The sequence below is a fragment of the Pelagovum pacificum genome (assembly GCF_016134045.1).
In the GTDB taxonomy this organism is placed as follows: Bacteria; Pseudomonadota; Alphaproteobacteria; order Rhodobacterales; family Rhodobacteraceae; genus Oceanicola; species Oceanicola pacificus_A.
In genome coordinates, this window is the sequence record NZ_CP065915.1 from 3,761,336 (window position 1) to 3,817,271 (window position 55,936).

Consider the following 55,936-nt stretch of genomic DNA (forward strand, 5'->3'; position numbering starts at 1 on the left):
GAAGTAGCGGCTGACCGCCGTCTCATCGCCGTTCAGGAAGTGGAACAGGGCGAGCAGGAAGCCGAGCACCTTGAAGACCACCCACGTCAGCGCCACCAGCAGGACGAGGCCGAGAACCAGTTGCAGCGGCGACAGGGCGATCTCGTAGCCGGCCATCGTGATCGTCGCCCCGCCATCGACGCTCATCAGGAGGATCGCGCCGTAGGTGATCGCGATGACGACTGCCACGAAGGCCAAAATTTTGATCAGGGACCAGAGCATGCGTGCAGCCTCAATTCGACGTCAGGGTTTGCGACAGCTCGTCCACGGCGGACAGAGCTTCGGAACGGGTGGTCGCCTCGCCGATCCAGTCCGACATGGCAGCGCGGACCACTTCGGGCAGGGTCTCGATCTCGGCAAGCGTGTCGGACAGGCGTCCTTCCCCAAGTGCCGCTTCGGCACGGGACAGGACGGCGTCCGGCTCGGAGCCTTCCCGCGGCTCGACGGAGCGCACGTTGAACTGCCGGCGCAGGAAGCCGCTGGCGCCACCCTCGTCGCCGGCGACACCTTCATCGCGCGCGACGGCCAGCGCGGACCGGGCGGCTTCGGGGAAGGTCGACTGCAACTCGCCGAGGCTCGGCACACCTTCGGCAGCCGACTCGGACAGGATTGGCGGCACCGTGTCCACAACACTGGCGGCCGTGAGTTCGGACAGCGCGCCGTCGAAGGGGGCGCCGCTTTCGACAGCGGACTGGACGCGCGACAGGGCGGAGCGGGCGGCGGCCTCGGCGGCGGCTTCCTCGCTTGCCGCTTCGAGGGAGGTCGCTTCCTCCTCCAGCGCGGCGAGTTGTTCGGACACCTGACCGGAAAGCTCGCTGACGCTCTGTTCGGTCGCGCTCATCCGATCGCCAAGTTCCGAGACCGCGGCGGAGGTTTCTTCCCGAAGCGCGGCGATCTCTCGTTCGTAGGCCTCTACCGCGGTGTTGGACAGCGATCCGTCCGCGCCGGGCAGTTGTTCGATATCGGTCAGGCGTGCATCGATCGCGGTCACCTGCTCCGTCAGACCCGACAGCGTGTCACCCAGCTCGGTCTGCACCGCGTCGACCCGTTCGGTCACCGCGCTCACGCTGCTCGAATTCGCGTCGAGCGCTTCCTGAAGCGGTGCGAAGTCCGGACCTTCGGCAAGACCGGAGACAGCGGCCTGCAGTTCTTCCAGCGCCGTCTGGTTCGACGCGACGGTATCGGACAGCGTGGTGTCTTCCTCGGGCGCGGGTCCGAATTGGAAAAAGGCGATGCCGTAACCGATGCAGCCGGCCAGCAGGCCGCCGATCATTGCGGGAATCCAGCCGCCCCGGCGTTCAACGACAGTCGTCCCGGATTGGTCGGAAGTCCGACCTTCGGGACCGGCGATGCTGGTCAGGGCTTCGGAGTCGGACTTCTCCGTCGAGGTCGATCCCTTGTCTGGTTCTTCGGCCACAGTCACGCTTTCCCTTGAATTATCAAACCCGCTCCGCCGCTCAGCCTATCCGGCTGGTTGGTCGGCCTCAAGCGGGGGTCACCCAGACAGAAGGTATTCCAAACGACGAGAGGTCAACGCGATCATTGCCGCACCTTCCGGCGACGATGCGATCACAAGTGAGGCAGGTGAGAGCCGTGCCGCCTCTTTCGCGACCGCCTCGCTCATCGCGACGACGTGGAGCTGCCCCCGAAACGGCCCCTGATCTGCCATCAACGCGGCCGTCCGGGGGGAGAAAAGCGGCACGACGGCAGGAGCTTCCGCAGCAAGCGCCCTCCGAGCGTCGCTTGTCAAGGATTCCGGCTGCTGATCGTAGACCACGAGGGCCTCGCACGGCTGGCCGTTTGCGGACAGTCGACCTGCAACGTCGCCACGGGAATGCGCGCCCCTTAGGTGAAGAAGCCGACCGAGCGGCTTCTGCGCGAGAATCGTTGCGATCAGGGCCTCTGCATCGCCGCCGGCGCTCACGGCTGTCGCCCCCTCCTTTTCAGCGCAGGCCGCCGTGCGGTCGCCGACGCAAAAGGCCGGCAGCCCGGAAAGCTGCAACCGTCCGATCTGCGCAGCGCCATTGGCGGAGGTCAGGACAAGCGCATCGGGGCGCTCGGCGACCGAGACGTCGCGCGGGCGGATCCCGATCAGCGGCGACTGCAGGACATCGAACGGTTGTCCGGTTTCGCGGGCGACGGCCTCCGCAAAACGGGCGCCATCCGGCGCGGGACGTGTAACGAGGAGGACAGGACGCATCGGCGGGCCATATTGTTCGGCAGCGGGGCGAGTGTTACCTGCCCCCGACCCATGAGCAACCGGACCATGACGCAGACTCCCCTCATCCTCGGACTGGAAAGCAGTTGCGACGACACCGCCGCCGCCGTGGTGCGCGGCCGCGACGTGCTGTCGTCCGTCGTGCTCGGCCAGGCGGAATTGCATGCGGCCTTCGGCGGCGTGGTGCCGGAGATCGCGGCGCGCGCCCATGCGGAGAAGATCGACCATTGCGTCGAACAGGCCCTGATGAAGGCCGATGTGACCCTGTCGGACGTCGACGGTATCGCTGTGACCGCCGGTCCGGGCCTGATCGGTGCGGTGCTGGCGGGCGTGATGTGTGCCAAGGGGCTCGCCGCCGCGACGGGCAAGCCGCTGATCGGGGTGAACCACCTCGCCGGACATGCCCTGACGCCACGGCTGACGAACGACGTGCCCTATCCCTACCTCGTGCTGCTCGTCTCGGGCGGGCACTGCCAGTTCCTGCTGGTCGAGGGCCCGGAGGAGTTCACGCGGCTCGGCGGCACGATCGACGACGCACCGGGCGAGGCGTTCGACAAGACGGCCCGGCTGCTGGCCCTGCCTCAGCCCGGTGGGCCAAGTGTCGAAGCCTGCGCCGCGGCCGGCGATCCCTCCCGGTTTCCGCTGCCGCGTCCCCTGCTCGACCGGCCGGGTTGCGACATGAGCTTTTCCGGCCTCAAGACCGCCCTGCTGCGTGCGCGCGACGGCGCGATGGCCGGGATCGGGGGGCTGCGGGAGCAGGATCGCGCGGACCTGTGTGCGAGCTTTCAATCCGCCGTCAGCGATATCCTTGCCGAGAAGAGCCGCCGCGCGCTGGCGCTCTACCTCGACCGATCGCCCGCAAAGCCGACCCTCGCGGTGGCTGGCGGTGTCGCGGCCAATGGCGCGATACGGTCCGCGTTGCAGGCCGTTTGCGCTGAGTTAGAGACTGAATTCGTCGCCCCGCCGCTTGCACTTTGCACCGACAACGCGGCGATGATCGCCTACGCCGGAGGGGAGCTTTTCACGCTCGGCCGCCGATCCGACATGAGCCTCGCGGCCCGTCCGCGCTGGCCGCTCGACGACGCGGCGCCCGCGTTGCTCGGCTCAGGAAAGAAGGGGGCGAAGGCATGATCGTCGTTGCAGGAGGGGGAGCGTTCGGAACGGCGCTCGCCGTGTCGCTGGCCGCCAACGGGCCGGTCGGGCTCTGGATGCGGTCGCCCGAAGCCGCCGAGATGGCGGGGCGGATCCGCGAGAACACGAAGCGGCTGCCCGGCGTTGCCCTGCCGGAGAACATCGCGGTTTCCGCTGACATAGACACTGTTTTCGAGGCCGAGACGGTCCTGCTTGCCCTCCCGGCGCAGCAGCTCCGGTCTTTTCTCGAACAATTCGGAGAGCGGCTGTCGGGCAAGACCCTCGTCGCTTGTGCCAAGGGGATCGACGTGGAGACCATGGCCGGTCCCGTCACCCTGCTGGAGCGGATGGTGCCCGACGCGACGTCGGCCATGCTGACCGGGCCGAGCTTCGCCGCCGATATCGCGCGCGGGCTGCCCACGGCGCTGACCATCGCCTGCCGTGATGACGAGGCGGGCGTCCGGCTGCAGCATGCGCTGACGACGCCGAGCCTCCGCTTCTATCGCACCACCGACACGCGCGGCGCAGAGCTTGGCGGCGCGCTGAAGAACGTTGTCGCGATCGCCTCGGGCGCCTGTATCGGCAAGGGCTACGGCGACAGCGCCCGCGCCGCGCTTATGACCCGAGGCTTCGCCGAGATGCAGCGCCTTGCCGCATTCTTCGAGGCCGAGCCACAGACCCTGATGGGGCTGTCCGGTTTCGGCGATCTGACCCTGACCTGCACGTCCGAACTCTCTCGCAACTACCGTTTCGGGCTGGCGTGGGGTCGACATGAGGACTTCGACAAGAGCCTCACGGTCGAAGGCGTCCATACTGCCCTTGCCGTGGCCCGGCTGGCCGAGAAGGAGCAGATCGACATGCCGATCACCCGTCTCGTCGCGGACGTGGTGAACGGGGTGCTGGACGTAGACGACGCGTTGCAGCAGCTTCTGTCGCGTCCCCTGAAGGAGGAATGACATGGCCAGGTGGCTGTTCAAATCGGAGCCCTCGACGTGGTCTTGGGATGACCAGGTCGCCAAGGGCGACGCGGGCGAGGAATGGGACGGCGTGCGCAACTATGGCGCGCGGCTTCACATGCGGAACATGAAGCTGGGGGACCTCGGCTTCTTCTACCATTCGCAATCGGAAAAGGCGGTCGTCGGCATCGTCGAAGTCTGCGCCGAGATCCATCCCGACAGCACCACCGACGATCCCCGTTGGGAGTGCGTGGACATCAAGGCGGTGCGGCCCATGAAGACGCCGGTCACGCTCGACATGTGCAAGGCCGACGAACGGTTGAGCGACATGGTTCTCGTCAACAACACGCGCCTGTCCGTGCAGCCCGTGACGGACGAGGAATGGGCGGTGATCTGCGAGCTGGGCAAGACCGAGCGCTGACAGGCCCCTTCGCGGAATCGTTAGGCCCCCGGTCGGGGTCGTGGCATCCTCTGTCCCGGACAGAGGAGAAACGAGGGTCTGACAATGGGAATTCTTGCGATCATCCTTGCCGCGATTGCCGGTTTCGCGGTCGGGGCGGTCTGGTACATGCAGCTGTCGAAGCCGTGGCTTGCCGCTGCGGAGATCGAATGCGACGAGAATGGTAAGCCCGTCGGCGGTTTCAGCATCACGCCGTTCATCATCGGCTTCATCTGCATGCTCTGCGTCTCGGGCATGTTGCGCCATACGCTCGAGGCGTCCGATATCGAAGGCGTCTTGGCCAGCGCGGTGACGGGGTTCGGTGTGGGGCTGTTCTTCATCACACCTTGGGTCGCGATGAACTACGCCTACTCGAAGCGAAAACCGTTACTGACAGTGCTGGATGGCGGCTATTCCGTGATCGGGCCGACCGTCATGGGATTCGTGCTTGGCCTGTTCTGAAGTACGGAGGGTTCCGGCCATTGGTCGAAACCCTCCGCCTCACCCGCGTACACCCACACACGCGAAAGAAAGACCTGTCGGAGTTTCGACCATACTGGTCGTTCACGGGTTGTTCTAACGCGGATAACCCGACGAGGGCAAAGGCCGAACGCCGGGCATTTCGTTCAAATCCACAAGGCTCAGCCGTAGATGGATTCTTTTCCGAAGTGCTTCACCAGCATGTAGTAGATAACGGCGCGAAACTTCTGCCGCTCCGACCGGCCGTAGGTTTCGATCACGGACTCGATAGCATCCATCAGGTCCGGTGAATTGGCGAGGCCAAGCTTGCGGACGAGGAAGTTCTTGCGGATCGTCTCCAGCTCCTCCTTGTCGCTGGCGGCGACAGTCGAGGCATCACGGTTGTAGATCGTCGGGCCGCAGCCGATGGTCACCTTCGTGAGCAGGTCCATGTCCGGCTCCATTCCGCACTTCGTGCGAAGATCCTCGGCATATTCCGCGATCAGATCGTCTCGTTTGCCCATGCCCCTCTCCCTCTCACCTGGTTCCGTGGACGCCCTGCGCGGGTCGCAGGCAGAGCCTAGCCAAGGGCTTGGCCCGGGCAAAGAAAAAACCGGGCGGTGGGACCGCCCGGCTTCTTCCTCCCTCGGAAGGGAAATGTCGGCTTACATGAGTTCCGCGATCGGAACGTCATTCTCGATGCCTTCAACACCGGATTCGTCGAATTCCGGGTTTTCTTTCAGGCTCTCTTTTGTGGCGCCCGGCAGCATCAGGGACGTACCGCCATCGACCAGCTCGAAGTCTTCGAGCGGCAGGGCGACGGTGTATTCGCCGAGGCCGAGGAAACCACCGATGCCGATCACGGCTTCGACGCCTTCAGCCGGCTGGATCACGTAGTCGATCTCACCAACGCGCTCGTCGGCTTCGTTGCGAACGATGAGGCCAACGACGTCACCAACGGTCATTTCTTCGAAGCTGGTGAAGGTCGGCGCAACGGCTGCCATGTCGTCACCCGTCATGGTGTCGGTGCCCATCGCGGGATCGGTCGCGGCCATGTCACCGCCATCGGTCGCCATCGGGTCAGCAGCTTCGCCTTCGGCCATGTCGGTTTCGGCACCGTCTTCAGCCATCGGCTCGGCAGTTGCGTCGCCTTCGGCCATGTCGGTGTCATCACCTTCGGGGGCCATGGCATCTTCGCCTTCGGCCATCTCGGTGTCGTCACCTTCGGCAGCCATGGCGTCTTCGCCTTCGGCCATCTCGGTGTCGTCACCTTCGGCAGCCATGGCGTCTTCGCCTTCGGCCATCTCGGTGTCATCACCTTCGGCAGCCATGGCGTCTTCGCCTTCGGCCATCTCAGTGTCTTCACCTTCAGCGGCCATGGCGTCTTCGCCTTCAGCCATCTGGGTGTCCATCTCGGCTTCGGCGGCGGGCGCTTCGGCTTCGGTATCCGTCTCGGCATCCTGCGCGTAACCGGACGTTGCCAGAAGCGCGGCGGTTGCGGCGGAAATCATGAGGGTCTTGTAGGTCATTGGTACCTTCCTCCATCGTATTGCGATTGCTCAAACAAGACGCGACTCCGTGATTCCGTTCCGAAGAGGACAGCGAGTTGCCGTTAGGACAGGCGGATTTCCGCCACTCGATCCATTATTACTCAGTAAATACAGGGGTTTGTCGCGTTGGCCAAAGATGGCCGCCGCCGGGCGGACCAGTTGAAATCGAATTGGAGCCACCGGACCTGCCTCGCGCAGACAGGGCATTCCGTGGCCGTTCGCGACTGACACGCACAAAGAAGAGGGCCCCCGCCGGGACGAGCGGGGGCCTTCGAACTCTGTCGCGACGATCCGAGAGATCAGTAGCGGTAGTGATCCGACTTGAACGGACCTTCCGGCGTCACGCCGATATAGGAGGCCTGCTCGCCGCTGAGCTTCGTCAGCTTCGCGCCGATCTTGGCGAGGTGCAGCATGGCGACCTTCTCATCGAGGTGCTTGGGCAGGATGTAGACCTTGTTCTCGTACTGGTCGCCCTTGGTGAACAGCTCGATCTGCGCCAGCACCTGGTTGGTGAAGGAGGCCGACATCACGAAGGACGGGTGGCCCGTGGCGTTGCCGAGGTTCAGCAGGCGGCCTTCGGAGAGCAGGATGATGCGATGCCCGGACGGCATCTCGATCATGTCCACCTGTTCCTTGATGTTGGTCCACTTGTGGTTCTTCAGGCTGGCGACCTGAATCTCGTTGTCGAAGTGGCCGATGTTGCCGACGATCGCCATGTCCTTCATCTCGCGCATGTGCTCGATGCGGATGACGTCCTTGTTGCCGGTCGTCGTAATGAAGATGTCGGCGCTGTCGATCACGTCTTCCAGAGTCACGACCTCGAACCCGTCCATCGCGGCCTGGAGCGCGCAGATCGGGTCGACCTCCGTCACCTTGACCCGGGCGCCCGCGCCCTGAAGCGAAGCGGCGGAGCCCTTGCCGACGTCGCCATAGCCGCAGACGACGGCGACCTTGCCGGCCATCATGGTGTCGGTCGCGCGGCGGATGCCGTCGACGAGGCTTTCCTTGCAGCCGTACTTGTTGTCGAACTTCGACTTGGTGACCGAGTCGTTGACGTTGATCGCCGGGAACGGCAGCTGACCCTGCTTCACCAGCTCGTAGAGACGATGCACGCCGGTCGTCGTCTCTTCGGACACGCCCTGGATCATGTCGCGCTGGCGGGTGAACCAGCCGGGGTTCGCGTCCATCCGCTTGCGGATCTGGGCGAACAGCGCCTCTTCCTCTTCGGAGTGCGGCGTGGCGATCAGGTCCGTCTCGCCCGCTTCGACGCGCGCGCCCATCAGGATGTAGAGCGTCGCGTCCCCGCCATCGTCGAGGATCATGTTCGCGCCTTCGGGGAAGTCGAAGATCTTGTCGGCATAGTCCCAGTATTCCGGCAGCGTCTCGCCCTTGATGGCGAAGACCGGAACGCCGGCTTCGGCGATCGCGGCGGCGGCATGGTCCTGGGTGGAGAAGATGTTGCAGGAGGCCCAGCGCACATCGGCGCCCAGCGCGACCAGCGTCTCGATCAGGACGGCGGTCTGGATCGTCATGTGGAGCGAGCCCGCGATCCGTGCGCCGGTCAGCGGCTTGCTCTCACCAAATTCCTCGCGCAGCGCCATGAGGCCCGGCATCTCGGTTTCGGCGATGTCGAGTTCCTTGCGGCCGTATCCGGCCAGCGCGATATCCTTGACGATGTAGTCCTTGGCCATGCTTTGGCTCCCCTGCGATCCCGTGTTGCAAGCGACTTAGCAGGATGCAGGTGACTGAACAACGATCGCCGGGCGGACACGCGACCGGTTACATGCCGTCAGCTTTCGACTTCGGCGGGGGTAAAGGCGCGCTCTCCGAGGTCGAGCCAGGTGCTCCCCGCGGCCATCACGCAGGACCATCCGTTCGGGTATGTCTTGAGGATCGTCCAGGTCTGGCCGTCCTCGGTCCGGAAGATCTCGAAGATGCTGTCGTTGCCGTGCAGGCCGGTCCCGACAAGCTGCTCTTCGTAGTTTTCTCCAAGGATAGTGACCATCTTTTCCCGCTCGAGGCAGGTGGTCTGCGCCAGCGCGGGGGCTGCGCCGAGAAGTGCCGTCGTCGCGGTAGTGAGGAAACGTATCGCCATGTTCAGTCTCCCTCGACTGATGCGGCCCAAGGGGTCGCGCTACTCGGGCCCTCCCTTGGGCCTCGAGTAGAACCCGGGACTGGCTCTCGCAGGCGCGTTGGAATATCCGGAAGTGCCCGCGATCTTGAACTCCGCGGCGAACTGAGTGGTTTTTACGCGGCTTTGCCTGTTGCCTGTGCGGGTCGCGAGCGGAAACGGGTCCCGGCATGGTCGTTCACCAACTGAAATTGCCGGGACTGTCGCTACCGGAGGGCATCGCAACGCGGCGCGACAGCCCGGTGCCCGCGGAGTTGCGGGACGAGGAGTACCACGCCCGCTATGACGGGCGGACGCTGCTTTACGATTGCTTCCACGATCCGGCGCGCGGCGGCTTCGTCATCACCGCGCCCGCGTTCCGCAATCTCTGGCCGCTCTTTCGGGAGGGCCTGCGCCTCGACGGGAAACGCACGAAGGTCCTGCGCCGGGCATTCGGCCGGTCGGAGCGGCTCTTCATCAAGGGCGCTGAAACTGCGACCCTGACCTGGGAGCATGAGGGGCAGATCCATCCGATCCCCACTCGCGCCGGCATTGCGCCGGATTTCCGTGACGGGCGGCTCATCACCGCGATCAGCCGTGACAACGAGCTCGACTGGATTGCGGAATGGTGCCGCTTTCATGCGCGGCGGCATGGCGCGACGGGGGCGGTGCTGTTCGACAACGGGTCGACCACGTACGGACCGTCGGACCTTGCCGAGGTCCTTCGCATGACCCCCGGGTTTCGCGCTTCCGCCGTGGTGAGCGTGCCGTTTCCATATGGATACAAGCTCATCACGCCGGAAAAGGCATATCGCCTCCAGTTCCTGCAGACGGCGGTGATGAACCTCGTCCGCAACGACATGGCGTCGGAAGCGGACGCGGTGCTGAGTTGCGACATCGACGAGCTTGTCATGGGGCCGGCGGGCGCGTCCGTGTTCGATGCGGCGCACAACTGGACGGGCGGGCTGCGCATTCCGGGGCGGTGGGTCTATCCCGACCCGGACCAGCCGAAACCCTGTTCGCAGCACCTTCACCTCAACCGACCGGATCCGGATCGCGACTGCCCGACAAAGTGGTGCGCCCGACCGAAAGGGTGGCTCAGCGCCTTCGGCGGATGGAACGTGCATTACTACGGGGGCAGCCTCAGCACGCTCGCGCCGATCTCCGATGTCTTCTCTCTCGCGCATTGCGCGGGGACGACAACCGCGTGGAAAGACCGGAGCCCGCGTTTCGACATCCCCGAACGGCTGGTCCGCGATCCTGACCTTGCGGTCGCCATGGAAGATGCGGACTGAGCGCCGATTGCCTCCGCCGCGGCGGCTTGGGTAGAGAGAAGCGACACCAGACGGAGCGCCCCGATGCCACGGTCCCAGACGAAACCCGCCCGCGCCTGGCAGCGGATGCTGTCGGGACGGAGGCTCGACCTGCTCGACCCGACCCCGATGGATATCGAGATCGAGGACATCGCCCATGGCCTTGCCTTCGTGGCGCGATGGAACGGGCAGACGATGGGCGACTATGCCTACTCCGTGGCCGAGCATTCGCTGCTGGTGGAAGAAATCTTCGCCCGCCAGAACCCGAAGACGGAGCCGCGCTGGCGGCTTGCCGCCCTGCTGCACGATGCACCGGAATACGTGATCGGCGACATGATCTCTCCGGTGAAGGCGGCGGTGGGGCCAAGCTACGGCGCGCTGGACGACCGGCTGATGGCGGCGATCCATCTGCGGTTCGGCTTGCCGGCGCAGGTGCCGGTGCAGGTGAAGAAGCAGATCAAGAAGGCGGACAAGGTTTCCGCCTGGATGGAGGCGACCCGGATCGCAGGTTTTTCGGAGGCGGAAGCGACCCGCTTCTTCGGGCGGCCGGACGGTGAGCTGATCGAGATCTGCGAAATCAGGCTGCGGCCACCGATCGAGGCGCGGCGCGATTACACCGCGCGGCACGAGGCACTTCTCGCACTGCTCTAGCGGACGGATACAAGAAAGCCGCCCGACCTGCCGGTCGCATCACAGTCGTGGACGAACGGAAGGAATTACGGGCGGCTTTGTCTGCTCTGCCGGATCGGCGTCGCAGTCGTCAGGGGTCTTATGTTCGGTTCTACTGAAAGGTTCTATGGGAGGACCTCAGCGGTAGATCGAAGTCGTCGTCGCCTTGGTGATCCAGCGGATCGCGGCATAGTCGCGGAAGCGCTGGCGGGTGCTGGTTTCACGGACGGGCAGAGCGTCCGAGCGGGCGGCGATGTTGAAAGTGTCGGCGTAGATTGCGAGCATTGGAAGGCTCCTTTCGAGGGTCAGTGTGTGGCCGCGTCTCACCAGAGATCGCGGAAGGCGTTGAACCGGTGGCCCCGGTTGCCGCGACGGCTTTCCGGGACGAAACGGTCGGACCAGTCGTCACGCTGTCCGGGGATGTCTTTTCCGTGACGTGTCCGGGTTGCGTTCATCAGGGCATCTGCAAGTATCGTAAGCATCGTGGCCTCCTTCAGGCTTGCGTCGATGCCATAGTTCTATGGCCCGGCGCCCCACATAACGAGTCAGGAAGACTTCGGTAGTGTAAGAACGACTAACAGATGGACTGGCGCGACATCCCTTCGCTTTCGGCGCTTCGCGCGTTCGAAGCCGCAGCCCGGCTCGGCAGCTTTTCCGGCGCCGCGCGGGAGCTGAACGTGACGCACGCCGCCATTGCCCAGCATGTCCGGTCGCTCGAGGATCACTTCGGCGTCCAGTTGATGACCCGGCAGGGCAAGGCGATGGCCGTGACGGTCGAGGGACAGGGGCTCTCCCGCGCGCTGACCGAGGCCTTCGCGCTGGTCGAATCCGCGACGCGGGATCTTCTGGGACAGGGCGCGAACCGGGCTTTGCGAGTCGCGCTCACGCCATCGTTCGCCGCGAACTGGCTGATGCCGCGCATCGGACGGTTCTGGGTGGAGCATCCCGAGGTCGCGCTCGAACTGATCCCCAGCAACGACCTCGTCGATCTGCGGGCCGACGGCATGGACCTCGCCATCCGCTACGGGCGCGGCGGCTGGCCGGGCGTCGATATAGAGCAACTCGTTCCCGCAGGGCATGTCGCCGTCGGTGCGACTGCCAAGTATTCCGACCGGATCGGCTCCAGCTTTGCCGAACTCAGCGGTGAAACGTGGATCGTCGATTACATGGGCCGCGAGGAAGAGCTTTGGGCCGCCGAAAGCGGGATCGACTTCGAGAAGGAGAAAGTGCGCGCCTTCGACACCGCCGAACTGGCGCGCGAAGCGGCGAAAGCCGGGATCGGCGTCGCACTTCTGCCGCTGCCGATCGTGGTCGAGGAAGTCGTCGCCGGTCGGCTCGTGATCCTCACGCGGCAGATCGACTCCGACGTCTCCTACAGCATCCTGACGCGACCGGGCACCGTTTCACCGGCGCGGGACATCTTCATCCGCTGGCTGCGGAGCGAAGCGAAAAAGGGTTAGCGGGGCGACCGCTTGGCGAGGATGCGCTGCAGCGTGCGGCGGTGCATGTTCAGCCGGCGGGCTGTCTCGCTCACGTTGCGGTCGCAAAGCTCGTAGACCCGCTGGATATGCTCCCAGCGGACGCGGTCGGCGCTCATCGGGTTTTCCGGCGGCGGCGGCAGCGCGTCGGACCGGGCGAGCAGGGCGTTCGTGACGTCCGTCGCATCGGCGGGCTTGGACAGATAGTCGGTCGCACCGAGCTTCACGGCGGCGACCGCGGTCGCAATGGCGCCGTAGCCGGTCAGCACGACGATGCGGGAGTCGGGGCGACGTTCGCGCAGCACTTCCACCACGTCGAGGCCGTTGCCGTCCTCCAGCCGGAGGTCGATCACCGCATAGGCGGGCGGACGGGCGGTCGCGATGGCTTTGCCCGCGGCGACGGATTCCGCCATCTCGACGGAGAAGCCGCGTTTCTCCATCGCCTTGGCCAGGCGGCGGAGAAATGCTTCGTCATCGTCGACCAGCAGCAGCGACGGGTCGTCGCCCAGATCCAGTTCGTCCTTGCTCACCAACGGGTCCTTTGTCCGTTAAGGTTGTCGTTCGTCGTAACCGTCTGGCCGGATTGCGTCAATTCGCGGCGTCCAGAACGCATTGTACCCGGTCGGCCATCTCTTCCGGCGTGGCCTCCCGGCGGAAGAAGTCGATGAACCCTTCCCCTGGCATCATTAGGTAGGTCATCGCGGTATGATCGACGAGGTAATAGTCCGGATCTTCGTCGTCATGGACGTTGTAATAGACCTTGTAGGCCTGCGCCGCCGCGTCGATCTGCTCTTTTGAGCCGGTGAGGCCCAGCATGTCGGGATGGAACGCGTCGGTGTAGTCCGTCAGCACCTCCGGCGTGTCGCGATGCGGGTCGACGCTGACGAAGACCGGCTGCACATCGTAACCCCGATCTTCCAGCATCGTCACCGCGGTCGCCGTGCGGTCCGTGTCGACCGGGCACACATCGGGACAGAAGGTATAGCCGAAATAGACGAGCGACGGTTCGGTCAGGACATCTTCGTCCGTCACTGTCTCGCCGGTTTCGCTCACCAGTTCGAACGGGCCGCCGATGTCGCCGCCAACCGCACCGGACGTGCATTGGGCATAGGTGCCGGTCGAACCCGCGAACTCGGTCCACAGGAAGGTCCCGCCCAGAGCGAGAACCACGACACCGACAGCGCCGGTTGCGAGAAGCGTGTTCCGTTTCATGCAGGTGCCCTTCATTGTTCCCGTCCTTCGGGAGACATAATGTCGTGCCAGTCCGCCGCAACGGGAGTTAACGCCGCACATGGAGGATACCGAGTTCCAGATGTTCCAGGACCGCCAGCGGTCCAACTGGGTGCGGCTGCGGACTTTGGTCGTGATCCGCTGGATCGCGATCGCCGGCCAGACCATCGCCATGCTGGTCGCGATCTACGGCTACCGGCTCGATATCGAGGAGGGGCTAGCCGCCGTCACCATCGGCGCCTCCGTCCTCGCCAACCTGTTCACCACGTTCCTGAACCCGGAAAACAAGCGCCTGTCGGAGCGGCAGGCGACGCTGATGATGGTGTTCGACGTGTTCCAGCTCGGCGCGCTGCTCTATCTCACCGGCGGGCTGAACAACCCGTTCGCGCTGCTGATCCTCGCCCCGGTCACGATTTCGGCAACGGTCCTGCATCTGCGCAGTACCGCCATCGTCGGCGCGCTCGCCATCGTCGTGATCAGCCTGCTCGGGCTGACCAGCCTGCCGATCCGGGGGCCGACCGACCTGCCACTCATCCTGCCGCCGATCTTCGAGTTCGGATACTGGCTCGCCCTCGTGATCGGCGTCGTGTTCCTGTCCGTCTACGCCCGGCAGGTCACCAACGAGATGCACGCGATGGGCGACGCGCTGCTGGCGACGCAACTTGCGCTGGCCCGCGAACAGAAGCTGACCGACCTCGGCGGAGTCGTTGCCGCCGCCGCGCACGAGCTTGGAACACCGCTGGCCACGATCAAGCTGGTGAGCTCCGAGCTGATGGAAGAGCTCGCCGACAACCCCGATCTTTATGACGATGCGCGGCTGATCCGTTCGCAGGCCGACCGCTGCCGCGACATCCTCCGCTCCATGGGGCGGGCCGGGAAGGACGACCTGCACCTGAAGCGCGCGCCACTGGAAACCGTGGTGCAGGAAGCCGCCGAGCCGCATCAGGACCGCGGCAAGCCGGTGCTGTTCGAGATCGGACCGGAACCCGACTGCGACGACCTGCAGCCCGTGGTCTATCGCCGGCCGGAGGTGATTCACGGCCTGCGCAACCTCGTGCAGAACGCCGTCGACTTCGCCCGGGACGAGGTTCACGTCTCGGTTCGCTGGTCCCCGACGACTGTGACGATCCGGATCAGCGACGATGGGCCGGGCTTCCCCGCCCATCTGATCGGGCGGATCGGCGATCCGTTCGTCACCAACCGCCGCGCCAGCGAGGACCGGCAGAGGCGACCGGGTTACGAAGGGATGGGCCTCGGCCTATTCATCGCCAAGACGCTGCTGGAGCGGTCCGGCGCGCGGCTGTCCTTCGCCAGCGACGGCGGCGGCCGGAAGGAGCGGAGTTACGGCGGTGCCATCGTGCAGGTGGTCTGGCCTATCGACCGGCTGCGCCCCCGGAAGGGCGATGGCGAGACGGCCGCACTCGGAGAGAATCGTCCGATCACCGCCTGACCGCGCGCGCCGATTAACCGCGCCTTAAGACTACTTGTGCAGGGTCCTCCGCGGTATGTCCGAGGGAGCGTCGATGTCCGCTGTGAACCTGTTGGCCCTGCTTCTGCCCGCGTCCGTCTGCATCGCGGCGATCGTCACGATGTTGCGCCGCCCGGATGAACGGAAGTTGCTCGCCCGACAGATGATGGTCGAGGCGGAATCTTCCGTCGCCTTCCTGTTCGACGGCACCCGCCTTGCCGACACGACCGGACCGGCGCGCGACCTGCTCCGCGGCCAGCGCGGCACGCAACCCGACGACTGGGTCGCGTTGACGGACCTGCTCGCCCGACACTTTCCCGACTTCGAGGAGCGTGTCGCCATGCTCGGCCAAGACGGGCGGCAACGGCTGACGTCCCCCGACGGCGACTCCTGGGCCGATGTGGAGCAATGGGACGGCTTCACGCGCATCTGCCTTTACGGTGCGCTGGGCAGCGGCGGGACATTCGCGCCGCTTGCCCTATCCGCGATGGAGCAGGAACTGACGGCCCTGCGCGCCCTGGCCGAAGGTGCGCCGCTGATGATCTGGCGCGAGAACGAGAAGCGGCAGGTGGTCTGGGCGAACCAGGCATATCTACAGACCGCCGCGAGTGTCTCCGGCACCGAGGCGGAGGATTGGCCGCCGCGCCGGCTGTTTGCGGAGGTCGGCACGTCCGAACCGTCCGATGACGTGGAGGAGGATCGCCTGCCTCTCGACCTGCCGGGGGGAGAGACGCTGTGGTACGATGTGACCACCATTCGCGCCGTAACAGGGTCGATGCATTTCGCAATTTCCGCCAGCGCGGTCGTCCAGGCGGAGGCAGCCCAGCGCAACTTCGTGCAGACCCTGTCGAAGACCTTCGCCGATCTTGCCATCGGGCTGGCCATCTTCGACCGGGACCGGCGGCTGGTGATGTTCAATCCGGCCCTCATGGAGCTGACGCATCTGCCGGTCGATTTCCTCGCCATGCGGCCCGGGATCAGCACCTTCCTCGACCGGCTCAGAGAGCAGAGGATGCTGCCCGAACCGAAGGATTACGGCAATTGGCGGCATGAACTCGCGGCACTGGAGGCGCGGGCGACCGACGGCACCTATTGCGAGAACTGGGCGCTGCCCGGCGGCCAGACCTTCCGCGTCACCGGCCGACCACATCCCGACGGCGCAATCGCCTTCCTGTTCGAGGATATCTCGGCCGAGGTATCCCTTGCCCGGCGGTTCCGCGGCCAGATCGAAACCGCTAACAGCGCGCTCGACGTGATGGACGAGGCGATCGTCGTCTTCACGCCCGGCGGTACTGTCGCGCTCACGAATCTCGCCTACGACCGGCTGTGGCACGGCGACCGGGAGGACGACGCCGTGCCCGTCGTGAACCAGAAGCTTCGGGACGAGGCGGAGACCTGGAAGGCCCAATGCATCGCGACCGATTTCTGGCCAGACATCATCGCCAGCTCGACCGATCCGGAGATGCGCAAGCCGTGGACCGGTCGCACACGACGCACCGACGGCCGCACCGTCGATTGCCGGGTCGTGCCCCTGCCGCGCGGGGCGACCATGGTCGGCTTCACCCTCCCGACGGAGGAGCGTGGCATCTCCACCATCCCGCCGACCCTCTACGCGACCGGTAGCCCCTGACGCGACGCCGCCGCGGGCAGAAAGGCTTGCAGCCGAGTCGCAGCCGCCTAGTCTGCGCGCATGTCGTCCCGGACCCTCACCATTGCCCTGCCCCGACTGGCCGATACCGAACGGCTCGCCAGCCGCATCGCGCCCCTGTTGATGCCGGGCGATGCCGTCCTGCTGTCCGGGCCGATCGGCGCGGGCAAAAGCGCCTTCGCTCGCGCCCTGATCCGGTCACGGCTGGGCGACCCTGACGTCGAAGTCCCCTCCCCGACCTACACGCTGGTGCAGACATACAGCGACGGCGCCGACGAGATCTGGCACTGCGATCTCTATCGCACCGGTGACACCTCCGAACTGGTCGAGCTTGGCCTCGACGCGGCGTTCGCCGAAGCGATCACCCTCATCGAATGGCCCGACCGATTGGGAGAGATGGCACCCGCCGACGCGCTACAGCTGGCGTTCGCGGTCGAACACGCGGGGCACAGTGTCACCGCCGAGCTGACGGACACGTGGAGCGGGCGACTGGAGGACCTCCTTGCCCGATCGTGAAGGACTGATTTCCCGAATCCTCGCCGAGACGGGGCATGCCGCGTGGACCCGCACACCCCTGCCGCACGACGCATCGCGGCGGCGCTATGAGCGGCTCACCTCGGGCGAGCGCAGCCGCATCCTGATGGACGCACCGCCCGAGACAGGGGAGGACACGCGTCCGTTTCTCGCCATCGGGCGCCACCTGCGGTCCATCGGGTTGTCCGCGCCGGCGCTGATCCATGCTGAAACCTCGACCGGGGTTCTGATCCTCGAAGACCTCGGACACGTCCTGTTCGCCGACCATCTTCAGGTCTGGCCGGGCGAGGAAGAGATGCTCTACCTTGCCGCCGCCGACGTGCTGGCAAAGGTTCAGTCCGCGCCGCCGCCCGACGGTCTTCTGCAGCTGACGCCGGAGAGCGCCGCGCAGATGCTGGAGCCGCTGTTCGACTGGCACGTGACGCTGGATCCGCGCAATCGCGCAGCGATAGAGACTGAAATCGCCGCCGCGCTCGACCGGCACGCAGGCCCGCCCGACGAGCTGTCGCTTCGGGATTTCCATGCAGAGAACCTTGTCTGGCGGCCGCGCCTCGACGGGGATGCGAAGGTCGGACTGCTCGACTTTCAGGACGCGTTCCTCGCGCCCGCCGCCTATGACCTCGCCTCGCTTCTGGATGATGCTCGTCGCGATGTGGAGGATGAGACCAAGGATGCGGTGCTGACCCGCTTCGCCGAGCGGACCGGGCGCGACCGTGCGACACTCGACCGCGCGCTCGCGGTGCTGTCGGTGCAGCGCAACTTGCGCATCCTCGGCATCTTCGCGCGGCTCGTCCGTCGCGACCGAAAGCCGAAGTACCTCGCCTTCGTGCCACGGGTCCGCGCCCACCTCTGCCGCAGGCTGGAAGACCCGGCGCTGGCCGACCTCAGCCGACTTTGCCTGCCGTTCCTCGAGTCGGAGCCGGACTGGACGTGACCCCCAATGCAGCCCTTTTCTTCGCCGCAGGGTTCGGCACCCGTATGGGCGAGCTGACCCGAAACCGGCCCAAACCCCTGATCGAGGTCGGCGGGACGACCCTTCTCGACCATGCGTTGTCGCTGGGCGAAGCCGCCGGTCTCGGTCCCATCGTGGTGAACGCCCATTACCGGGCCGAGATGATCGAGACTCACCTCGCCGGGCGCGACCTCCGGGTCTTGCACGAGGCCGACCGCATCCTCGAGACCGGCGGCGGCCTGCGCAATGCGCTGCCCCTGCTTGGCCCCGGCCCTGTTTTCACGATGAACACCGATTCCGCCTGGCGCGGCCCCAACCCGTTCGAGCTCCTGCGCGCCGCGTGGCGGCCCGACCGGATGGAAGCGCTGCTGCTTTGCATCCCGAAGGAGAACGCACAGGGCCACACCGGCAAGGGTGACTTCCTGTTCGACGGTGAGGGGCGCATCGCCTATGGTCCGGGTCCGGTCTATTCCGGCGCGCAGATCGTCGATCCCGCCGGACTGGCAGACATCGGGGAGGACGTGTTTTCCATGCGACTGCTCTGGGACAGGCTGATCGAGCGCGGTACGGCCTACGGTCTGCTCTATCCCGGTGACTGGTGCGACGTGGGCCGGCCCGATGGCCTGCCCCTCGCCGAAGCGATCCTGCGATGATCTTCCCAGAGTCGACCGGCCCGCGTGTCTTCGCGCTGCCGCCCGGTGTCGATTTCGGAACCGAGCTGGTGCGCGGGCTGAGGGAACGGTCGTCGCACCTCCCGCCCGAGCATGTCGCCCGGATCGAGCTCTATCTCAACACGCGGCGGATGCAGCGCCGGATCCGCGATGTCTACGATGCCGGGCCGCCGATGCTGCTGCCCCGGTTGCGGCTGGTCACCGACCTCGCGCTTGCGCCCGTTCCGGGCCTCACACCGCCCGTCGGCAAGATGCAGAGACGGCTTGAGATCGTGCGCCTCGTCGCTGCCCTGCTTGACGCGGATCCGACGCTTGCACCGCGCTCGGCCCTGTTCGACCTCGCCGACAGCCTGTCCGGCCTGCTGGACGAGATGCAGGGCGAAGGCGTCGACCCCGATACGCTCCGCCAGCTCGACGTGTCCGACCAGTCGGAACACTGGCAGCGGACCCTGACCTTCCTGAACATCGTCGAACCCTACTTCGCCGGCGCTGTTGGTGCGGAGGCGCGGCAGCGTGCCGCCGTCGAACGCCTGTCCGCGCAATGGACCGAGGCACCGCCCGGCCAGCCGATGCTGATCGCGGGGTCGACCGGGTCGCGCGGGGCCACCGCGATGTTCATGGAAGCCGTCGCCAGACTGCCGCAGGGGGCCATCGTGCTGCCCGGCTTCGATTTCGATCTGCCCCGGTCCGTCTGGGAGTCGATGACCGACGGCATGAGCGCGGAGGACCATCCGCAATACCGCTTCCGCGCGCTGTTCGACCGGCTTGGCCTATCGCGGCGCGATGTAGAGCCTTGGACGGATGCCGAGCCGGCGAGCGCCTCGCGCAATCGGCTGATCTCGCTCAGCCTGCGGCCCGCCCCCGTGACCGATGCGTGGCAAATCGAAGGTCCGGAGCTTCGGGACATCGAAGGCGCTACCTCGCGCGTGACGCTGATCGAGGCGCCGAGCCCCCGGTCGGAGGCCGAGACGATCGCCCTCGTCATGCGAGATGCGGTTGAACAGGGCCGGTCCGTCTCGCTGATCTCGCCCGACCGGATGCTGACGCGGCAGGTCGAAGCGGCGCTCGATCGCTGGCTGATCGTACCCGACGACAGCGCGGGCCAGCCCTTGTCGCAAACGCCGACCGGTCGCTTCCTGCGGCATGTCGGCGGATTGCTGACACACCGGTTGACGTCCGAGGCGCTGCTGACGCTGCTGAAGCATCCGCTCTGCCACGGGGGCAGCGAACGCGGGCCGCACCTCCTCCACACCCGTGAGCTGGAGCTTCACCTCCGCCGCCACGGGCCGCCCTTCCCGAACGGCGACACCCTGCGCGCCTGGGCCGAGAAAAAGCCGGGCCGCGAGGGTTGGGCCGCGTGGCTGGCGGCGAGACTAGACACGATTCCTGCGCAGGACGAGCGTGACGCGCCCGATCACCTCGCCCTTCACCTTGCGCTCGCCGAAGCGTTTGCCGCCGGTCATGGCGACGGCGCGAGCCAGCTCTGGCAGCGGGACGCCGGCCGCAAGGCGCAGGAGGTGCTGACCGAATTCGGCGCCCACGCGGCAGCCGCCGGCACGCTGTCGCCGCTCGACTACCTGTCGCTGTTCGAAGGCATCATCGGCGGTGCCGAAGTCCGCAACCCGGTGACCGGGCATCCGCTCGTCCGCTTCTGGGGCACGCTCGAGTCCCGCGTGCAGGGGGCGGAGGTCGTGATCCTCGGCGGCCTCAACGAGGGAAGCTGGCCGGAAGTGCCGAGCCCGGATCCGTGGATGAACCGGTCGATGCGGCACAAAGCGGGTCTGTTGCTGCCCGAACGTCGCATTGGCCTTTCTGCGCATGACTACCAGCAGGCGGTCGCGGGGGCGGAAGTCGTCCTCAGCCGCGCGTCCCGGTCGGAGGATGCGGCGACCGTGCCGTCGCGCTGGATCAACCGGCTTACGAACCTGATGAACGGCCTGCCGTCGAACGGCGGGCCAGAGGCATTGGCGGCGATGCGGGCGCGCGGCGCGCTTTGGGTCGCGAAGGCGGCACGCCTGTCGGCCCCCGACCGCGCGGTCCCGCCTGCGCCGCGTCCTTCGCCTCGTCCGCCGGTGGAGGCGAGACCGAAACGCCTGTCGGTGACCCAGATCCAGACACTGATCCGGGACCCTTACGCGATCTACGCCCGCAACGTACTGCGCCTCTCCGCGCTCGATCCTCTCGTGCCGGAGCCGGATGCGCCCCTGCGCGGGATCATCATCCACAGCGCGCTCGAGCGTTTCATCAAGGCGGGGCACGACCCGGCGGATCCGGCGACGCGTGATCAGCTTGTCGCGACCGCGCGGGACGCATTGACCGACTCCTGCCCGTGGCCGGCGCAGCGGCAGCTTTGGCTTGCCGGGTTCGAGAGGGTCGCGGACTGGTTCCTCGAGACAGAGGTCGCACGGCGCGCCGTCGGGACACCGTCGCATTTCGAGCTTCGCGGCAAGGTTCACCTCGGGGACCCGGACTTCACGCTGTCCTGCCTCGCCGATCGGCTCGACCTGACCGAGGGGGGCGAGCTGATCCTCTACGATTACAAGACGGGCAAGCCGCCGACCGAGAAGCAGCAAATCAGCTTCGACCGGCAGCTTCTGCTGGAGGCGGCGATGGCCGCGCGCGGCGCATTCGCCGAGGTCGGACCCCGCCGCACTGTGATCGCGGAGTTCATCGGGCTTGGCAGTTCTCCCGCGATCGTGCCCGCGCCGATGGACGAGGCCCCGCCGGACCAGGTGTGGGAAGAGTTCCGCGCCCTGATCCGGGCCTGGGCAGACCCGAACAGGGGGTATTCCGCCCGCGCACGGGCCTTCACGGAAGAGTCGGTCGGCGACTACGACCACCTCGCCCGGCGCGGCGAATGGGACGGCGCGACGGACTTCACGCCGGAGGACATTCAATGACCCCCCGCGATGACGCGACGGAGGCGCAGGTCCGTGCCGCCGATCCGGACAATTCGACATGGCTTTCTGCCAACGCCGGATCCGGCAAGACGCGCGTTCTGACCGATCGCGTGGCGCGGCTGCTGCTGCAGAAGGTCGATCCGCAGAACATCCTTTGCCTGACCTTCACCAAGGCCGCCGCGTCGGAGATGCAGAATCGCCTGTTCGATCGGCTCGGCGGGTGGGCGATGATGGAAGCCGGCGCGCTCCGGCAGGAGCTCGAGCGGCTCGGCGCACCACAGCCCGACGATCCGGGGGAAGCGCGACGCCTGTTCGCCCGCGCGATCGAGACACCGGGCGGGCTGAAGATCCAGACGATCCACGCCTTCTGCGCCTCTGTCCTGCGGCGTTTCCCGCTGGAAGCCGGTGTGTCGCCCCGGTTCACGGAAATGGAGGACCGCGCCGCCGACCTGCTTCGGCGCGACGTGCTCGACGACCTTGCGGAGCGTCGGCCCGAACTGGTGGAGCGCATCGCCCGACACTTCACGGGTGCGGACATCGGAGCGCTGCTGGGCGAAGTCGCGGTGAAGCGGACGCTGTTCCGCCAACCTGCGGACGAGGCGGTTCTGGCCGGTCTGCTCGGGGCCGAGCCGGGCCTGACTGTTGGCGGCCTACTGGACCGGGAATTCGGTGCGGACGTGATGCCGCTCCTGCGTGATCTTCAGGCCGTCCTCGCCACCGGGTCGTCGTCCGAGGTAAAGGCCGCGGCGACCCTGTCGCGCATATCGGGCCGGAACAAGGTCGATCTTGCGGTCTTCGGCGTTCTCGTGTCGCTGCTGCTGACCGGGAAAGGCGCGGCCTCTCCTTTCACCGCCAAGATCGGCAAGTTCCCGACGAAGGCGACCCGCGCCGCGCATTCCGGTTTGAGCGACGACCTCGACGGGCTGATGCAGGATGTCGAGGACCTGCGGGAGCCGGTGCTTGCACAGGCCGCGCTTGGCCGGAGCCTCGACCTCCATGCGTTCGGCCATGCCTTCTGTGCGGAGTACGAGGCGCGAAAGCTGGCCCGGGGTCTGCTGGATTTCGACGACCTGATCCTCAAGACGCGCGACCTGCTCAACGATCCTGCGCTGGCGCAATGGGTGCTCTACCGTCTCGACGGCGGGATCGACCATATCCTCGTGGACGAGGCGCAGGACACGTCGCCCGGTCAATGGTCCGTTATCGAACGGCTGACCGAGGAAATGCTCGCGGCGGGCGGCGGCAAGGACCGGCGCTGCACTCTGTTCGTCGTGGGCGACAAGAAGCAGTCGATCTACTCGTTTCAGGGTGCGGACGCGGAGGCGTTCGACTCGATGCGGGGCATGTTCGCCGAACGGCTGACCGAATCCGGACGAGCGTTGGTCGAACAGCCGCTTCAATTCTCCTTCCGCTCGGCCGAAGCGGTGCTGTCGCTCGTCGACCGCACATTCGTCGGCCCGTTCCGCGAGGGGCTGGACGAGGACGTATTGCACCGCCCGTTCAAGGATCGCCTGCCCGGTCGTGTCGATCTCTGGCCGCCGGTGCCGAAAAGCGATGACAGCGACCCGGACGAGCCGTGGCATAGGCCCGTCGACCACGTGGGTCAGAGCCACCACGACGTCGTGCTCGCCAACCAGATCGCCCGCCACATCCGCCAACTGATCGACGGGGGCGAGACGATCCCCGACGAATCCGGCGGCACCCCGGTTCGACGTCGGTTGCACGAGGGCGATTTCCTGATCCTCGTACGACGGCGGCGCATGCTGTTCCGCGAGATCATCCGCGCCTGCAAATCGGAAGGACTCGCCATCGCGGGCGCCGACCAGTTGTCGGTGATGACCGAACTCGCGGTGAAGGACCTCACGGCTCTGCTTCGCTTCCTCGCCTTGCCGGAGGACGACCTGTCGCTCGCCGCCGCACTGAAGTCGCCGCTGTTCAGCTGGACGGAGCAGGACCTCTTCACGCTTGCCCACCCGAGGGGCGAGCGCACCTTGTGGCAGGCCCTGCGGGAGAGCGACGCGCACCCCGAGACCCGCGCGATCATCGACGATCTGCGCCGGCAGTCCGACTTCCTGCGGCCCTACGACCTGATCTCGCGAATCCTCGTCCGGCACGGCGGGCGGCGGAAGCTGCTGAACCGGCTGGGTGCGGAGGCGGAGGACGGGATCGATGCCTTCGTCGGACAGGCGCTCGCTTACGAGCGGTCGTCCGTGCCGAGCCTGACCGGCTTCCTCGCGTGGATGGAAACCGACGAACTGAAGGTCAAACGCCAGATGGAGGGTCGCGGCCACGCAATCCGCGTGATGACGGTCCACGGCTCCAAGGGTCTCGAGGCCCCGGTCGTGATCCTGCCCGATACCTCGACGCGGCGCTCCGGCAATCCGCCCGCGATCTGGGACGTGGGGGAACAGCCCGTCTGGGGGCCGCTCTCCGACAACGTGCCCGCCAGCCTTGCCCCCCTGAAGCGCGACATGGCGGACGCGGATGAGCGGGAACGGCGCCGCCTGCTCTACGTCGCGATGACGCGGGCGGAAAAGTGGCTGATCGTCTGCGCCTCCGGCGATGTCGGCGATAGCCCGGAGAAGAGCTGGTACAACATGGTCGCCGCCGGGCTGGAGGAGATGCCGGTCCTGCCACTGGTCACCCCGTCGGGCGAGGGTCTGCGCTACCAGACCGGTGACTGGGCGGGCGATCCGCTGATCGACCTGCCGCGACAGGTTGCCGAGGACGTGGCGGAGCCTTTGTTCGCCACGGTCACAGCACCGCTTCCGGCGGCCGGTACGGTGTCACCGTCCGCGCTCGGCGGCGCGAAGGTGATGCCGGGTGAGACGGACGGCGGCACCCTCGACGAGGCGCTTGAGCGGGGCACGCGGATGCACCTGCTGCTGGAGCATCTCCCCGGCCTCGATCGCGCCCTGTGGTCAGAAACGGCGGCGGCCCTGTTCGACGGCGAGGATCCCGAGGGGACCGAAGATCTGGTCCGCGGTGCCGCAGCGATCCTCGACCATCCGGAGCTGTCCGCGCTTTTCCGGGATGCGCTTGCCGAAGTTCCGGTGACCGCCGCGCTGGCGGAGCTCGACGGGCGGCGAATGCACGGCACGATCGACCTGCTGATCCCCGGCGACACGGTCCTCGCCATCGACTTCAAGACGAACCGGATCGCCCCGTCGCGACCGGAGGACACGCCGGACGGCCTCTTGCGCCAGATGGGCGCCTATGCCGCGGCGCTTGGGCAGATATATCCGGGCCGGACGATCGAGACGGCGATCCTCTGGACGTCTGTGCCAGAATTGATGCGGTTGCCGACCTCTCTGGTCATGGCCTCCTTGCGTCGGGCCTCCGCACCTTGACGCATGAGAGCCCCCTCCTTACGTTCCGCATCCTAGATATTGCGGCCAAGGAGAGTCCTCATGGCAACCGTTGCAGTCACCGACGACACTTTCGACGCCGAAGTGCGTCAGTCCGACATCCCCGTGGTGGTGGACTTCTGGGCCGAATGGTGCGGTCCCTGTAAGCAGATTGGGCCGGCACTTGAAGAAATCTCGGAAGAGATGGACGGCAAGATCAAGATCGCCAAGGTCAACGTCGACGAGAACATGAATGCACCGGCGCAGATGGGCATCCGCGGCATCCCCGCCCTGTTCATCTTCAAGGACGGTGAGATCGTTTCGAACCGTGCCGGTGCCGCGCCGAAAGCGGCGCTGATGAGCTGGATCCAGGACTCGATCTGATCCTGCCAGACCCGGATTTTGCAAAGAGGGCGTCCCGTTGAGGGCGCCCTTTTTCGTTGGTCAGAGCGGCCAGCCGTTTTCCAGTAACCGCGTTCGGATGCTCTGCTCGGCGTGCGGGCGTCCGGCGTTGATGCTCATGTGCTGCCAGAACCACCAGACAAACCCGGCGTAGTCCGGCTCCGCCACCTTCACTGCTTCGAACGCGGCCGTCTCTCCGAGGTCGAGCACGTTCGCGGCGATGTGATGGAAGTCGATCTTCGCGAACAGCACCGCCGGCTTTTCGAACAGAAAGCCGTTGAACGCGGCGGCGGAATTCTGGGTCACCACGTAGTCGCAGCGTGACAGGGCGATATCCATCATGCCCGTCTCGATCGTCAGGCGCCGATCCTTGATCGCGTGCAGCGCGGCAAGCTCCGCGTCGGAATAGGTCTCATCCGGGTGGAGCGTGACCAGAACTTCGCGGTCCGGATCCTGCGTCAGGACCGACCTCACCATGTCGACAGGCGAACAGGCCTGGAACGAGCGGCGCTCCGTCAGCTTGCCCTGAAGCGGGACATAGACGAAGCCATCCCTGCCGATGTCCTGCGACACGTCGGGAAACAGCCGGTCGCGCCAGTAGCCGTGAAAGCGCCGGGCTTCCGCCTCTGGCACGATGGACCAGTCGACGTTGGACTTCGCGACATGCCAGTTCCAGCGGGCCGGGGTCTTCTCGATCTGCCAGAACGGATATTGGTAGACGCGACGGAAGGTGAGGCCGCGCTCGGTCGTCGGACGCGTCATGTGAAACATCGAGTAGCCCTCGCGGGAGAGGGAGCGAGCGACCTCGACGTCGGAATCGTCGTTGATGACGACGTCGTAATCGGCGTCCTCCAGCACACCCACCAGCTTGCTGATGAAATTGTGCCGTCGACCCGTCGCGGAGCGTTTCAGGCCGTCTTCGAGATAGAAATTGACCACCCGGGGGACACTCATTGCGGCAGGCTATATGCGGAGGCGTCGCCTTGTCCATCCGGTGGCGGTGAACCATATGGGGTCTCAACCAACAGGAGATCACATGGCAGAGCAAAGCTTTCCGGGCTGGCACGGCACCACGATCATCGGCGTTCGCAAGGGCGGCAAGGTCGTCATCGCGGGTGACGGCCAGGTGAGCCTCGGCGACACGGTCATCAAGGGCACCGCCCGCAAGGTCCGCCGGATTTCCCCCGGCGGCTACGACGTCATTGCCGGGTTCGCCGGGTCCACCGCCGACGCCTTCGCGCTGCTCGAGCGGCTCGAGAAGAAGCTCGAGGCGACGCCGGGGCAGCTGCAACGGGCGAGCGTCGAGCTTGCGAAGGACTGGCGGACGGACAAGTACCTGCAGAAGCTCGAAGCGATGCTGATCGTGTCCGACGGCAAGGAAATCTTCGTCATCACCGGCGCCGGCGACGTGCTGGAGCCCGAGCATGACGTGACCGCCATCGGCTCGGGCGGGAACTACGCGCTTGCGGCCGGGCGCGCGCTGATGAGCACTGACCTGTCAGCGGAAGAGATCGCCCGCCGCGCCATGCAGATCGCGTCGGACATCTGCGTCTACACGAACGGCAACCTCACGGTCGAAATGCTGGAGGGCGGCGCGTAGGGTGCGCGCTTGATGCGCACCAGCCAACGGACCGGACCTCGGGGTGCGCATCGAGCGCGCACCCTACGCCTTTCGGGTGATTTCTTTCCTGAGGCCAACGGTTGCGGATAACCTCTCCGCGACACGGGGAGGCACGGCATGGCCGACGACAAGATCGAGATCGAGAACGTGAACTCGCCGGGCCGCACCACGCGGGTCGACCGTGCGAAGTTCGAAGCGATGCGCGACGCACTGCTGCAGGTGCTGCCGGATGCCGCGCCGGGGATGAAGGTCCCGGATGCCAAGGCAGCGCTTCTGCCGCTGCTGCCGCAGGACCTTTTTCCCGGCGGCGACAAGGCGGGTTAGTGGTTGAAGGCGGCGCAGCTCGACCTCGAGGCGAAGGGACGAATTGCCCGCGCGGACAAGCCGCCGGTCCGGCTCTACCGGGTCTGAAACCGGACGCCCGTCTTGGAATTTCGGGCGTCATGCGTATCTGTTCGCCAGCACCGGGTGTCAGAAGGACCCCGAAAATGAACCATTGTCCGGTAACGGGCAGGCGAACAGGACACGTATGACCGACCTCACTCCCCGCGAAATCGTCTCGGAGCTTGATCGCTTCATCATCGGCCAGGCCGAGGCCAAGCGCGCCGTTGCCGTCGCACTCCGCAACCGCTGGCGGCGCAAACAGCTTGGCCCCGATCTGCGCGACGAGGTTTACCCGAAGAACATCCTGATGATCGGCCCGACCGGCGTCGGCAAGACGGAGATCAGCCGCCGCCTCGCCAAGCTGGCCCGCGCGCCCTTCGTGAAGATCGAGGCGACGAAGTTCACCGAGGTCGGCTACGTCGGCCGCGACGTGGAGCAGATCGTCCGTGACCTCGTCGATACCGCGATCGTCCAGACCCGCGAGCACATGCGCGAGGACGTGAAATCGAAGGCCCACCAGGCCGCCGAGGACCGGGTGATCGCCGCCGTCGCCGGAGAAGGTGCGCGGGACGGCACGCGGGAGATGTTCCGCAAGAAGCTGAAGAACGGCGAGCTCGACGACACGATGATCGAGATCGAGATTTCCGACACGTCGAACCCGCTCGGCGGGATGGAAATACCGGGTCAGCCCGGCATGATGCCGGGTGGCATGAACATCGGCGACATCTTCGGGAAAGCCTTCGGCAACCGCACGGTGAAGAAGCGCATGACCGTGGCCGAGAGCTACGAGAGCCTGATCGCCGATGAGGCCGACAAGCTGCTCGACGATGAGACGGTCACGAAAGCCGCGCTCGAGGCGGTGGAGCAGAACGGGATCGTCTTCCTCGACGAAATCGACAAGGTCTGCCGCAATTCCGATGCACGCGGGGCCGACGTGTCCCGGGAAGGCGTGCAGCGCGACCTGCTGCCGCTGATCGAGGGCACGACCGTCTCGACCAAGCACGGGCCGGTGAAGACCGACCACATCCTGTTCATCGCGTCGGGCGCCTTCCACATCGCGAAGCCGTCGGACCTGCTGCCGGAGCTTCAGGGCCGCCTGCCGATCCGGGTGAACCTGCGCGCGCTGACCGAAGGTGACTTCGTCCGTATCCTGACGGAGACGGACAACGCGCTGACCCGTCAGTACGTGGCGCTGATGAAGACGGAGGAGGTCACCGTATCCTTCACCGAGGAAGGCATCGCCGCGCTGGCCAAGATCGCGGCGGAGGTCAACGAAAGCGTCGAGAACATCGGTGCGCGGCGGCTCTATACCGTCATGGAGCGCGTGTTCGAGGAGCTGTCGTTCCACGCGCCCGACCGTGCCGGCGAAGCTGTGACCGTCGACGCGGACTTCGTCGAAACCCACCTTGGCGAGCTCACACGCTCTACCGATTTGAGCCGTTACGTGCTTTGAAGGCGGCATGATCCGTCTCCTGATCCTCCTGTCCGTGGCGATGCTCGCGGCATGTTCCCAGGAGGGTCGGGATTCCTTCGCATTCGTGCCGGAAGCGGTGGACTACGGGACGCAGGTCCCGGTGTTCGTCGCCTCCGGGCGCGACCGGGAGGGGAACGGCTACTTCGAATACGGACGCGCCGCGGGCATCAGCCTGTCGCGCTATACGGTGTCCGTTCCGCCGGTCCGGCCACTCGGCATGGTGACGCTCGCCTCCGAGGGCTACATCAACCCGCGTCTGCAATACGTCGTGAGCGACATCGCGCAATTCGACGGGGACGCGGCGTTCGAAACTGAACTCGCGTCCGCTCTCGGACAATCGTCCAGCAAGACGGCAGTGATCTTCGTCCCCGGCTTCAACATCTCGTTCCGCGAGGCGCTCTACCGGCAGGCGCAGATGATGGTCGATTTGCAGATCCCCGGCGTGCCGGTGCTGTTCAGCTGGCCGAGCGCGAACAATGTGCTCGGCTACGGGTTCGACCGTGAAAGCATCCTCTATTCCCGCAATCCGCTGGAGAAACTGATCCGCCAGGCCGATGCCGCCGGTGCGGAGGAGGTCGTGGTGATCGGCCATTCGCTCGGCGCGCTGCTGACGATGGAGGTGCTGCGGCAGATGGCGATCCGGGACGGCGGTACGCCCTCTGTCGATTTCGGCGGCATTATCCTCGTCTCTCCCGACATCGATATCGAGCTGTTCCGGCGGCTCGCCGAGGAATCCGGCGGTCTGCCGGAGCCCTTCGCGATCTTCGTCTCGAAGAACGATCCGGCGCTCCGGATCTCCGCGTTGCTCGCGGGGACGCGGGACCGGCTGGGCACGAATACCGACCCCGCGCTCTTGGGAAATCTGCCCGTTTCGGTGATCGACGTGTCCGACTTCGCCTTCGACAATGAGAACCTGCATTTCACGGCCGCGAACTCACCCGCGCTGATCCGGATACTCACGCGCGCGGCGATGGCAGAGCGCGAAACACCGGGAAGCGCGGGGCCGGTCTTGGGGTCCGTCATGGGTCAGGGGATGGAAACGGCGGTGCTGATCTCACCCCGCGCGCTGGCGCAATAGGGCTTCACATCCGCGAAAAAGGGGCAGAGTAATCCGCTCATGCCCCTCCTCAAATTCGTTCGAGAGAACGCGGCATTCCTCCTCGCCGGGGTTTTGATCGCCTTCACCTCGTCCTACGGACAAACCTATTTCATCTCGATCTTCGCGGGACAGATCCGCGAGGAATTCTCGCTGTCGCATGGCAACTGGGGCCTGATCTACACGGTCGGCACCACGATTTCGGCCATGACGATGGTCTGGGCCGGCGCGCTGACGGACCGGTTCCGGACCCGGCAGCTCGGCCTGATCGTGATGGTCGGACTGGCGATCGCGAGTCTGGCCATGGCGGCGGTTCCGTCGGCGATGATGCTGATCGCAGTGATCTTCCTGCTCCGTCTCACCGGGCAAGGGATGATGAGCCACCTCGCAATGGTGTCGATGGCGCGCTGGTTCGTCGCGCGCCGCGGCACGGCGATGTCGATCGCGTCGATGGGGTTCGCGCTGGGTCAGGCGGTGCTGCCGATCGCGTTCGTCGCGCTGCTGGGCATCTTCGACTGGCGGCTCCTGTGGGTCGGGGCGGCCTTGCTCGTCATGCTGACGCTGCCGGTCATCATCAGCCTGCTCCGGCTGGAGCGGACACCGCAGTCGGTTGCCGAGAGCACGCAGTCGACCGGCATGGGCAACCGCCACTGGACGCGGAACGAGGTCATCCGTCATCCGCTGTTCTGGATGATGATCCCTGCCCTGCTCGGCCCGCCGGCGTGGGGCACGGCGCTCTTCTTCCAGCAGGTCCACCTTGTCGAGGTGAAGGGTTGGGAGCTGGCGCAGTGGGTCGCCTTGATGCCGATCTTCACCGTGATGATGATCGGGTCGAACTTCTCCTGCGGGCTGGCGATCGACAAGCTGGGTAGTCCGGCGGCGATCAGTGTCTACATGATCCCCTTCGCGCTCGGCTCGCTCATCATCGGGGCGAGCGGGTCGCTGACGATGGCCGGCCTCGGCCTCGCCGTTTTCGCGATCGGCAACGGTATGCAGACGACGACACCGGGCGCCTTCTGGGCGGAGTTCTTCGGGACGCGGCACCTCGGGTCGATCAAGGCGGTCGCCTCGGCCATCATGGTATTCGGGAGCGCCATCGGGCCGGGACTGACCGGCGTGCTGATCGACTACGGCATCGACTTTCCGCAACAGCTGTTCGGGATCGCGGTCTACTTCGCCTGCGCAGGCGCTTTGGCGGTCTTCGGCGTGCTGCGGGCGCGGTCCGCGCTACCGGCTCCGGCGTAGGTAGACGTAGAAGGCGCCGGTTCCGCCGTGGCTGATGTGCGCCTCGGTCACCTGCATCACGACGGGCGCGAGTGGCGCCATCTTCAGCCATTGCGGCACCTGGTGCCGCAGGACGCCGTGCCGGGTCGGGATCGGGCCGGGGGCGTCGCGATGCTTTCCCTTGCCGGTGATGACCAGAACCAGTCGCTTGCCCGAGGCATGGGACGACAGGATGAAGTTCAGAAGCGCAGGATGCGCCTGCGCCATCGTCATGCCGTGCAGGTCGATCCGCCCTTCCGGTCGCAGCTTGCCACGTTTCATCCGGGTGTGGGTGCGCCGGTCCATGTTGAGCGGGTTGCCGGACAGCTGTTCGGTCAGGCTCGACATCAGGTCATGGTCGCGGCTGTGATCGGACTTCGAGCCGACCTCGAACCGCTCGATCCGTGGCGTGGGATCGGGCGCGCGCTTGCTGAACGGTTTCTCCTGTTCAGCCGGGGTCGTGGCTTTCGGGCGGTTCTGCAGAGGGTCGGCGCTTTTCGCGACCCTGTCCCACAGCGCACGTTCGTCCGGAGAGAGCCGACGCTTCCGGGTCACTCGAGCACTTCTGGCAGCATGGCGTAGGCGCGCTGAATCGGGACCAGCACGACCATGCGCCCGCCATCCTTCACGGTTCCCGCCCGCGCGCCGGCTCGGTCGCCGAACCCGAAGAAAATGTCGGCCCGCTGCGCGCCCTTGATCGCCGCGCCGGTGTCCTGCGCGACCATTAGCCGTTGCATTGGCTCGTTGCCGTCCTTTTCGATCCAGACCGGAGCACCGAGCGGGACAATCGAAGGATCGACCGCGATGGAGCGCATCGGCGTGATCGACCGGTTCATCGCGCCGAGCGGCCCACGGTCGGCCGGCACTTCAGAGACTTCGCGGAAGAAAACGTAGCTTTCGTTCGCCCAGAGAAGCTCCTGCCCGAGGATCGGGTTGTTCTGCACCCAGGAGCGGATGACCGGGGCGGAGACTTCGTGTTCTTCGAAAACGCCGCGGCGGATCAACTCAGTCCCGACGGAGGTGTAGGGCCGCTTGTTCGCGCCGCCGTATCCGACGCGGATGAAGCGACCGTCCGGCAGGCGGATGCGACCGGATCCCTGGATCTGCAGGAAGAACAGGTCGACCGGGTCGTCGACCCACGCGATCTCGAGATCCCTGTCGGCGAGGATGCCGGTCTCTTCGATTTCGCGACGGGACAGCCACGGATCCTCACCGAGTTCGGGGGGAACGCCGTAGACCGGGTAGCGGAAACGTTCGCTCGGGCTGAGGGAACCGCGAAGCTCGGGCTCGAAGTAGCCGGTGAAGAGCATCGGATCTCCGTCCTCGATCAGGATCGGCGTAAAGAACATCTCGAAGAAGCTGCGCCCGTCAGTCGCCTCCTCGGCAAGGTCGCAGAGCACGGACCAATCCTGCGTGTCGAAATCCATGCAGGTGTTGCGGAACACAGTGAGCGCCGCATCGTGGTCGTCGTCCGGCCAGCCCTGAAGCTCGTCGAACTCGAGAATGGTGTGAGTGGTTTGCGCCATTGCGCCGGAAGATAGCAGGGCCAGCGCGAACGCCAGCCCCTGTCCTGCCCTCATTCGCCAGTCGCGACGAGGATCCAGTTCGGATCATTCGTCCCCATGGTGCGGGCGAAGGTCCATACGTCACGCTGGCGCTTGATCTCGGAGGGGCTGCCCTCCACCACGTCGCCGGCATTGTCGCGCACGACGGAGGTGATCTCCCCCGTGAAACGGATCACGAGTTCCGCTTCCGAAGTCGTCCGGTCGAATTCCGCATCTTTCAGCGCGATCTCGGAGAGGCCGACGAAGCTGGCCTCGACCTTGAGGCCCTTGGCTTCGCGATCTTCCACGACCGAGGCGAAGGCGGCGTAGACCTCGTCCGACAGGAACGGGCGGACTGACGCGAGGTCGCCGTTCTCGAACGACATCAGGATCATCTCGTAGGCCTGACCTGCGCCGGACAGGAATTCGGAGACCCCGAAGGACGGCTCGGCGCGCTTCATGTCGGCCAGTGCCTTGGCGGCATCGCTGTCCTCGGGCACGTGATCGGTGATGTCGCGGTCAGGGCCACCTTCGATCACCTCGAAGTCCGGTCGCGACCGCTGGACGGTGTTGCGGTCGTTCTCCGACACCTGGGGTTTCTCGAACCCTTCGCGTGTGCCGAGAACGCTGCGCAGGCGCAGGATCAGGAACACTGCGATCCCCGCAAGGACGAGGAGCTGGATAATCGGAGAATTCATTTGAAAAGCCTCGTTTTCGGGGCAGCGTGGCAGGATCGGATTGCGGACCTTATGTAAGGACTGCGCGGGTGCCTGTCCACAAGGGGCGGGCGAACTGTCGCGCGTTGACGCAGAAATGAGGTAGGCCATGTGGCTGTTCGCCGCCTTCATCGCGGTTCCCCTGATCGAAATTGCCCTCTTCATCCAGGTCGGCGGTCTTATCGGCCTGTGGCCGACGCTCGGTGTAGTGATCGTCACCGCGATTGTCGGGACGTGGCTCGTCCGGAGCCAGGGCGCGGCAGAGCTTGGCCGGCTGAGACGGTCGATCAACGATCTGAACGACCCAACCGAGCCATTGGCACATGGCGCTATGATCCTCGTCTCCGGTGCGCTTCTGCTGACGCCGGGGTTCTTTACCGACACCGTCGGCTTCCTTCTGCTGGTGCCCGCCGTGCGGCAGGCTGCGCTCAGATGGGTGAAGTCACGCGTCACCGTGCAGAACTTCACCTACCAGGACCGTCCTGCCGGTCCGGGGGGACGTCCCCGTCCGCGCGACACCGTGGTGGACGTGGATTATGAGGATGTGACCCCGGATCAGTCCAACAAGACGCCGACACACCAGCCCTCCGGGTGGACACGCCATTGAGGGCACGGGGCGAGGCTGCTACGAACAGCCGACCTTAATTTCCGGAGCACGTAATATGTCCGACGAAACCACGAACCCGGGCGGCACCGACGCAGCTGCCACGAACGGCCAGCAACAGGCCCAGATCACCCAGAAGGTCCTCGGCCAGTATGTCCGCGACCTCTCGTTCGAAAACGTGATGGCCCAGAAGGGTGTGAGCGGCGACGTTCAGCCCGAGATCCAGGTCAAGGTGAACCTCGACGCCAAGAAGCGCGGCAACACCGAGAACCAGTATGAGATCGTCACGAAGCTCAACATCACGTCGAAGACCAAGGACAAGGGCGACCCGCTCTTCGTGCTGGAAATCGAATATGCCGGTGTCTTCCAGGTCGAAGGCGTGCCGGAGCAGCAGCTTCACCCCTACCTTCTGATCGAGTGCCCGCGCGTGACCTTCCCGTTCCTTCGCCGGATCGTCAGCGACGTGACCCGCGACGGGGGCTTCCCGCCTCTGAACCTCGAGATGATCGACTTCCTCGCGCTCTATCGCCAGGAAATCTCCCGCCGCGCGCAGGCGCAGCAGGCCACCAGCCCGGCGAACTGATCGGTCAGGCGCGCTTCCAGAGCGCGCCGTCCCCGAGTTTCTCGACAAATGCCTCGTGCGCCGCGGCTTCGGCCGCGGTGAGACGGGACGGCAGAGGCGTCGGCCGCGGTGCGGGACGCCAGTTGCTGTCGCCACCGCCATCGGACGTCGCAGCGGTATCGCTCGACAGCACGAGGTCGGGCTGACGACCACCGATCAGCTCGAGATACACTTCCGCCAAAATTTCGGAGTCGAGCAACGCGCCGTGCAGCGTGCGCGAGGAGTTGTCGATCCCGAAGCGCCGGCAGAGCGCGTCGAGCGAGGCGGGCGAGCCCGGAAACCGCCGCCGCGCGATGTCGAGCGTGTCGATCGCGCGGTTGTCTGGCAGTTTCGGCAACCCGCACCAACCAAGCTCCGCGTTCAGGAATTTCATGTCGAAGGTCGCGTTGTGGATCACCAGCTTGGCATCGCCGATGAAATCGAGGAACTGCTGCCCGATCGCCTTGAAGACCGGCTTGTCGGCAAGGAACTCGTCGCCGAGACCGTGGATCTCGTAGGCGCCCTGCGGCATCGACCGTTCAGGATTGATATATTGGTGGTAGGTTCGGCCGGTCGGCATATGGCCCGACAGCTCGACCGCGCCGATCTCGACGATCCGGTCACCCTGATCAGGCTCGAACCCGGTGGTTTCAGTGTCGAGTACGATCTCACGCATGGGCGATCCGCTCCCTCAATTCCGCGACGAGGACCGCGACCTGATCGCGCGCACCCTCCATCGTCAGGGTCTCGATGATATGGTCGGCGCGGCGGCGCTTCTCCGCATCGGGCATCTGCCGCGCAAGGATGGCGCTGAAATGCGCCTCCGTCATTTCCGGCCGCGCGAGGACCCGTTCCTTCTGAACGTCGAGCGGGACGGAGACGACGGCGACGCTGTCCATCGTGCCCTCCGCGCCGATCTCGAACAGAAGCGGGATGTCGAAGATGGCGATGTCGGCGTCGGTGTTGGCGAGAAACTCCGCGCGGTCTGCCGCGACGAGGGGATGCACGATTTCCTCGATCTGGCGGAGCCGGTCGGGATCCTCGGCGATCAGGCGCTTCAATTCGGTGCGGGACACGCCACCATCCACGATGGCGTCCGGAAACAGGGCGCCGACCGGGCCGACCGCGCTGCCGCCCTTTTCATAGATACGATGAACGGCGGCGTCGGCGTCCCAAACCGGAATGCCGAGATCGGCGAACATGGCAGCCGTCGTCGACTTGCCCATCCCGATGGACCCCGTAAGACCAAGCGCCCAGGTCATGACAGGATGGCCTGCCGTACGTCTTCGTCCACGTCGGGGCGCGTCCCGAACCAGCGTTCGAACGCCGGCACAGCCTGGTGGAGCAACATGCCAAGACCGTCGACCGCAATGCAGCCTCGCGCCTCGGCCTCCTGCAACAGGTTGGTGCGAAGCGGGACGTAGACGAGGTCGCTGACCACCGTGCCGGAGCGAAGCCCGTCAAGCGACAGCTTCAATTCCGGCGAGCCGGTCATGCCGAGCGAGGTCGTGTTCACCACGGTCGCGGAATCCTCGAGCACGTTGGCCGCCTGCACCCAGTCGATCACGTTGATGCGCGAGCCGAACTCCTGCCGCAGGCCTTCGGCCTTCTGCTTCGTTCGGTTGCTCAGCAGGATCTCGGGCACGCCGGCATCGAGCAGCGACGAGATGACAGCCCGCGCAGCGCCCCCGGCGCCAAGCACGGTGGCCGGACCGTCGGATGCTTTCCAGTCGGGCGCGGCCTGGCGGATATTCTCGAGGAATCCGTAGTGATCCGTGTTGTCGGCGTGGATCTTGCCGTCCGACCGGAAGATCAGCGTGTTCGCTGCCCCGATCAGGATCGCCCGGTCCGACACGTGGTCGGCGATCTGCATGATCGAGACCTTGTGCGGGATCGTCACATTCGCGCCCACGAACCCGGCCTTGGGCAACATCCGCACCACCTCGGCGAGGTTGTGGTCGGCGACCTGAAGCGGCACGTAGTCGCCCGGCAGGCCATACCGCCGTAGCCAGAACTTGTGCAGTTTAGGGCTCAGCGAATGGGCAACCGGGTGGCCGATCACTCCGGCGAGCGGGATCCTCTCAAGTGTCATGCGCGCAATGTCCCGCGAAGAACGAGGTAAGACAAGAGTTCGAGGAGCGGCAAACCGAGGACATTGAAGTGATCTCCGCCGATGCGTGTGAACAGCCGGACGCCCTCCTCCTCTAGCTTGTAGGCGCCGACCGAGTGACGGACGCTCTCCCAGTTCCGGGCGACGTAGTCATCTATATAGCCCTGCGACAGCTGCCTCATGGTGAGGTCGGCCCGTCCGACATGCCGCCAGACCGGTCGCGCCTCTTCGAAGATGACTGCCGCTGAAAGCAGCTTGTGCGTGCTGTTCGACAGCGTGGCGAGCTGGCGCTTCGCCTCCTCCGGCGTTTCAGGCTTGGAATAGAGCGTGCGGTCATGTTCGAGGACCTGATCGGCGCCGATCACCAGCGCATCGGGATGGCGACGCGCGACGCGCTCTGCCTTCAGCTCCGCCAGCTTGTCGGCGATGTCACGCGGCGGTGCGCCTTCGTGCAGCATCGAATCGCGAATCATGGCTTCATCGACCCGAGCGGTCTCGACCTCGAACTCCAAGCCGGCGTTCCTCAAAAGTTCCGCCCGGATCGCGGACCCGGAGGCGAGAATGATGCGGTCAGTCATGTTGATAAGTCCGGGGTAAGCCTGCGGAGTTTCGCGCCGAAATCCATGGAAGAAGTTAGCCCGTCATCAGGGATGGGGAGAAGTCCCGAGATGTCCGGTGATCACTCGTTAACAATCCACGTGGGGACAGGACAACCGGCTGATGTGGACAGGACCCCGACTTTGCCGGGGTCAATGCCCCGATCCAAAATTCCGGACAGATGTCCGATCTCCAAGTATCTGATAATTAATCAGTATTCTGATCCGTCATACATCTGTTGCACCGATGTCATGGCGACGTGTTGTGTATAAGTCGTGGGAGAATCTGGGCGCGCAGACTTATCCCTGCCCTCTACCTACAACCACTTCCCTTCTATCTTTTCTTAATTATTGGGTGAGAAACGTGACCGGAGGCACCCGGACCAGCGCGATTGACAGACTGCCATGAAGTGCCTACGTGAGGTGCCAAGCCCGTCCGGGCCCAAGACTTCCCAATAGAGTTATGGAATGGCGGCCCCTGCGGGCGGCCTCTTGATATAGATGTCAGAACACCGACTGAACCTTGCGGACCTGAAGGCCCAAAGCCCGAAGGACCTGCTTTCCCTCGCCGAAGAGCTCGAGATCGAGAACGCCTCCACGATGAGGAAAGGCGACATGATGTTCGCCATCCTGCGGGAACGGGCGGACGAGGATTGGGTCATTGGCGGCGACGGCGTGCTAGAGGTGCTTCAGGACGGCTTCGGTTTCCTGCGCTCGCCCGAAGCGAACTACCTGCCGGGCCCGGACGATATTTATGTCAGTCCAGACATGATCCGTCAGTATTCGCTGCGCACCGGGGACACCGTCGAAGGTGTCATCAAGGAGCCGGGCGATGCCGAACGCTACTTCGCGCTGACCACGGTCGAGTCGATCAACTTCGAGTCACCCGAGAAGGCGCGTCACAAGGTTGCCTTCGACAACCTGACGCCGCTTTACCCGGACGAACGGCTCAACATGGAGATCGAGAACGAGCAGGCGACGAAAGATCGCTCTGCCCGGATCATCGACCTTGTCGCGCCGATCGGCAAAGGCCAGCGGTCGCTCATCGTCGCGCCGCCGCGGACCGGTAAAACGGTTCTGCTTCAGAATATTGCGCACTCGATCGAGAAGAACCATCCGGAGTGCTACTTGATCGTCCTGCTGATCGACGAACGCCCGGAAGAGGTCACGGACATGCAGCGCTCGGTGAAGGGTGAGGTCGTGTCCTCCACCTTCGACGAGCCTGCGACGCGTCACGTTGCCGTGTCCGAAATGGTGATCGAAAAGGCCAAGCGCCTCGTCGAACACAAGCGCGACGTCGTGATCCTGCTCGACTCGATCACTCGTCTGGGCCGCGCCTTCAACACGACGGTTCCGTCGTCGGGCAAGGTGCTGACCGGTGGTGTCGACGCGAACGCCCTGCAGCGTCCAAAGCGCTTCTTCGGTGCCGCGCGGAACATCGAGGAAGGCGGGTCGCTGACCATCATCGCAACGGCGCTGATCGATACCGGCTCCCGGATGGACGAAGTCATCTTCGAGGAATTCAAGGGCACCGGTAACTCCGAGATCGTGCTGGACCGTAAGGTTGCCGACAAACGCGTCTTCCCGGCGATGGACATTCTCAAGTCCGGAACCCGGAAAGAGGACCTGCTCGTCGACAAGGTCGATCTGCAGAAGACCTACGTTCTGCGGCGCATCCTGAACCCGATGGGCACGACGGACGCGATCGAATTCCTGCTGTCGAAGCTGAAGCAGACCAAGACGAATTCCGAGTTCTTCGAATCCATGAACACCTGAGGCGGGACGCCGCGGCGTCCCGGTTGCGTCGATGGAGACGATCTTTGCCCTCGCGACGGTACGGGGACGCTCCGGCGTCGCCGTCGTTCGCTTGTCCGGGCCGGATGCCGTCCCGGTCGCAGAGGGGCTGACCGGGCCCCTGCCCCCCGACGGCCGAACCCTGCGCAAGTTGCGTGACGAGACCGGGTTGCTGGACGAAGCACTCGTTCTCGTCTTTCCGAAAGGTCGCAGCTTTACCGGTGAGCCGGTCGTCGAACTGCAACTGCATGGCAGTATCGCGGTGACATCCGCCGTGCTTGCCGCATTGGGCCGCGATCAACGCGCCAGGCCGGCGGACGCCGGGGAGTTTACACACCGCGCGTTTGCGAATGGACGCCTGGATCTCGCGCAGGTCGAAGGCCTCGCCGATCTCATTGATGCGGAAACCGAAGCGCAGCGGCGACAGGCCGTGCGTGCACTGGATGGTGCGCTCGGGCGGCGGGCGGAAAGCTGGCGGGTTCGGCTGATCCGGGCTGCCGCATTGATCGAAGCAACGATCGACTTTGCCGATGAAGATGTGCCGGTCGACGTTGGCCCCGAGGTCGAAGAGTTGCTTGTTGGCGTGCAATCCGAGCTTCGCAAGGAAGCGGCAGGCGCTGGAATGGCCGAGCGTATACGCACCGGTTTCGAGGTCGCTATCGTCGGCGCGCCAAACGCCGGGAAGTCGACGTTGCTGAACGCGCTCGCCGGCCGGGATGCGGCCATCACGTCCGAGCGAGCCGGAACGACTCGGGATGTGATCGAGGTCCGTATGGACCTTGGTGGGCTGGCTGTGACGTTGCTCGATACCGCTGGCATTCGGGATACCGAGGATGAGGTCGAGCGAATCGGCGTCGATCGAGCTCTGGCACGGGCGCGTCAGGCTGATATCCGGGTTCACTTGGTCGAGAGAGGCGCTGAACCACTTATGTCGGTCGAACCGCAAGATATCGTGGTTCTTGGAAAGTCTGATCTACATGACGCGCCGACTGGTGCCGTTTCGGGGCAGACTGGCGCCGGTATCGACGAACTTGTCGGAAAACTGACGGATGCTCTTTCGGAGATGGTCGGGGAGCCGGGCGTAGCCATTCGCGAGCGTCATCGTCTGGCGATGATCCGAGCGTCCGGTCAGCTGGACAATGTGTTGTCGCAGATGACGCTGCTGAGCGAGGCGCCCGATATCTTGGCGGAAGACCTCCGGGATGGTATCCGTGCCATCGACTCGTTGGTCGGACGCGTCGACGTGGAGCAGATCCTCGGTGAGATCTTCTCCTCCTTTTGCATCGGAAAGTAGGAAAGTTTCACGTGAAACATTCGTCCTTTGATGTCGTGGTGATTGGTGGCGGCCATGCAGGCAGCGAGGCTGGCCACGCGGCTGCGCGCTCTGGCGCCAAGGTTGCTCTCGTCACGCTAACCCGGTCGGGCATCGGAGTGATGTCCTGTAACCCGGCGATCGGTGGGCTGGGCAAAGGCCACCTCGTCCGAGAGATTGACGCCATGGACGGTGTGATGGGGCGCGTCGCGGACCGCGCCGGAATCCAGTTCCGTTTGCTGAACCGCAAAAAGGGGCCGGCCGTTCAAGGCCCGCGCGCCCAGGCAGACCGCGCCATCTATCGCTCGGCGATGCTTGCGGAAATCGAGGCAGCACCGAACCTGACGATCGTCGAAGGCGAAGCCGTGGACCTCGACCTGTCGGCCGGCCAGCTGAAGGCTGTTCTTCTGGCTGACGGTACCCGTCTGGATTGCTCGGCTGCGATTCTCACCACGGGCACCTTCCTGCGTGGTGTAATCCACATCGGCGACGTTTCTCGTCCGGGTGGACGGATGGGCGAGCGGCCCTCTGTCCGCATGGCCGATCGGATTGATGAACTGGGTTTGCCGCTGGGTCGCCTTAAGACAGGCACCCCGCCCCGGCTTGACGGGCGAACGATCGATTGGGATCGACTTGAGCGTCAGCCGGGCGACGCAGATCCCACGATGTTCTCATTCTTGTCGTCGAAGCCCGAGGCACAACAGGTCGATTGTGGGATCACGCACACCAACGAGCGGACGCACGAGATCATCCGTGCGAACTTGGAACGATCTGCGATGTACGGCGGCCATATTGATGGCGTCGGCCCCCGTTACTGCCCGTCCATCGAGGACAAGGTGGTGCGCTTTGCCGATAAGACGTCACACCAGATTTTCCTTGAACCTGAAGGCGTTAACGATCCGACAGTGTACCCGAACGGTATCTCGACCTCCCTGCCCCAGGATGTTCAAGAGCATTACGTTCATTCGATCGCGGGGCTGGAGAAGGCATCGATCACTCAGCCTGGCTACGCGATTGAGTACGACTACGTCGATCCGCGAGCGCTTCGCGAAACCCTGGAACTGCGCGAGACGCGAGGTCTGTACCTTGCCGGACAGATCAACGGGACCACGGGGTACGAGGAAGCCGCAGCCCAAGGACTTGTCGCTGGTCTGAACGCGGCTGCTCAAGCGCTTGGTCGTGAGCCGGTCCAGTTCAGCCGGACGACGTCCTACATCGGCGTCATGGTTGACGACCTGATCACGCGTGGTGTGACGGAGCCGTATCGCATGTTTACCTCCCGTGCGGAATTCCGGCTGTCGCTTCGGGCGGACAATGCCGACTTGCGCCTCACCGCGCAGGGCCGTGAGGCCGGTTGCGTCGGTGATGCCCGTTGGGAGGTCTTCAGCCGTAAGGTTGAGGCATTGGAGGCTGGGAAGGCGCTTCTCGGCGGACTGAAAATTCAGGCCAAAGCGATTTCTGAGCATGGCGCGCGGCTTAATCCTGAAGGGCCGGCTCGTACCGGGCTTGAAGCGCTTGCCTTGGTTGATCTGTCGTTCGATGACCTCGTCACCTTGGCACCGGATGCCTCGGCCGTTCCGACTGAAATCGGTGAGCAGATCAAACGTGATGCGCTCTATGCGAACTACGTCGAGCGTCAATCGAAGGATATCGAAGCGCTGCAACGTGATGAAAATCAGGCGTTGCCACATGATTTGGATTTCAGCGGTATCGATGGGCTTTCCAAGGAACTGTCGACCAAACTCGATCGGATCCGTCCTTCGACTATTGGCCAGGCATCTCGTGTCGAAGGGATGACGCCCGCAGCGCTTCTTCTACTTATGGCGCGAATTCGTCGGGACAAAGTCGCACGGTCCGCCTGATGGAAGAAGTGGAGTTGATCTCCGGCGTCTATGTTTCACGTGAAACATTTGAGCGCTTGGAGGCTTTTCGCGACCTTGTCCTCAAGTGGACGGCTCGCATCAACCTCGTATCAACTAAATCGGCGGCTACCCTGTGGGATCGGCACATCCTTGATTCGGCGCAGCTCATCCAACACGCTCCAGACAGTTTCAACCGCTGGGTCGACCTCGGAAGTGGGGGCGGCTTTCCCGGGATCGTTGTCGCTACCCTGAACCTGGACCTTGCCCCAGACGCGGAGATGATCCTCGTCGAATCCGATCAACGGAAAGCGACGTTCCTTCGCGCAGCTATCCGGGAACTTGGTCTGAACGCTCAAGTTCAGGCCAGCCGCGCCGAAACCCTGGCGCCGATGCAGGCTGATGTACTGACAGCCCGCGCTTTGGCCTCACTATCCGAACTCCTGCCGCTCGCCTCCCGCCACCTCAAACCTGACGGAATCGCAATTTTCCCCAAGGGCCGCAGCGCCTTGGACGAAATCCGCGACGCGCAGCAAGGTTGGACCTTCCAGCTTGAACAATCTCCCAGTAAGACCGACGCCGAGGCAGCAATATTGAAGTTGGAAAGGATCGAGCGTGTCTGACCCGACGAGACCACCGGCCCCCAGAATTATCGCAATCGCGAACCAGAAAGGTGGCGTCGGAAAGACCACCACGGCGATCAACCTCGGCGCAGCACTTGCCCGCTCCGAGCAGCGTGTGATGATTGTCGACCTTGATCCGCAGGGAAACGCGTCGACAGGACTTGGCGTTGATGCCGACGATCGCGAGATCACGATTTACGACCTGCTGCTGGGGGACGCCACACCGTCGGAAGCCGCGCGGCAGACCGAGGTCGATAACCTGTTCATTGTTCCGGCAACGACAGATTTAAGCTCTGCCGATATCGAGCTGATTTCCAACGAAAAACGCAGCTTCCTGCTACACGACGCCCTTCGGCAGGTAGCGATCGATACCCTTTCGCTCGATTACATCCTGATCGACTGCCCGCCCAGTCTGAACCTCCTGACGATCAATGCGCTCGTTGCCGCGAACTCGGTTCTCGTGCCGCTCCAATCCGAGTTCTTCGCCCTTGAGGGGTTGTCTCAGCTCATGCTCACCGTTCGCGAAGTTCGGCAGTCCGCCAATCCGAACCTTCGGATCGAAGGGGTTGCGCTGACGATGTACGACCGGCGCAACAACCTTGCGCTTCAGGTCGAGGAAGACGCCCGCGACAATCTGGGCGATCTCGTTTTCAATACGGTCATTCCGCGAAATGTCCGGCTGTCCGAGGCCCCGTCCTTCGCCATGCCGGTGCTGGATTACGATCCGTCCAGCCGCGGCGCCGCGGCTTACAAGGCCCTCGCGGCTGAACTTCTCGAACGCGACCATTGATCCCGGAGGACAGGCAGAATGGCAGATAATCGCCCCAAATCCAGAGGTCTTGGTCGCGGGTTGTCCGCTCTCATGGCGGATGTCGATACCGGCTCGGCCACATCGGAGACCCCGCGTCGACCCGACATGCGAATTCCGATCGAGCAGGTTCATCCGAACCCGAACCAGCCGCGCCGCAGTTTCAATTCCGACGCATTGGCTGAGCTCGCGAGCTCGATCCGCGAGAAGGGGATCATTCAGCCGCTGATCGTGCGCCCCTCCCCCAACCAGCCGGACCATTTCGAAATTGTTGCCGGCGAACGCCGCTGGCGCGCCGCGCAGCAGGTTCAGCTGCACGACGTGCCGGTCCTGGTGCGCGAGTTCGACGATACCGAAGTGCTCGAAGTCGCGATCATCGAGAATATTCAGCGCGCCGATCTCAACCCGGTTGATGAGGCCGCCGGCTATCGACAGCTGATGGAGCGCTTTGGACATACGCAGGATCAGCTGGCAAGCGCGCTCGGCAAAAGCCGCAGCCACATTGCGAACCTTCTGCGGCTTCTCTCGCTGCCGGATACGGTTCAAACGCTGATGATCGAAGGCAATCTCAGTGCCGGTCATGCGCGGACGCTCGTCGGACGCGATGATGCGGAGGAGATCGCAAAGCGGATCGTCAAGCAGGGCCTCTCTGTTCGCGAGGCCGAGAAGCTTGCGAAGGAGGCTAAGGAGCCCAGCTCAGAGCCGAAGAAACGCGGTAAGGCTGAGAAGGACGCAGACACCAAGCAGATCGAAGCGGAGCTGATGGCGCAGCTTCGAATGGGTGTGTCCATCGACCACAAGCCGGGCACCGAGGGTGGCACGGTGACACTGCACTACCGGGATTTCGCGCAACTCGACGATCTGTTGCGGCTGTTGTCCGGGACTTAAGCCAACAATTCGCGCAAGACGGCGTTCAGGATCGGCCGACCTTGGTCAGTTACGGCGATATGGTCATTCGAAATCGTGACCAGTCTGTTCGCCTCGAGTTCGGACGCGACATCGGGTGACCATCCGAATGCGCGGGCGCGGGACAGGTCGACCCCACTTCGCAAGCGCATACCCATGAGGAGTAGTTCGGCCAGCCGATCTTCGGTCGTCAGTTCATCACGGGCGATCTCTGCCGAACCGCGCGACTCGACAGCTGACAACCATTCCCCCGGCATCCGCGCCGCTTCCGTCGAGAAGCGTTGTTCGCCAAGAGTAAGGCGTCCGTGTGCGCCCGGACCAACGCCGACATAATCGCCGGTTTTCCAGTACAGCAGGTTGTGTTTGCTCTCCGCGCCAGGGCGGGCGTGGTTCGAGATTTCATAAGATGGCATCCCGGCGGCGGCGCAGACCTCTTGCGTGATGTCCCACATATCGGCCGCGCGATCTTCGTCCGGCAGGCCGCGCAGGTGCCCTACGGCGTGCCGCGCGCCGAAGACAGTGCCGTCTTCGATGGTCAGTTGGTACAGCGACAGGTGGTCGATCGCCATCGACAGCGCCTCGCGAAGTTCGGCTTCCCACGCGGCGGCGTCCTGATCCTGTCGCGCGTAGATCAGGTCGAAGCTGACCCGCTCGAAGACGTTTCGGGCAACATCGAAGGCAGTTTGCGCTTCTGCGACGGTGTGCATCCGTCCGAGGCGGCGCAGGTCTGTATCGTTGAGTGCCTGCACCCCCATGGACACCCGGTTGACCCCGGCATCGCGGTAACCGGCGAAGCGGCCGGCCTCGACCGAGGTCGGGTTGGCTTCCAGCGTGACTTCGAGTTCGTTGACCGTCGGCCAGGCCGCACGGGCGGCTTCCATCACCGTGGCGACCGTCTCTGGCGCCATCAGGCTGGGCGTGCCGCCTCCGAAGAAGATGGATTGCAGAACGCGGGGCCCGGTCTCTTCGCGATAGCGCGTGATCTCTGAGGCGAGCGCGGTGGCCCATCGAGTCTGGTCGACGTTGGCCACGACATGAGAGTTGAAGTCGCAGTAAGGGCACTTCGACTGGCAGAAGGGCCAATGAACATAGAGTCCAAAGCCCCCTGCCCGCCAGTCGTCAGACAGGTCAGCCAAAGCAACCCGCAATCAGCTTCTCGAAGGCGCGAGCCCGGTGCGAGATGCGGTTCTTCTCCGCCGGGTCCATCTCGCCGAAGGTGATGTTGTAGCCGTCGGGCACGAAGATCGGATCGTAACCGTGGCCGAGGTCACCGCGCATGGGCCAGACAACTCGTCCCGGGACTTCACCGGCGAAGACCTCGTCATGACCGTCCGGCCAGGCCAGAACCAACGTGCAGCAGAAGCGCGCCGTTCGAGGTTCTGGCGCTCCGCGCTCTTCCAGTTCCGTCCAGGCGCGGGTCATGGCCATGCGAAAGTCCCGACCGTCCGGCGTCTCGGCCCAGTCCGCCGTGTGGACGCCCGGTTGGCCGTCCAGCCCGTCGATGCAGATACCGCTGTCATCGGACAGGGCGGGCAGACCGAGCGCGGCGACGGCGGCACGGGCCTTGATCCTGGCGTTGCCGGCGAAGGTTTCTTCGGTTTCGTCCGGCTCAGGCAGTCCATGATCGGCGTTCGACGTGACAGAAACGCCGTATGGCGCCAGCAAGTCCTTGATTTCATACAATTTACCAGCGTTATGCGTCGCTACGACCAGCTCTGTCCCGTCGAACCTGCGCATCAGGCCACCGCAGCTTTCTGCGCTGCCGTCAGTTCTGCCGTGCCCTGCTCTGCGAGTGCCATCAGCTGCTCCATCTCCTTGCGGGAGAAGGTAGCGCCTTCGGCTGACATCTGCACTTCGATGAGGCGGTCACCGGTCATCACGAAGTTGCCATCGACACCCGCTTCGGAATCTTCGGGGTAGTCGAGGTCGAGCACGGGCTGACCAGCGTAGATGCCGCAGCTCACGGCGGACACGGGCTCTGCCAGCGGGTCGGACAGAACGTCCCCCGCCTTCATCAGCTTGTTGACCGCGAGGCGCAGTGCGACCCAGCCGCCGGTGATCGACGCGCAACGCGTGCCGCCGTCAGCCTGCAGCACGTCGCAGTCCACCGTGATCTGACGCTCGCCAAGCGCGACGCGGTCGACGCCGGCGCGAAGGGAGCGGCCGATCAGGCGCTGGATCTCCACGGTGCGGCCGCCCTGCTTGCCGGCCGTCGCCTCGCGCCGCATCCGCGACCCGGTGGAGCGCGGCAGCATCCCGTATTCCGCCGTCACCCAGCCAAGGCCGGTGCCTTTCAGGAACGGCGGCGGGCGATCTTCGATCGACGCGGTACAGAGCACGTGAGTGTCACCGACCTTGATGAGGCAGGAGCCTTCAGCATGTTTCGTGACGCCGACGTCGATCGACACCGCGCGCATTTCGTCAAGGTTTCGTCCCGATGGCCGCATCACGCTATCCTCACATGGTTGCAAGCTCCCTCTAGTCGGGCCGCTTCCGCTTTCCAACCCCGATTGACCTCACCGCTCGCGTGGTTTTAATTGCCTCGCCCCTCTGGATTGGCAGGCAGACGTGACGGATCAGTCCGCAATCTTCGACGAGATGAACGCCCGCTCCCGCGAAGTCTTTCGCCGGGTTGTCGAAGGCTACCTCGACACCGGTGCGCCGGTCGGCTCCCGCACGCTCACCCGCTCCATGTCCGAGAAGGTGAGCGCGGCGACCGTGCGCAACGTGATGCAGGATCTCGAGTATCTCGGCCTGCTCGGCTCACCGCACATCAGTGCGGGCCGGGTGCCGACGCAGCTCGGGCTGCGCATGTTCGTTGACGGCCTGCTCGAGATCGGCGACCTGGCCGGCGATGACCGTGCAAGGATCGACGAAACACTCGGCTCCAACAGCGACGAGGTGACCACGGTCCTCGACCGGATCGGCTCTGCCCTGTCGGGCGTGACGCAAGGGGCGAGCCTCGTCCTCGCGCCGAAGCACGAAGCGCCCGTGAAACACGTCGAGTTCGTGTCGTTGTCGCAGGATCGCGCGCTGGTCGTGCTGGTCTTCGCCAACGGTCATGTGGAGAACCGCGTCTTCACCCCGCCGCCGGGGCAGACTCCGTCGTCGATGCGGGAGGCTGCGAACTTCGTGAACGCCGTGGCCGAGGGGCGCACCCTGTCCGAGCTCGGCGTCGCCATGACGCGCGAGATCAGCGCCCGCCGCACGGAGATCGACTCGTTGGCGGCACAACTGGTCGAATCCGGCATCGCAGTTTGGGAAAACAAGGGCGAATCGATAGAACGTCTGATCGTCCGCGGGCGCGGCAACCTGCTGACCGAGGACGGTCACGAGGAAGACCTGCAGCGGATCCGCGAATTGTTTGACGACCTCGAACGAAAGCGCGATATCGCCGAGTTCCTCGAACTGGCCGAAGAAGGCGAAGGGGTCCGCATCTTCATCGGCTCGGAAAACAAACTCTTCTCACTTTCGGGTTCCTCTCTGGTGGTGAGTCCCTATATGAACGCAGATCGAAAAATCATTGGCGCCGTGGGCGTCATCGGGCCGACCCGGCTGAATTATGGCCGGATCGTCCCCATCGTTGATTACACAGCACAGTTGGTCGGACGCCTGGTGTCCGATCGGGCCTGAAGGAAGTGATGATGGCAAAGCCGAAGAGCGAGCAGGAATTCATGGAAGAAGTCGCGGCGGAGCTGCGCGGAGAGAGCGAGCCCACCGACGGGGTCGAAGAATCCGACGCGCCCGAGACCGCAGCCGATCCCGATGAACTCGAGACGCTGCGGGCCGAGCGGGATGAACTTAAGGACCGGTTCGTCCGTGCCCTCGCCGATGCCGAGAACACGCGCAAGCGGGCCGATCGCGACCGGCGCGAGGCGGAGAACTACGGCGGCAGCAAGCTGGCCCGGGACATGCTCCCGGTCTACGACAACCTGTCGCGTGCGCTCGAGACCGCGAACGAAGAGCAGAAGGAAATCTCCAAGTCGCTGCTCGAAGGGGTTGAGCTGACGATGAAAGAGCTTCTGAACGTCTTCAAGAAGCACGGGATCGAGCCGATCGCGCCGGAAGTCGGTGAAAAGTTCGATCCGCAGGAACATCAGGCGATGTTCGAGGCCCCGGTGCCGGGCACGACCGCCGGCGAAATCATCCAGGTGATGGCCACGGGCTTCATGCTGCACGACCGTCTGCTGCGTCCCGCGCAGGTCGGTGTGAGCTCGACGCCAGCGTCGTAAGGACCGGCGGGTCCGGGGGTGCGCATCAAGCGCGCACCCTACGGCGGCAGTTCATCTGTCTGCCGTGCAGAAGTGGATCACGCCTCCCCTGACTTAACATATGTTTGCCGCTTGGCGCCGAGCTCAAAGGAACAGCAGGCCGGGGGGGTGTCGTTGACTCGTCGTACCCAACTTATGGAAGGGAGATACGACATGACCAACATCAAGACGCTCACCACCGCCACCGCTGCTCTCGTTCTCGGTTTCGGCACTGCTGCCGTCGCACAGGACATGCAGTCCGGCACGATGAATGAGCAGCAGATGGAGGACATCGTTCGCGTCAACGAACTGACGGACGCCGAAGTCTTCACTCTGGAGGTCGAGGCCGATGATTGGGACGAAACCGATTATTACACCGAGGTCGACAGCGAATGGGACCAGATCGGCAACGTGACCGACGTGGCCGTGTCCCGTGACGGACAGCTGACCGGTCTTATCGTCGAAACCGGTGGGTTCCTCGACATCGGTGACAGCCACGTGCTCGTCTCCATGGACAACGTGAAACTCGTCGAAATGGACACGACGAACGAAGGCTATGCCTACGTCACCAACATGACCGAGGAAGAGCTGCAGAACCTCGAAAACGTCGGCGAAAACTGGTTCTAAGCCAGTCGAAACGACTCAGCAAAAGGGGGGGCCTCGTGCCCCCCTTTTTCATGCGTAGGGTGCGCGCTCGATGCGCACCCCAACCCACACCTACCGCACCAGCCCCTTCAGCTCGTACACCAGCGCCAGCGCCTCGCGCGGCGTCAGCTCATCGGGCAGTACATCGCGCAGCCGCCCTTCGACTTCGGACGCCTGGTGTTTCACGGGCGACACCGGTTTCGGCGCCGCCGCGAACAACGGCAGATCGTCGATCACCGCCTGCCGGGAGCCGTCGCCCTCGCGTTCACCCTTCTCCAGAGCCTCCAACACGACTCGTGCCCGTTCGATCACCGCGTCAGGCAGCCCGGCGAGCCGTGCGACCTGTACGCCGTAGGACCGGTCGGCGGTGCCCTGCCGCACTTCGTGCAGGAACACGACGTCGCCCTCCCACTCCTTCACAGCGACGGTCGCGTTCTCGACTCCCTCCAGCTTGCCGGCGAGGGCCGACATCTCGTGATAGTGCGTCGCGAAAAGCGCGCGACAGCGGTTCACCTCGTGCAGATGTTCGAGCGTCGCCCAGGCGATCGAGAGACCGTCATAGGTTGCCGTCCCGCGCCCGATCTCGTCGAGGATCACGAGCGCCCGGTCGTCGGCCTGGTTCAGGATCGCCGCCGTCTCGACCATTTCGACCATGAAGGTCGAGCGTCCCCTGGCAAGGTCGTCCGACGCCCCGACCCGGCTGAACAATTGGCTTACGATCCCGACATGCGCGCTGTCGGCAGGCACGTAGCTGCCGATCTGTGCCAGCACGGCGATCAGGGCGTTCTGGCGGAGGTAGGTCGACTTGCCGGCCATGTTCGGGCCGGTCAGCAGGTGGATCGACGCGCTGCTCAGATCGCAGTCGTTCGCGACAAACGGCGCGCCATCCTTGCGAAGCGCGTCTTCGACGACCGGGTGACGGCCGCCGACGATGTCGAACGCGCGGCTGTCGTCGACTTGCGGACGGCACCAGTCGCGCGCCGAGGCGAGGTCGGCCAACGCTGTCGCAAGGTCGAACTCCGACAAAGCGCGGGCGAGGTTCGAAAGAACGGCGGCATTGGCCAGGATTGCTTCTCGCAGCTTGGAATAGAGACGCTTTTCGATCTCCAGCGCACGGGAGCCTGCGTTCAGGATCCGTGTCTCGAGATCGGACAATTCGACCGTCGTGAACCGCACCTGGCTGGCGGTCGTCTGGCGGTGAATGAAGGTCTCCGACAGCGGCGGGGACAGCATCTTCTCCGCGTGGGTCGCGGTCGTCTCGATGAAGTAGCCGAGCACGTTGTTGTGCTTGATCTTCAGGCTCGAGATCCCGGTGGCAGAGACGAAATCGGCCTGCATTCCGGCGATGACCGATCGTCCCTCGTCCCGCAGGCGCCGCGCCTCGTCCAGTTCCTCGTCGTAGCCGGGTGCGATGAACCCGCCGTCCCTTGCGAGCAGCGGCGGTTCCGCGATCAGCGCGGCGTCAAGAAGTTCGAGCAGATCATCATGGCCGACAAGGTCGCCGGCAGCCTCGCGCAGCAGGTCGGGCAAGTCCACGCCATCAAGACGGGTTGCGATCTGCTCTGCCTGCGCGAGCGAGTTGCGGAGTCCCGCCATGTCGCGGGGTCCGCCGCGCTCCAGCGACAACCGGGACAGCGCACGATCGACGTCGGCCACCTGCCGCAGCGCGTCGCGCAGATCGGCGGACAACCGGGTCTGTTCCACCGCGAAGGCCACCGCATCCTGCCGTGCCCGGATCACGTCGAGCTGCCGCGACGGCGCGGAGATGCGCCGCTCCAGCAGCCGTGCCCCGGCGGAGGTCACCGTGCGGTCGACGGTCCCGAGCAGCGAGCCCGCCCTGCCCCCGGCCATCGCCGAGGTGAGCTCGAGAGACCGCCGCGTCGCCGCGTCGATCTGCATCGAGGCACGTACGCCCTCGCGCACTGGCGGGCGGAGCAGCGGCAGCTTCCCACGTTGCGTGATCTCGAGGTATTCGACCAGTCCGGCGAGCGCCGAGATCTCGACACGTCCGAACGCGCCGAACCCGTCGAGGGACGAGACCGAGAACAGCTTGCACAGCCGCGCCTCCCCGCCGGTGGAATCGAACGCCGATCCGGCGAGCGAGGTGGACGCCGCGCCGAGATCGGACACCAGATCGGCGAATTCGGACTCGATCGCCTCGGGCAGCAGCACCTCGCGCGCGCCGAGGCGGGCGAGTTCCGGCCCCAGTCGCATCGCCGTGCAGGGCATGACCGACAGCGCGCCGGTCGAGATGTCGACCCAGGCGAGCGCGCCTTCGTCCCGGATCGTCGCGTAAGCCGCGAGGAAGTTGTGCCGCCGTGCGTCGAGCAGCGACTCCTCTGTCAGCGTGCCGGGGGTGACCAGCCGGACCACGTCACGGTTCACGACCGATTTCGACCCACGCTTCTTGGCTTCGGCGGGATCTTCCATCTGCTCGGCAATGGCGACGCGGAAGCCCTTGCGGATCAGCGTCAGCAAGTAGCCCTCGGCGGCGTGAACCGGGACGCCGCACATGGCGATGTCCTCACCCAGATGCTTGCCGCGCTTGGTCAGCGCGATGTCGAGCGCTTCGGCCGCTGCGACGGCGTCGTCGAAGAACATCTCGTAGAAGTCGCCCATCCGGTAGAACAGGAGCGCGTCCGGGTAGCCCGACTTGATGTCGAGATACTGCGCCATCATCGGCGTCACGTTGCCTGACATGCCTGTCGTCCCCCGCTCGTCTGCTCCCCGTTGTTACGGGGAGAGGCGGGCAGGCTCAATCACCCCGGAAACGGGCCTCGGCATCTTCCAGCATGGTCATCGCCTCGTCCTTCTCGCCCCGGCCGCAGATCTTGAAGGGGCGCTCGATCATGCGGTTGTAGGTGTCGAAGAACTCCTCGATGTCCCATGCGAAGCCGTTGCGCATATCAGACAGGGTTTCGACGTTCTGAAAGATACGGGACATGGTGGCGACCGCGACGACCCGGTCATTGCGCGCCATCTTGCCGTGCTCCTCGTTCTCCATCTTCAGCACGCCGATCGGCCGGGCCTCGATCAGCGCGCCGGCCGGCACGCTGCCGGCGGTCACCAGCAGAATATCGAGTTCGTCGCCGTCCTCCGCCGTCGTCTGCGGCACGAATCCGAAGGAGAACGGGAAGGTCACGCCCTCCGGCAGCTCGATGGAGATACGGACGAGGCCGCTTTCGTGAATGTCGTATTTGTGCCGGCTGCCTTTGGGTGTCTCGATGAAGACGTTCACGGCGTCCCCGTCCGAACGAGAGGGAATATTGGCGAGGGCGTCGTTGTACATGAGTGCTGTCCCCTGTTTTCTGTGGCCATGAGGCTCTTCCCCGTGGCACCTAGGTCAAAACCAGACCGAGGGCACAGAATGGCCGCCAAATTTACCCGCGAGGACGCGCTCGCGTTTCACATGGATCCGTCGCCCGGCAAGTGGGAGGTGACGCCGACCGTTCCGATGACCACGCAGCGGGATCTTTCGCTCGCCTATTCGCCCGGCGTCGCCGTCCCGTGCGAGGCGATCGCGGAGAACCCGGAGCTCGCCTACGACTACACGAACAAGGGCAACCTCGTGGCCGTGATCTCCAACGGGACGGCGGTGCTTGGCCTCGGCAACCTCGGCGCGCTTGGCGGGAAGCCGGTGATGGAGGGCAAGTCGGTGCTCTTCAAGCGGTTCGCCGACGTGAACTCCATCGACATCGAACTCGACACCGAGGACCCGGACGAGTTCTGCAACGCGGTGCGACTGATGGGGCCGACCTTCGGGGGCGTGAACCTCGAGGACATCAAGGCGCCGGAGTGTTTCATCATCGAGCAGCGGCTCAAGGAAGAGATGGACATCCCCGTCTTCCACGACGACCAGCACGGCACTGCCGTGATCTGCGCCGCCGGCTTGATCAACGCGCTGCACCTCTCTGGCAAGAAGATCGAGGATTGCCGCATCGTTCTGAACGGCGCGGGCGCGGCGGGGATCGCCTGTATCGAACTGCTCAAGAGCATGGGCGCGCGGCACGAGAACTGCATCTGCTGCGACACCAAGGGCGTCATCTACCAGGGCCGCACCGAGGGGATGAACCAGTGGAAGTCGGCCCACGCCGTGAAGACCGACCTCCGCTCGCTGGAAGAGGCGATGGAGGGCGCGGACGTCTTCCTCGGTGTGTCCGCCAAAGGGTCCGTCACGCAAGCGATGGTCGAGAGCATGGCGGATAACCCGGTCATCTTCGCCATGGCCAACCCGGATCCCGAAATCACGCCGGAAGAAGCACACGCCGTCCGGGTCGACGCGATCGTCGCGACGGGCCGCAGCGACTATCCCAACCAGGTGAACAACGTTCTCGGCTTTCCCTACCTGTTCCGTGGTGCGCTCGACATCCACGCCCGCGCGATCAACGACGAGATGAAGATCGCCTGCGCCGAAGCGCTCGCGGCTCTGGCGCGCGAGGATGTGCCGGACGAGGTCGCCGTCGCCTACGGCAAGAAGCTGACGTTCGGGCGGGATTACATCATCCCGACGCCCTTCGACCCGAGACTGATCCACCGCATTCCGCCCGCCGTCGCGAAGGCCGGGATGGACACCGGCGTCGCCCGGCGGCCCATCGTCGACATGGAGGCCTACGAAAACTCGCTGAAGGCCCGGATGGACCCCACCGCGTCGATCCTTCGCGGCATCTACGCCCGGGCGCGCACCGCGCAGGCCTCGGTCGTCTTTGCCGAGGGTGACGATCCGCGCGTGCTCAAGGCCGCCGTCATGTATCAACGCAACGGTTACGGCCGCGCGCTCGTCGTCGGGCGCGAGGCGGACGTGAAACAGAAGCTGGAGGCCGAGGGCCTCGGCGATGCGGTGCGGGAACTGCGCGTCGTGAACGCGGCCAACACCGAACATCTCGAGACCTACAAATCCTTCCTCTACCAGCGGCTTCAACGCAAAGGGCACGACCAGCAAGACGTGCACCGCCTCGCCGCGCGGGATCGTCACGTCTTCGCGGCGCTGATGCTGGCGCATGGCCATGCCGACGGGATGGTGACGGGTGCGACGCGGAAGTCGGCGCATGTGCTCGAGTTCATCAACCACGTCTTCGACGCCGGCCCGCATGACGGGGCGGTGGGTGTCTCTGCCGTTCTGGCGCGTGGGAGGATCGTGCTCATCACCGATACGCTGGTGCATGAATGGCCCGACGAGAACGACCTCGCAACCATCGCCGAACGGGGCGCCTCCGTCGCGCGGACGCTCGGCCTCGTGCCGCGAGTGGCGTTCGTCAGCTTCTCGACCTTCGGCTACCCGGTGTCCGAGCGGGCCGAGAAGATGCACAAGGCACCCAAGGTTCTGGACGCGCGGGGCGTGAACTTCGAATACGAGGGCGAGATGACCGTGGACGTCGCGCTCAACGCTCGCTCGGCTGAGCACTACCCGTTCACCCGCCTTACCGGTCCGGCGAACGTGCTGGTCGTTCCTGCACGGCACTCCGCCTCGATCTCCGTCAAGCTGATGCAGGAGATGGGCGGCGCGACCGTCATCGGGCCGATCCTCGCCGGTGTGAACAAGCCGATCCAGGTCTGCTCGACGGTCTCGACAGTGAACGACATCCTGAACATGGCCGTCATCGCGGCCTGCAAAGTGGAGTAGACGACCTTGGCCATCTGGAACCTCGGCTCAATCAATATCGACGTGGTCTTCTCCGTGCCGCACATCCCGTCGCCGGGCGAGACGCTGGGCTCCACCGGGCGCAAGATCTTCCTCGGCGGCAAGGGCACCAACATGTCGGTTGCCGTGGCGCGGGCCGGATCGCGAGTCTCGCACATCGGCGCCGTCGGGGCGGACGGGCAATGGACCGTCGACCGGCTGATGGAAAATGGCGTCGATACCCGGTTCATCGCCGAGACGGAGGAGGGTACGGGGCAGGCGCTGATCGCAGTCGATGCGCAGGGAGAGAACACGATCATTCTCTATCCCGGCGCAAATCACGCGATTCCGCTGACGAACCTGCAGAACGCACTGTCGGAGGCAGAGACGGGCGACCGCTTCGTCTTCCAGAACGAGACGACGCTTCAGGCCGAGGCCGCGAAGCTCGCGAAGGAGATGGGCCTTGCCGTCACCTACGCCGCCGCGCCGTTCGATGCTGATGCGGTGAAGGCCGTTCTGCCGTTCTGCGAGATGCTGTTTCTGAACGAAGTGGAGGCCCGGCAACTGACCGAGGCCACCGGTCAGTCGCCCGCCGATCT

The 55,936-nt window shown here is 65.0% G+C and carries 56 protein-coding genes and 1 pseudogene (2 of these 57 cut by a window edge); 33 read left to right on the top strand and 24 right to left on the bottom strand.

Annotated elements, in window-relative coordinates; all coding sequences use genetic code 11:
• The 3 genes from I8N54_RS18515 to I8N54_RS18525 form a co-directional block, all read right to left on the bottom strand.
• Positions 1–261 carry the beginning of a heme biosynthesis protein HemY gene (locus I8N54_RS18515; RefSeq protein WP_140195160.1) on the bottom strand. Its footprint begins 1,218 nt before the window's first position, so the window shows 261 of its 1,479 coding nt (coding positions 1–261); the start codon lies at positions 259–261; its stop codon lies beyond the left edge, outside the window.
• Between the two features lie 10 nt (positions 262–271).
• Positions 272–1,456, bottom strand: coding sequence for a COG4223 family protein (locus tag I8N54_RS18520; RefSeq protein WP_140195158.1), 1,185 nt, complete (start codon positions 1,454–1,456; stop codon positions 272–274).
• Between the two features lie 78 nt (positions 1,457–1,534).
• On the bottom strand, positions 1,535–2,239 hold the full coding sequence (locus tag I8N54_RS18525; protein ID WP_140195156.1) for a uroporphyrinogen-III synthase: 705 nt from the start codon (positions 2,237–2,239) through the stop codon (positions 1,535–1,537).
• A gap of 66 nt (positions 2,240–2,305) precedes the next feature.
• Here I8N54_RS18525 and tsaD point away from each other — a divergent pair, with 66 nt between their 5' ends.
• From tsaD to I8N54_RS18545, 4 genes are all read left to right on the top strand, one after another.
• Positions 2,306–3,388, top strand: coding sequence for a tRNA (adenosine(37)-N6)-threonylcarbamoyltransferase complex transferase subunit TsaD (gene tsaD / locus I8N54_RS18530; RefSeq protein ID WP_140195154.1), 1,083 nt, complete (start codon positions 2,306–2,308; stop codon positions 3,386–3,388).
• The gene (locus I8N54_RS18535; RefSeq protein WP_140195152.1) at positions 3,385–4,344 is read left to right on the top strand and encodes an NAD(P)H-dependent glycerol-3-phosphate dehydrogenase; all 960 of its coding nucleotides are present in this window, start codon (positions 3,385–3,387) and stop codon (positions 4,342–4,344) included. Before tsaD ends, I8N54_RS18535 begins: the two co-directional genes overlap by 4 nt.
• Position 4,345: 1 nt before the next feature.
• Positions 4,346–4,765 (top strand): EVE domain-containing protein, encoded by a 420-nt coding sequence (locus I8N54_RS18540; RefSeq protein ID WP_140195150.1) that lies wholly within the window; start codon positions 4,346–4,348, stop codon positions 4,763–4,765.
• 84 nt (positions 4,766–4,849) lie between these two features.
• Positions 4,850–5,245: a DUF1761 domain-containing protein gene (locus tag I8N54_RS18545; RefSeq protein WP_140195148.1), complete on the top strand. Its 396-nt coding sequence runs from the start codon at positions 4,850–4,852 to the stop codon at positions 5,243–5,245.
• 179 nt (positions 5,246–5,424) lie between these two features.
• Here the strand turns inward: I8N54_RS18545 and I8N54_RS18550 are convergent, their stop codons facing one another.
• From I8N54_RS18550 to I8N54_RS18565, 4 genes are all read right to left on the bottom strand, one after another.
• Positions 5,425–5,766 (bottom strand): DUF2853 family protein, encoded by a 342-nt coding sequence (locus tag I8N54_RS18550; protein ID WP_140195145.1) that lies wholly within the window; start codon positions 5,764–5,766, stop codon positions 5,425–5,427.
• A gap of 141 nt (positions 5,767–5,907) precedes the next feature.
• Positions 5,908–6,771 carry a hypothetical protein gene (locus I8N54_RS18555; RefSeq protein ID WP_140195143.1) on the bottom strand — a complete coding sequence of 288 codons (864 nt, stop codon included), beginning with the start codon at positions 6,769–6,771 and terminating at the stop codon, positions 5,908–5,910.
• Positions 6,772–7,091: 320 nt separating this feature from the next.
• Positions 7,092–8,483: an adenosylhomocysteinase gene (ahcY, locus tag I8N54_RS18560; RefSeq protein ID WP_140195141.1), complete on the bottom strand. Its 1,392-nt coding sequence runs from the start codon at positions 8,481–8,483 to the stop codon at positions 7,092–7,094.
• A gap of 98 nt (positions 8,484–8,581) precedes the next feature.
• Positions 8,582–8,887, bottom strand: coding sequence for a hypothetical protein (locus I8N54_RS18565; RefSeq protein ID WP_140195139.1), 306 nt, complete (start codon positions 8,885–8,887; stop codon positions 8,582–8,584).
• 206 nt (positions 8,888–9,093) lie between these two features.
• On the opposite strand from I8N54_RS18565, the gene I8N54_RS18570 reads away from it, so the two are divergent.
• Both I8N54_RS18570 and I8N54_RS18575 read left to right on the top strand, forming a co-directional pair.
• Positions 9,094–10,197, top strand: a complete 1,104-nt coding sequence (locus I8N54_RS18570; RefSeq protein ID WP_140195137.1) for a hypothetical protein — start codon at positions 9,094–9,096, stop codon at positions 10,195–10,197.
• Between the two features lie 63 nt (positions 10,198–10,260).
• Positions 10,261–10,866, top strand: coding sequence for an HD domain-containing protein (locus I8N54_RS18575; RefSeq protein ID WP_140195135.1), 606 nt, complete (start codon positions 10,261–10,263; stop codon positions 10,864–10,866).
• A gap of 156 nt (positions 10,867–11,022) precedes the next feature.
• Here the strand turns inward: I8N54_RS18575 and I8N54_RS18580 are convergent, their stop codons facing one another.
• On the bottom strand, positions 11,023–11,169 hold the full coding sequence (locus tag I8N54_RS18580; RefSeq protein WP_197097576.1) for a hypothetical protein: 147 nt from the start codon (positions 11,167–11,169) through the stop codon (positions 11,023–11,025).
• Between the two features lie 38 nt (positions 11,170–11,207).
• The gene (locus I8N54_RS18585) at positions 11,208–11,366 is read right to left on the bottom strand and encodes a hypothetical protein (RefSeq protein ID WP_197097575.1); all 159 of its coding nucleotides are present in this window, start codon (positions 11,364–11,366) and stop codon (positions 11,208–11,210) included.
• A gap of 99 nt (positions 11,367–11,465) precedes the next feature.
• On the opposite strand from I8N54_RS18585, the gene I8N54_RS18590 reads away from it, so the two are divergent.
• On the top strand, positions 11,466–12,344 hold the full coding sequence (locus I8N54_RS18590) for a LysR family transcriptional regulator (RefSeq protein WP_140195133.1): 879 nt from the start codon (positions 11,466–11,468) through the stop codon (positions 12,342–12,344).
• Here I8N54_RS18590 and I8N54_RS18595 read toward each other — a convergent pair.
• Both I8N54_RS18595 and I8N54_RS18600 read right to left on the bottom strand, forming a co-directional pair.
• A complete protein-coding gene (locus I8N54_RS18595) occupies positions 12,341–12,892 on the bottom strand; it encodes an ActR/PrrA/RegA family redox response regulator transcription factor (protein ID WP_140195131.1) in 552 nt (183 codons plus the stop codon). The genes I8N54_RS18590 and I8N54_RS18595 overlap by 4 nt on opposite strands.
• A gap of 58 nt (positions 12,893–12,950) precedes the next feature.
• A complete protein-coding gene (locus tag I8N54_RS18600) occupies positions 12,951–13,574 on the bottom strand; it encodes an SCO family protein (RefSeq protein ID WP_140195129.1) in 624 nt (207 codons plus the stop codon).
• Positions 13,575–13,653: 79 nt separating this feature from the next.
• On the opposite strand from I8N54_RS18600, the gene regB reads away from it, so the two are divergent.
• The 8 genes from regB to trxA all read left to right on the top strand — a co-directional run bounded on the left by regB (position 13,654) and on the right by trxA (position 25,496).
• On the top strand, positions 13,654–15,042 hold the full coding sequence (gene regB / locus I8N54_RS18605) for a sensor histidine kinase RegB (protein WP_140195127.1): 1,389 nt from the start codon (positions 13,654–13,656) through the stop codon (positions 15,040–15,042).
• A gap of 73 nt (positions 15,043–15,115) precedes the next feature.
• Positions 15,116–16,690 carry a PAS-domain containing protein gene (locus I8N54_RS18610; protein WP_197097574.1) on the top strand — a complete coding sequence of 525 codons (1,575 nt, stop codon included), beginning with the start codon at positions 15,116–15,118 and terminating at the stop codon, positions 16,688–16,690.
• Positions 16,691–16,750: 60 nt separating this feature from the next.
• Positions 16,751–17,224 carry a tRNA (adenosine(37)-N6)-threonylcarbamoyltransferase complex ATPase subunit type 1 TsaE gene (gene tsaE, locus I8N54_RS18615; protein WP_140195123.1) on the top strand — a complete coding sequence of 158 codons (474 nt, stop codon included), beginning with the start codon at positions 16,751–16,753 and terminating at the stop codon, positions 17,222–17,224.
• Entirely contained in the window at positions 17,211–18,176 is a 966-nt protein-coding gene (locus tag I8N54_RS18620; RefSeq protein ID WP_140195121.1) for an aminoglycoside phosphotransferase family protein, read from the top strand. Before tsaE ends, I8N54_RS18620 begins: the two co-directional genes overlap by 14 nt.
• On the top strand, positions 18,173–18,847 hold the full coding sequence (locus I8N54_RS18625; protein ID WP_331459713.1) for a nucleotidyltransferase family protein: 675 nt from the start codon (positions 18,173–18,175) through the stop codon (positions 18,845–18,847). Before I8N54_RS18620 ends, I8N54_RS18625 begins: the two co-directional genes overlap by 4 nt.
• Complete coding sequence (locus I8N54_RS18630; protein WP_140195119.1) at positions 18,844–21,765, top strand: PD-(D/E)XK nuclease family protein; 2,922 nt, start codon at positions 18,844–18,846, stop codon at positions 21,763–21,765. Before I8N54_RS18625 ends, I8N54_RS18630 begins: the two co-directional genes overlap by 4 nt.
• The gene (gene addA, locus I8N54_RS18635) at positions 21,762–25,115 is read left to right on the top strand and encodes a double-strand break repair helicase AddA (protein WP_140195117.1); all 3,354 of its coding nucleotides are present in this window, start codon (positions 21,762–21,764) and stop codon (positions 25,113–25,115) included. Before I8N54_RS18630 ends, addA begins: the two co-directional genes overlap by 4 nt.
• A gap of 60 nt (positions 25,116–25,175) precedes the next feature.
• Complete coding sequence (trxA, locus tag I8N54_RS18640) at positions 25,176–25,496, top strand: thioredoxin (RefSeq protein ID WP_140195115.1); 321 nt, start codon at positions 25,176–25,178, stop codon at positions 25,494–25,496.
• Positions 25,497–25,556: 60 nt separating this feature from the next.
• Here the strand turns inward: trxA and I8N54_RS18645 are convergent, their stop codons facing one another.
• A complete protein-coding gene (locus I8N54_RS18645) occupies positions 25,557–26,468 on the bottom strand; it encodes a glycosyltransferase family protein (protein ID WP_140195113.1) in 912 nt (303 codons plus the stop codon).
• 82 nt (positions 26,469–26,550) lie between these two features.
• Between I8N54_RS18645 and hslV the strand changes: the two genes are divergently transcribed.
• The 5 genes and pseudogenes from hslV (at position 26,551) to I8N54_RS18670 (ending at position 31,334) form a co-directional block, all read left to right on the top strand.
• On the top strand, positions 26,551–27,114 hold the full coding sequence (hslV, locus tag I8N54_RS18650) for an ATP-dependent protease subunit HslV (protein ID WP_140195111.1): 564 nt from the start codon (positions 26,551–26,553) through the stop codon (positions 27,112–27,114).
• 138 nt (positions 27,115–27,252) lie between these two features.
• Positions 27,253–27,546, top strand: a pseudogene (locus tag I8N54_RS18655) (DUF6958 family protein).
• Between the two features lie 118 nt (positions 27,547–27,664).
• A complete protein-coding gene (gene hslU, locus I8N54_RS18660; RefSeq protein WP_140195109.1) occupies positions 27,665–28,972 on the top strand; it encodes an ATP-dependent protease ATPase subunit HslU in 1,308 nt (435 codons plus the stop codon).
• Between the two features lie 7 nt (positions 28,973–28,979).
• Positions 28,980–30,071, top strand: coding sequence for an alpha/beta hydrolase (locus I8N54_RS18665; RefSeq protein ID WP_140195107.1), 1,092 nt, complete (start codon positions 28,980–28,982; stop codon positions 30,069–30,071).
• Between the two features lie 39 nt (positions 30,072–30,110).
• Positions 30,111–31,334, top strand: a complete 1,224-nt coding sequence (locus tag I8N54_RS18670; protein ID WP_140195105.1) for an MFS transporter — start codon at positions 30,111–30,113, stop codon at positions 31,332–31,334.
• On the opposite strand, the gene I8N54_RS18675 is transcribed toward I8N54_RS18670, so the two are convergent.
• From I8N54_RS18675 to I8N54_RS18685, 3 genes are read right to left on the bottom strand one after another with little or no spacing between them, the layout of a single operon-like run.
• The gene (locus I8N54_RS18675; protein ID WP_140195102.1) at positions 31,317–31,907 is read right to left on the bottom strand and encodes a Smr/MutS family protein; all 591 of its coding nucleotides are present in this window, start codon (positions 31,905–31,907) and stop codon (positions 31,317–31,319) included. The genes I8N54_RS18670 and I8N54_RS18675 overlap by 18 nt on opposite strands.
• Positions 31,904–32,932 carry a murein transglycosylase A gene (mltA, locus tag I8N54_RS18680; RefSeq protein WP_140195100.1) on the bottom strand — a complete coding sequence of 343 codons (1,029 nt, stop codon included), beginning with the start codon at positions 32,930–32,932 and terminating at the stop codon, positions 31,904–31,906. The genes I8N54_RS18675 and mltA overlap by 4 nt, the downstream gene beginning before the upstream one ends.
• Entirely contained in the window at positions 32,929–33,594 is a 666-nt protein-coding gene (locus I8N54_RS18685) for a Tim44/TimA family putative adaptor protein (protein WP_140195098.1), read from the bottom strand. Before I8N54_RS18685 ends, mltA begins: the two co-directional genes overlap by 4 nt.
• Before the next feature lie 127 nt (positions 33,595–33,721).
• Here I8N54_RS18685 and I8N54_RS18690 point away from each other — a divergent pair, with 127 nt between their 5' ends.
• Together I8N54_RS18690 and secB are read left to right on the top strand one after the other, a co-directional pair.
• Positions 33,722–34,219: an FxsA family protein gene (locus I8N54_RS18690; protein WP_140195096.1), complete on the top strand. Its 498-nt coding sequence runs from the start codon at positions 33,722–33,724 to the stop codon at positions 34,217–34,219.
• Positions 34,220–34,274: 55 nt separating this feature from the next.
• On the top strand, positions 34,275–34,799 hold the full coding sequence (secB, locus tag I8N54_RS18695) for a protein-export chaperone SecB (protein WP_140195094.1): 525 nt from the start codon (positions 34,275–34,277) through the stop codon (positions 34,797–34,799).
• A gap of 4 nt (positions 34,800–34,803) precedes the next feature.
• On the opposite strand, the gene dnaQ is transcribed toward secB, so the two are convergent.
• The 4 genes from dnaQ to I8N54_RS18715 are packed head-to-tail and all read right to left on the bottom strand — an operon-like array spanning position 34,804 to position 37,505.
• Positions 34,804–35,493 carry a DNA polymerase III subunit epsilon gene (gene dnaQ, locus I8N54_RS18700; RefSeq protein ID WP_140195092.1) on the bottom strand — a complete coding sequence of 230 codons (690 nt, stop codon included), beginning with the start codon at positions 35,491–35,493 and terminating at the stop codon, positions 34,804–34,806.
• Positions 35,486–36,079, bottom strand: a complete 594-nt coding sequence (gene coaE / locus I8N54_RS18705; protein ID WP_140195090.1) for a dephospho-CoA kinase — start codon at positions 36,077–36,079, stop codon at positions 35,486–35,488. Before coaE ends, dnaQ begins: the two co-directional genes overlap by 8 nt.
• Complete coding sequence (locus I8N54_RS18710) at positions 36,076–36,909, bottom strand: shikimate dehydrogenase (protein WP_140195088.1); 834 nt, start codon at positions 36,907–36,909, stop codon at positions 36,076–36,078. The genes coaE and I8N54_RS18710 overlap by 4 nt, the downstream gene beginning before the upstream one ends.
• Entirely contained in the window at positions 36,906–37,505 is a 600-nt protein-coding gene (locus I8N54_RS18715; protein WP_140195086.1) for a Maf family protein, read from the bottom strand. Before I8N54_RS18715 ends, I8N54_RS18710 begins: the two co-directional genes overlap by 4 nt.
• Before the next feature lie 519 nt (positions 37,506–38,024).
• Here I8N54_RS18715 and rho point away from each other — a divergent pair.
• The 6 genes from rho to I8N54_RS18745 are packed head-to-tail and all read left to right on the top strand — an operon-like array spanning position 38,025 to position 44,807.
• Positions 38,025–39,299 (top strand): transcription termination factor Rho, encoded by a 1,275-nt coding sequence (gene rho, locus I8N54_RS18720; RefSeq protein ID WP_140195084.1) that lies wholly within the window; start codon positions 38,025–38,027, stop codon positions 39,297–39,299.
• Positions 39,300–39,330: 31 nt separating this feature from the next.
• Positions 39,331–40,611 carry a tRNA uridine-5-carboxymethylaminomethyl(34) synthesis GTPase MnmE gene (gene mnmE / locus I8N54_RS18725; protein ID WP_140195082.1) on the top strand — a complete coding sequence of 427 codons (1,281 nt, stop codon included), beginning with the start codon at positions 39,331–39,333 and terminating at the stop codon, positions 40,609–40,611.
• A gap of 11 nt (positions 40,612–40,622) precedes the next feature.
• Complete coding sequence (mnmG, locus tag I8N54_RS18730) at positions 40,623–42,491, top strand: tRNA uridine-5-carboxymethylaminomethyl(34) synthesis enzyme MnmG (RefSeq protein WP_140195080.1); 1,869 nt, start codon at positions 40,623–40,625, stop codon at positions 42,489–42,491.
• Positions 42,491–43,111 carry a 16S rRNA (guanine(527)-N(7))-methyltransferase RsmG gene (gene rsmG, locus I8N54_RS18735; RefSeq protein ID WP_140195078.1) on the top strand — a complete coding sequence of 207 codons (621 nt, stop codon included), beginning with the start codon at positions 42,491–42,493 and terminating at the stop codon, positions 43,109–43,111. Before mnmG ends, rsmG begins: the two co-directional genes overlap by 1 nt.
• Positions 43,104–43,901, top strand: a complete 798-nt coding sequence (locus I8N54_RS18740; protein WP_140195076.1) for a ParA family protein — start codon at positions 43,104–43,106, stop codon at positions 43,899–43,901. Before rsmG ends, I8N54_RS18740 begins: the two co-directional genes overlap by 8 nt.
• 18 nt (positions 43,902–43,919) lie before the next feature.
• Positions 43,920–44,807, top strand: a complete 888-nt coding sequence (locus I8N54_RS18745) for a ParB/RepB/Spo0J family partition protein (protein ID WP_140195074.1) — start codon at positions 43,920–43,922, stop codon at positions 44,805–44,807.
• Here the strand turns inward: I8N54_RS18745 and hemW are convergent.
• Genes hemW through rph form a run of 3 tightly spaced genes read right to left on the bottom strand, consistent with a single transcriptional unit; the run spans position 44,804 to position 47,272 of the window.
• Positions 44,804–45,952 carry a radical SAM family heme chaperone HemW gene (hemW, locus tag I8N54_RS18750; protein ID WP_140195732.1) on the bottom strand — a complete coding sequence of 383 codons (1,149 nt, stop codon included), beginning with the start codon at positions 45,950–45,952 and terminating at the stop codon, positions 44,804–44,806. The two genes, I8N54_RS18745 and hemW, sit on opposite strands and share 4 nt — an antisense overlap.
• 1 nt (position 45,953) lies before the next feature.
• Entirely contained in the window at positions 45,954–46,562 is a 609-nt protein-coding gene (rdgB, locus tag I8N54_RS18755; RefSeq protein ID WP_140195072.1) for an RdgB/HAM1 family non-canonical purine NTP pyrophosphatase, read from the bottom strand.
• A complete protein-coding gene (gene rph, locus I8N54_RS18760) occupies positions 46,562–47,272 on the bottom strand; it encodes a ribonuclease PH (protein WP_140195070.1) in 711 nt (236 codons plus the stop codon). The genes rdgB and rph overlap by 1 nt, the downstream gene beginning before the upstream one ends.
• A gap of 151 nt (positions 47,273–47,423) precedes the next feature.
• On the opposite strand from rph, the gene hrcA reads away from it, so the two are divergent.
• The 3 genes from hrcA (at position 47,424) to I8N54_RS18775 (ending at position 49,702) form a co-directional block, all read left to right on the top strand.
• Complete coding sequence (gene hrcA, locus I8N54_RS18765; RefSeq protein WP_408635376.1) at positions 47,424–48,458, top strand: heat-inducible transcriptional repressor HrcA; 1,035 nt, start codon at positions 47,424–47,426, stop codon at positions 48,456–48,458.
• A gap of 11 nt (positions 48,459–48,469) precedes the next feature.
• Positions 48,470–49,057, top strand: coding sequence for a nucleotide exchange factor GrpE (gene grpE / locus I8N54_RS18770; RefSeq protein WP_140195066.1), 588 nt, complete (start codon positions 48,470–48,472; stop codon positions 49,055–49,057).
• 192 nt (positions 49,058–49,249) lie between these two features.
• A complete protein-coding gene (locus I8N54_RS18775) occupies positions 49,250–49,702 on the top strand; it encodes a PRC-barrel domain-containing protein (RefSeq protein ID WP_197097573.1) in 453 nt (150 codons plus the stop codon).
• Between the two features lie 90 nt (positions 49,703–49,792).
• On the opposite strand, the gene mutS is transcribed toward I8N54_RS18775, so the two are convergent.
• Both mutS and I8N54_RS18785 read right to left on the bottom strand, forming a co-directional pair.
• Positions 49,793–52,420: a DNA mismatch repair protein MutS gene (gene mutS, locus I8N54_RS18780; protein ID WP_231592592.1), complete on the bottom strand. Its 2,628-nt coding sequence runs from the start codon at positions 52,418–52,420 to the stop codon at positions 49,793–49,795.
• A 55-nt stretch (positions 52,421–52,475) separates the two neighbouring features.
• A complete protein-coding gene (locus tag I8N54_RS18785; RefSeq protein ID WP_140195062.1) occupies positions 52,476–53,009 on the bottom strand; it encodes an inorganic diphosphatase in 534 nt (177 codons plus the stop codon).
• A 78-nt stretch (positions 53,010–53,087) separates the two neighbouring features.
• On the opposite strand from I8N54_RS18785, the gene I8N54_RS18790 reads away from it, so the two are divergent.
• Both I8N54_RS18790 and I8N54_RS18795 read left to right on the top strand, forming a co-directional pair.
• Positions 53,088–55,340 carry an NADP-dependent malic enzyme gene (locus tag I8N54_RS18790; RefSeq protein WP_140195060.1) on the top strand — a complete coding sequence of 751 codons (2,253 nt, stop codon included), beginning with the start codon at positions 53,088–53,090 and terminating at the stop codon, positions 55,338–55,340.
• A gap of 6 nt (positions 55,341–55,346) precedes the next feature.
• Positions 55,347–55,936: the 5' portion of a ribokinase gene (locus I8N54_RS18795; RefSeq protein WP_140195058.1), read on the top strand. It continues 277 nt past the right edge of the window; only the first 590 of its 867 coding nucleotides appear in the window; it begins with the start codon at positions 55,347–55,349; the stop codon falls past the right edge of the window.

Bases quoted from the DNA above. Each gene is read 5' to 3' on its own strand.
- I8N54_RS18670 (WP_140195105.1), top strand. From the start codon at position 30,111: ATGCCCCTCCTCAAATTCGTTCGAGAGAACGCGGCATTCCTCCTCGCC.
- I8N54_RS18790 (WP_140195060.1), top strand. From the start codon at position 53,088: ATGGCCGCCAAATTTACCCGCGAGGACGCGCTCGCGTTTCACATGGAT.
- hslV (WP_140195111.1), top strand. From the start codon at position 26,551: ATGGCAGAGCAAAGCTTTCCGGGCTGGCACGGCACCACGATCATCGGC.
- rdgB (WP_140195072.1), bottom strand. From the start codon at position 46,562: ATGCGCAGGTTCGACGGGACAGAGCTGGTCGTAGCGACGCATAACGCT.
- I8N54_RS18785 (WP_140195062.1), bottom strand. From the start codon at position 53,009: ATGTACAACGACGCCCTCGCCAATATTCCCTCTCGTTCGGACGGGGAC.
- I8N54_RS18565 (WP_140195139.1), bottom strand. From the start codon at position 8,887: ATGGCGATACGTTTCCTCACTACCGCGACGACGGCACTTCTCGGCGCA.
- I8N54_RS18555 (WP_140195143.1), bottom strand. From the start codon at position 6,771: ATGACCTACAAGACCCTCATGATTTCCGCCGCAACCGCCGCGCTTCTG.
- I8N54_RS18540 (WP_140195150.1), top strand. From the start codon at position 4,346: ATGGCCAGGTGGCTGTTCAAATCGGAGCCCTCGACGTGGTCTTGGGAT.
- I8N54_RS18715 (WP_140195086.1), bottom strand. From the start codon at position 37,505: ATGACTGACCGCATCATTCTCGCCTCCGGGTCCGCGATCCGGGCGGAA.
- dnaQ (WP_140195092.1), bottom strand. From the start codon at position 35,493: ATGCGTGAGATCGTACTCGACACTGAAACCACCGGGTTCGAGCCTGAT.
- hrcA (WP_408635376.1), top strand. From the start codon at position 47,424: ATGAACGCCCGCTCCCGCGAAGTCTTTCGCCGGGTTGTCGAAGGCTAC.
- I8N54_RS18580 (WP_197097576.1), bottom strand. From the start codon at position 11,169: ATGCTCGCAATCTACGCCGACACTTTCAACATCGCCGCCCGCTCGGAC.
- I8N54_RS18550 (WP_140195145.1), bottom strand. From the start codon at position 5,766: ATGGGCAAACGAGACGATCTGATCGCGGAATATGCCGAGGATCTTCGC.
- I8N54_RS18585 (WP_197097575.1), bottom strand. From the start codon at position 11,366: ATGCTTACGATACTTGCAGATGCCCTGATGAACGCAACCCGGACACGT.
- I8N54_RS18745 (WP_140195074.1), top strand. From the start codon at position 43,920: ATGGCAGATAATCGCCCCAAATCCAGAGGTCTTGGTCGCGGGTTGTCC.
- I8N54_RS18775 (WP_197097573.1), top strand. From the start codon at position 49,250: ATGACCAACATCAAGACGCTCACCACCGCCACCGCTGCTCTCGTTCTC.
- mltA (WP_140195100.1), bottom strand. From the start codon at position 32,932: ATGAGGGCAGGACAGGGGCTGGCGTTCGCGCTGGCCCTGCTATCTTCC.
- rph (WP_140195070.1), bottom strand. From the start codon at position 47,272: ATGCGGCCATCGGGACGAAACCTTGACGAAATGCGCGCGGTGTCGATC.
- I8N54_RS18600 (WP_140195129.1), bottom strand. From the start codon at position 13,574: ATGAAACGGAACACGCTTCTCGCAACCGGCGCTGTCGGTGTCGTGGTT.
- I8N54_RS18545 (WP_140195148.1), top strand. From the start codon at position 4,850: ATGGGAATTCTTGCGATCATCCTTGCCGCGATTGCCGGTTTCGCGGTC.
- addA (WP_140195117.1), top strand. From the start codon at position 21,762: ATGACCCCCCGCGATGACGCGACGGAGGCGCAGGTCCGTGCCGCCGAT.
- trxA (WP_140195115.1), top strand. From the start codon at position 25,176: ATGGCAACCGTTGCAGTCACCGACGACACTTTCGACGCCGAAGTGCGT.
- I8N54_RS18710 (WP_140195088.1), bottom strand. From the start codon at position 36,909: ATGACACTTGAGAGGATCCCGCTCGCCGGAGTGATCGGCCACCCGGTT.
- mnmE (WP_140195082.1), top strand. From the start codon at position 39,331: ATGGAGACGATCTTTGCCCTCGCGACGGTACGGGGACGCTCCGGCGTC.
- I8N54_RS18630 (WP_140195119.1), top strand. From the start codon at position 18,844: ATGATCTTCCCAGAGTCGACCGGCCCGCGTGTCTTCGCGCTGCCGCCC.
- I8N54_RS18590 (WP_140195133.1), top strand. From the start codon at position 11,466: ATGGACTGGCGCGACATCCCTTCGCTTTCGGCGCTTCGCGCGTTCGAA.
- I8N54_RS18610 (WP_197097574.1), top strand. From the start codon at position 15,116: ATGTCCGCTGTGAACCTGTTGGCCCTGCTTCTGCCCGCGTCCGTCTGC.
- I8N54_RS18535 (WP_140195152.1), top strand. From the start codon at position 3,385: ATGATCGTCGTTGCAGGAGGGGGAGCGTTCGGAACGGCGCTCGCCGTG.
- I8N54_RS18575 (WP_140195135.1), top strand. From the start codon at position 10,261: ATGCCACGGTCCCAGACGAAACCCGCCCGCGCCTGGCAGCGGATGCTG.
- I8N54_RS18690 (WP_140195096.1), top strand. From the start codon at position 33,722: ATGTGGCTGTTCGCCGCCTTCATCGCGGTTCCCCTGATCGAAATTGCC.
- mutS (WP_231592592.1), bottom strand. From the start codon at position 52,420: ATGTCAGGCAACGTGACGCCGATGATGGCGCAGTATCTCGACATCAAG.
- I8N54_RS18525 (WP_140195156.1), bottom strand. From the start codon at position 2,239: ATGCGTCCTGTCCTCCTCGTTACACGTCCCGCGCCGGATGGCGCCCGT.
- regB (WP_140195127.1), top strand. From the start codon at position 13,654: ATGGAGGATACCGAGTTCCAGATGTTCCAGGACCGCCAGCGGTCCAAC.
- I8N54_RS18570 (WP_140195137.1), top strand. From the start codon at position 9,094: ATGGTCGTTCACCAACTGAAATTGCCGGGACTGTCGCTACCGGAGGGC.
- tsaE (WP_140195123.1), top strand. From the start codon at position 16,751: ATGTCGTCCCGGACCCTCACCATTGCCCTGCCCCGACTGGCCGATACC.
- I8N54_RS18645 (WP_140195113.1), bottom strand. From the start codon at position 26,468: ATGAGTGTCCCCCGGGTGGTCAATTTCTATCTCGAAGACGGCCTGAAA.
- ahcY (WP_140195141.1), bottom strand. From the start codon at position 8,483: ATGGCCAAGGACTACATCGTCAAGGATATCGCGCTGGCCGGATACGGC.
- rho (WP_140195084.1), top strand. From the start codon at position 38,025: ATGTCAGAACACCGACTGAACCTTGCGGACCTGAAGGCCCAAAGCCCG.
- hslU (WP_140195109.1), top strand. From the start codon at position 27,665: ATGACCGACCTCACTCCCCGCGAAATCGTCTCGGAGCTTGATCGCTTC.
- I8N54_RS18665 (WP_140195107.1), top strand. From the start codon at position 28,980: ATGATCCGTCTCCTGATCCTCCTGTCCGTGGCGATGCTCGCGGCATGT.
- tsaD (WP_140195154.1), top strand. From the start codon at position 2,306: ATGACGCAGACTCCCCTCATCCTCGGACTGGAAAGCAGTTGCGACGAC.
- rsmG (WP_140195078.1), top strand. From the start codon at position 42,491: ATGGAAGAAGTGGAGTTGATCTCCGGCGTCTATGTTTCACGTGAAACA.
- I8N54_RS18685 (WP_140195098.1), bottom strand. From the start codon at position 33,594: ATGAATTCTCCGATTATCCAGCTCCTCGTCCTTGCGGGGATCGCAGTG.
- grpE (WP_140195066.1), top strand. From the start codon at position 48,470: ATGGCAAAGCCGAAGAGCGAGCAGGAATTCATGGAAGAAGTCGCGGCG.
- secB (WP_140195094.1), top strand. From the start codon at position 34,275: ATGTCCGACGAAACCACGAACCCGGGCGGCACCGACGCAGCTGCCACG.
- coaE (WP_140195090.1), bottom strand. From the start codon at position 36,079: ATGACCTGGGCGCTTGGTCTTACGGGGTCCATCGGGATGGGCAAGTCG.